This window comes from Streptomyces sp. NPDC055966, assembly GCF_042269865.1.
GTDB lineage: Bacteria > Actinomycetota > Actinomycetes > Streptomycetales > Streptomycetaceae > Streptomyces.
In genome coordinates, this window is the sequence record NZ_JBHJYK010000010.1 from 293520 (window position 1) to 350010 (window position 56491).

The following is a 56491-nucleotide window of genomic DNA, read 5'->3' on the forward strand; positions in this document are numbered from 1 at the left end:
GCACCGTTGCGGCCCCGCGCGGCCCGGGGGCGGATGGGGGGGGGGCCCGGCGGCGGGTTCCCCGGGCGGGGCGCCCCCCCCCCCGCCCGCCGCCCGGGGGGGCCCCCCCACCGCTGCGTCTCAGCTCAGGCCCGCGGCGCGCGCCCGTTCCACCGCCGGGCCGATCGCCTTGGCCACCGCCTTCACGTCCGCCTCGGTCGAGGTGTGCCCGAGGGAGAAGCGCAGGGTGCCGCGGGCCAGCTCCGGGTCCGTGCCGGTGGCCAGGAGCACATGGCTGGGCTGGGCGACGCCCGCGGTGCAGGCGGAGCCGGTGGAGCACTCGATGCCCTGGGCGTCCAGCAGGAGCAGCAGGGAGTCGCCCTCGCAGCCGGGGAACGTGAAGTGGGCGTTGGCCGGAAGTCGCCCCTCGGGGTCCGGGTCACCGCCGAGGATCGCGTCCGGCACGGCGTCGCGCACGGCCTCGATCAACCGGTCGCGCAGCGCGCCGACTTCGCGGGCGAAGCCCTCGCGCCGCTCGGCGGCGAGCCGGCCGGCGACGGCGAAGGAGGCGATGACGGGGACGTCGAGGGTGCCGGAGCGGACGTGCCGCTCCTGGCCGCCGCCGTGCAGCACGGGGACGGGGCTGTACTCACGGCCGAGCAGCAGCGCGCCGATGCCGTACGGGCCGCCGATCTTGTGGCCGGACACGGTCATCGCGGCGAGGCCGGAGGCGGCGAAGTCCAGCGGGACCTGACCGAAGGCCTGGACCGCGTCGGAGTGCAGCGGGATGCCGAACTCGGCGGTGACGTCGGCGAGTTCACGGATCGGCAGGAGCGTGCCGATCTCGTTGTTGGCCCACATCACCGTCACCAGGGCGACGTCGTCGGGGTTGCGGGCGATGGCCTCGCGCAGCGCCTCGGGGTGGACGCGGCCGTAGGAGTCGACGGGAAGGTACTCGACCGTCGCCCCCTCGTGTTCGCCGAGCCAGTGCACGGCGTCGAGGACAGCGTGGTGCTCGACGGGGCTGGACAGCACCCGGGTGCGGGCCGGGTCGGCGGCGCGGCGGGACCAGTACAGGCCCTTGACGGCGAGGTTGTCCGCCTCGGTGCCGCCCGAGGTGAAGACGACCTCACTGGGGCGGGCGCCCAGTGCTTCCGCGAGGGTTTCGCGGGACTCCTCGACGGTACGGCGGGCCCGGCGGCCGGCCGCATGCAGGGAGGAGGCGTTGCCCGTGATGCTCAGCTGGGCGGTGAGTGCCTCTGCCGCCTCCGGGAGCATGGGGGTTGTCGCGGCGTGGTCGAGGTAAGCCATGGTGCCCTGATTCTACGGGGCCTCCTCGGTCCGTCTCGGCCGCGGATGCGCCAAGCTGCGCGCTCACCCCGACTCGGCGGTGAGGCGCCCGGCACGGCCGGGCCGTACCCCCTGCGCACTCCGGGCCCTACAGGCTCCAGGACACCGTGTGGCTCAGCTGCATCGACAGGACCAGGACCGCCAGGTCCGCGGCGCCCAGGGCGAGGCCCAGCCAGGCGCGGCCGCGGCGGACGGCGCCCCGCCACAGGGAGACCACGGCCAGGGCGATGGCGATCGGGCCGAGGAAGATGTTGAGGACGAGCAGGCCGAGCAGGCCGAGGATGAAGGACGCCACGGCCATGCCGTCGGCGTCGCGCGGTCCCCGCCGGGTGTCGGTGCCGCTCGTGACCGGTGCGGTGAGTTGCATGATGCTCAAGCTCCAGGAAGTCGTGGCGGACGGTCAGTTGGCCTGCGTGCCGCGTCGGCGGCCGATGCGCTCGCGGATCGCGAAGGCGCCGAGCCAGACGGCGATGACGGCGGCGATGAGGGCGGTGACGGTCAGCGGTGCGTGGGCGACGGTGCCCAGCACGACGCCGAAGAGCATGAGTGCGGCGACGAGGAACAACATGGGATCAGATCCCCCCTCCGAGAGGCCTCGCACCGGCCCGGTCCGGGCCGGCGTCGGGGCCGGTGTGAAGTTTGGGTGAACAGTTGTAGTAACAGTTGTTCACTGACTTAGAGTCTAGCGCCTTCCGCGGCTTTCCAATTCCAGAGAACAGTTGTTAACTGGATGACATGAGTCACACCTTCGGCATCCGGCAGGCGCAGAAACAGAAGACCCGGCAGGCGTTCCTCGACGCCGCGCTCGCGCTGCTGGAGGAGCAGAGCCTGAGCAGCCTGGGTCTGCGCGAGGTCACCCGTGCCGTCGGTGTCGCCCCGACCGCCTTCTACCGGCACTTCCGCTCGACCGCCGACCTCGGGGTGGCGCTGGTCGACGAGGCGCTGGGCAGCCTGCACCCGATGGTGCGGACGACGGTGTCGACGGCGGGCGGCAGCGAGGAGCGCATCACCCGCGCCATCAAGCTGATCTCACACCACGTGGACACCCACCCCGCGCACGTCCGCTTCATCGCGCGAGAGCGGCACGGCGGGGTCCAGCCGGTGCGGGAGGCGATCCGGGCCCAGCTGGAGAGGTTCGCCGAGGAGGTCAAGGCCGAGCTGGCCAAGGACCCGGAGGCCGCGGGCTGGAACGACGACGACCTGCTGATGCTCGCGCACCTCTACGTCGACCAGATGCTCATCACCGCCTCCCTGTTCCTGGAGGCGCAGGAGGCCCCGGCGGAGGAGCGGGAGCGGGTCACGCAGCGCGCCCTGCGACAGATGCGGCTCATCACCGTCGGCCGCAGCCACTGGCTCGACTGAGCGGACGCGCACGAACGGCGGGAGCGGCATGCTCGACGCGTACCGCCCCCGCCGTCGTACGGCCGTCAGCCCTGCCGGGCCCGGCCCCCGCTCCGTCCGCCGCCCGGGCCACCGCCGCAGCCGCCCTGCCCGCCGGGTCCGCCGCTCGGCCCGCCCGAGGCGGCACCCGTCGGCTTTCCGGCCGGCTTCCCGGTCGGCACTGCGGACGGCACTGCGGACGGCGTGCCGGTCGGCTTCGCCGTGGACGCCCCCGAGGGCAGGCCGGACGGAGCCCCGCTCGGCCGGCGGGAGCCGCCGGCGCCGGGCATACCGGACGGCGCCGTACAGGCCTGCTGCCCGCCGGAGTTGCCACCGCCGGAGGACGGCGAGGAGGACGCGGACGGCGACGAGTCGCCCGAGCCGCACGCGGCCAGCAGCAGCGGGGAGAGCGCCAGCAGGGCGACGGCGGGGGCGAGACGGGCACGCTTCATGAGGACCAGCTCCGGTGCGGATGAGGATTTCCTGAGAGCCGCACTCAACCAACGCTGTCTTGGCGGCACTTGGGCCCCTCCTGTCCGCCGGCTGTCGATCCCGGGTCAGGGGCCCGGCTGGTACAGGGCCGTGACACGACGGGCACCGGCCAGCAGCTCCGCGCGCGCCTCGGGCGGGTCGAGGACCTCCACCTGATCGGAGAAGGCGAGGAGTTGGCGCACCGCGCGGAGCACCGGGTACCTGAGCCGGACGGTGACCCACTCCCCCGTGCCGTCGTCGTCGGGCACGGCGGTCAGCTCGGCGGCCGCCATCCGACGGAACAGATCCAGCCGGGCCCGCCGGACCCGTGCGGTGACCTCGATCCCGCCGTCCCGCTCCTCCACCTGGCGGCGCACCACCTCCCAGACGTCGGCGAGTTCGACCCCGGCGCGGCGCCGCACGGGGTCGTCGAGGAGCCGGGCCGAGCGCACCCGGTCGGCCCGGAACAGCTGCGGGCGGCCGCGCCGGTCGGCGATCAGGTACCAGACCCCGGCCTTGGCGACCAGTCCGTACGGGTCCACGGTGTACGTCCGCGGTTCCCGTTCCCCGCTGTGCCGGTAGCGCAGGCGCAGGCGCCGGTCGGAGAAGACCGCGTCCTGGAGGGCCGCGAGGTCCGCCGCCTGCCGGGGTCCGCCGCGCCAGCGGGTGGCGTCGACCAGGATGCGCCGGCTGGTCACCTCGGCGGCGGGCCGGTGCGGCGCCGGGAGCGCGGCCATCACCTTGCGCAGGGCCGAGCCGAGGGCCGCGTCGAGGCCGAGCGCGGCGTGGGTGCCCTGGGCGGCGAGGACGAACAGGGCGCGGGACTCGTCGGCGGTCAGTCCAGTGACGTCGGTGCGGAATCCGGCGAGGAGTTCGATGCCGCCGTGCCGGCCGCGCTCGGCGTACACCGGGACGCCGGAGGCGGACAGCGCCTCGATGTCGCGGTAGACGGTGCGGACCGACACCTCCAGCCGGCCGGCGAGTTCGCGCGCGGGGACCCGGCCCCGGGTCTGGAGGAGCAGCAGGATCGACAGCAGCCGGTCGGACTTCACGCGCTCAGCGTGCAGCGCGACCAGGCCGCGCGCAAATGTTGACGGCTTCTGTCAGGTTATCGAGGGAGGCTCGGTTCACCGAACGGCACGCAGCCGCACCGACCGCGGCACCCCGAGGAAGAGGAACGCCCCATGGCCAGCACCGGCTTCACCGACCCCCGCCCCGTCCACGTCCGCGCCACCGAACAGGCGGCCGCTCTGATCGGGTCCGTACGGCCCGCCGACCTGGCCCGCCCGACGCCGTGCAGCGCGTACGACGTACGCGCCCTGCTCGGCCACGTCGTCGGCGGCACCCTGCGCCTCGCGGTGGTCGGCGAGGGCGGCGACGGGCTCGCCGTCGTCCCGGCCGTGGAGGGCGTCGAGGACGACGGCTGGGCGGCGGCCTACGACGAGGTCAGGACCCGCGCGCTCAAGGCCTGGGAGAGCGACGAGCGGATGACGACGCCCGCGCGCGTGCCCTGGGGCGAGGTCCCGGGTCACGCGGCGCTCTCGGGCTACGTGATGGAGATCGTCACCCACACCTGGGACCTGGCCGAGGGCCTCGGCCGACCCTGTGAACTCGACCCGGACCTGGCCGGGTTCGCGCTCGCCATCGCCCGCGCGGTGCTGCCCGACTCCCGCCCCCGCGACGTCACGTCCCCCGACGCCGCCGACCACAAGCCCCCCTTCCACCCCCGCCGCCCGGCCCCCGGCAACGCCGGCCCGTACGAAGAGCTTGCAGCCTGGCTCGGCCGCGAGCCCCTCGTCCGCCCCTGACGCACCGCGGACCGCGCTTCACCGCGCACCGGGAGCGCCACCGGGCGGACGGAGCACCGCCGCGCGGCCGGGAGTCCGACTGGTGGGCGGGGGGCCGCAGATGCCGCGTGCGCCGACCGGAGGCGGCAGGCCGGGGGCGGCACCGCGAGCCGCAACCAGCCTGACCGGCAGGCCACGCGGGCGGGCCTGGCACACCGCGCGCCCGGAGCGCCGCCGGCCGTTGGCAGGTCCGTCGGGCGGGCCCGGTGGGGTGGGTGTGGGGCTCAGGGCAGGCGGACGCGGGCGAGTTGGCGGGACTGGGCGACCAGGCGGTCGTCGGTGTCCCAGACCTCGGCGTCCTCCTCCAGGAAGCCGCCGGCCAGGTTGCGCGTGGTGATGGAGATCCGCAGCGGGCCGGGGGCCGGGCGGTGGCGCACGTGGACCGTGAGTTCCACCGTGGGGACCCAGCCCTTCAGGCCGATCTCGAAGGCGGTGGGCGGCAGCGCGTCCACCGCGAGCAGCAGCGAGAGGGGGTCCGCGTCGCGGCCGTCGGCCAGGCCGAACCAGGCGCGCATCTCCCCCTTGCCGGAGGGTGCGCCCAGGGCCCAGCCGAGGGTCGACGGGTCCAGCTTGAGCATCAGGCGGTCGGCGATCGCCGAGCTGCCCTCGACGGGGGCAGGTCCGTCCTCGGCGCCGAAGCACTGCTCCAGCGGCGGGATGGCGGGCGGCGTCGCCGTCGTACGGACGTCGTCGGGGAGGTCGGCGAGGTCGCCGTAGGAGGCGAGGACGCGGATGCGTTCGACCTCGTCGCCGTTGTCGTCGTACTGGTAGAGGGAGGCCTGGCCGGTGGAGAGCGTGCGGCCGGTGCGGACCGTCTCGGTGCGGACGACCGCCGGGCCGGGGCGCGAGGCGGTCAGGTAGTGCGCGGTGACGGTGAAGGGGTCCGGGTGCGGCAGGGTGTCGGCGAGGGCCCGGCCGAGCACGGCCAGCAGGTAGCCGCCGTTGACGGCGCTGATGATGGTCCAGCCGGCCGAGAGGTCGATGTCGTAGACCCCGGACGCGCGCCGGGTGACGGCGGTGTCGCGGTCGAACTCGCTGGCGCCGATCACGGCCGGTGCCGGTGCGGCGGGTGCGGAGGCTCCTTCTGGCATGGGTGAACGGTACAACAGAAAATTACTAAGCGGTAGCTTTTTCGGAGGGGCGAGACCCTGCCGTTTCCCTGTCGGCCATCCGGGTGAGCTTCCGGCAATTTCTCGGTAAGCGCCCGGAGACGTCCAGAACCCCAGGCCCCTGATTCCCCTCTATGGGGACATGAGCCTCACCGGGACTCCGTTCCTCTACACGACCATCGTGCTGGCCGTGGTTGCACTGATACTGCCGCTCGCCTTCTGGTCGCGAGTGCGCGGGCCCAAGGCCCTGCGCGCCGCCGCCCGCGTACTGATGCTGCTCTTCGCCCAGGGCACCGCCATCACCCTCGTCTTCGTGTTGGTCAACAACTCGAACAACCTCTACGACAACTGGGCCGACCTGCTCGGCACGGGCAACCACGTACAGCAGGCCGCGAACCTCGGCGCCGACGGCACCGGCGGCATCGCGTACAAGAAGCTGCCCAAGGTGGAGCAGAAGTTCACCCAGGCCGACGGTCCCGGCATGCACGCGGCCGGCGGGGTCAAGGTCACCCAGCTCAAGGGCCAGGTGTCGGGGGTGAGCGCCGAGGTCTACGTCTGGCTGCCGCCGCAGTACGACGATCCGGCCTACAAGGACAAGAAGTTCCCGGTCGTCGAGCTGCTGTCGGGCTACCCGGGCTCGGCGAAGGCCTGGTTCGGGTCCATGAAGGCGCACGAGCAGCTGGAACCGCTCATGAAGAGCGGCCAGGTCGCCCCGTTCATCCTGGTGGCCCCGCGCACGAACCTGATCGCCAAGATCGACACCGGCTGCGCCAACATCCCCGGCACGGTGAACGCGGACACCTGGCTGAGCATCGACGTACCGAAGATGATCACGGACAACTTCCGCGCCCAGTCCGCGCCGGACGGCTGGGCCGCGGCCGGCTACTCGGCCGGCGCCCACTGCGCGGCCAAGCTGGCCGTCGCCCACCCCGACCGCTACCGGGCCGCCGTCAGCCTCTCCGGCTACAACGACCCGATCGGCGAGCGCAACTCGCTGGCCGCGGGGAGCGAGGAGCTGCGGCGGGCCAACAACCCCTACTACATCCTGAAGAACTACCGCACCCCGCCGAAGATCGCCCTCTACATCTCCGGCGAGAACGGCGACGGCTACCAGGCCGGTGTGGCACTGGAACAGATCGCGAAGCCGCCGACGTACGTGAAGGTGGTGTTCCTGCCGCGCAGCATGGGCGGACACTCGATGGCGCTGTGGCGGCCGCAGGTGCCGACGGTCTTCGAGTGGCTGACCACGGAGCTGACGGGGCAGAGCAGCACCCCCCGGCACACCCGCACGCCGAGCCCGCTCAGTCCTCTGACACCGTCGAGCGGCGGTTCCAGGCGCGCGGAGCTCGCCAGTGGTAGCGCATCGCGAGCAGGCGGAGCACGAAAGCCGTGACGACCGCGAGCCCGCTGGTGTACGGGTTCAGCACGCCGTAACGGATGCACAGCACCACCATCGTGGCGCCGACGATCGCTGGGACCGCGTAGAGGTCGCGGTCCCAGCGCAGCAGCGACGGCACCTCGTTGGCCAGCACGTCCCGCAGGACGCCGCCGCCGACGGCGGTCGCGAGGCCCAGCGTCGCCGACGCGGTCAGGCCGAGGCCGTAGCTGTACGCCTTCGTCGTACCGCTGACACAGAACAGGCCGAGGCCGGCCGCGTCGAAGACGAGCACCGCCCGCTGGATCCGCTCCACGTGCGGATGCAGGAAGAAGACGACGAGCGCGGCGAGCAGCGGGGTGACGAAGTACCCGAGGTCGGTGAAGGCCGCCGGTGGTACGGCCCCGATGATCAGGTCGCGGAACAGTCCCCCGCCCAGCGCGGTGACCTCGGCGAGGACGCCGATGCCGAACACGTCGAAGTTCTTCCGGACGGCCAGCAGCGCGCCGGAGATCGCGAACACGAAGATGCCGATGACGTCCAGCGAGTGCTGGACGGAGGGACTGAAGAGAGGCTGGAGCTGCACCCCGACATTCTCGCCTGCCGGGGCGCGTGAACCTTACAAAGAAAGGCTCACAGGGTGACATCCCTGTGAGCCTTTCTTACTGAGGTGTCCTTACTTGTCGGTCGAGCCGCCCTCGGTGGTCTCCTCGGTCGTCTCCTCGGCCGACGTCTCGCTCGGCTCCTCCGCCTGCTCCTCGCTCGGCTCCCGCGACTCGGTGGTCCCGGTCTCCTCGGAGCCCACCTCACCCTCGGCGACCGCCGTGGCCAGCGCCTCCGAGGTCTGGGCCGACTCGGCCAGCACCTCGTCGGAGACCAGCTCGGCGGCCTCCTTCGCGGCCGTCAGCAGGACGGTGTCCTGCGGTGCCTGGTCCTCGAAGTTCTCGGGGTGGTGGCAGGCGACGCGCTGTCCCGGACGCAGCTCCACGAGCTGGGGCTCGGTCGTCCTGCAGATCTCCGTGGCCTTCCAGCACCGGGTGTGGAACCGGCAGCCGCTCGGCGGGGAGATCGGCGAGGGGACGTCGCCCTTGAGCAGGATGCGCTCGCTCTTGGCGTTCTTCCGCTTCGGGTCCGGGATCGGCACCGCGGACATGAGCGCCTTGGTGTACGGGTGCATCGGCGTCTTGTACAGCAGGTCCCGGTCGGCGAGTTCGACGATCTTGCCGAGGTACATCACCGCGATCCGGTCCGAGACGTGCCGGACGACCGAGAGGTCGTGCGCGATGATCACGTACGTCAGGCCCAGTTCCTCCTGGAGGTCGTCCATGAGGTTCACGACCTGGGCCTGGATCGACACGTCCAGCGCGGAGACCGGCTCGTCGGCGACGACCAGCTTCGGCTTCAGGGCGAGCGCGCGGGCGATGCCGATGCGCTGACGCTGACCGCCGGAGAACTCGTGCGGGTAGCGGTTGTAGTGCTCGGGGTTGAGGCCGACCACCGACAGCAGCCGCTGCACCTCCTTCTTGATCCCGCCCTCCGGCTCGACACCCTGGAGCCGGAACGGGGCTCCGACGATGGTGCCGATGGTGTGGCGCGGGTTCAGCGAGGAGTACGGGTCCTGGAAGATCATCTGCACGTCACGGCGCATCGGGCGCATGCCCGCGACACCGAGGTGCGTGATGTCCTTGCCCTCGAACTCCACCTTTCCGGCGGTCGGTTCGAGCAGCCGGGTGATCAGGCGGCCCATGGTGGACTTGCCGCAGCCCGACTCGCCCACCACGCCGAGGGTCTCCCCGGCGCGGACCTCGAAGTCGATGCCGTCGACGGCGCGCACGGCACCGACCTGCCGCTGGAGCAGCCCCTGCTTGATGGGGAAGTGCTTCTGCAGCCCGGTCACCTTCAGCAGGGTCTCGCCGGGTGCGACGTCCTTGCCGAGGGTGGCCGCACCGGCAGCCTTCACCTCTTTGTCCTCTGCGTTCTCACTCACAGCTTCGGCGCAATCTCTTCGGTCCAGATCCGTTCCCGCTGCTCCTGCGACATGTGGCAGGCGGCCCAGTGCTTGCTCCCGACCTCGGTCAGCTCGGGGCGGACCGTGCGGGTCACGTTGTCCTTCGGGACGTCGGCGTACGGGCAGCGCGGGTTGAAGGCGCAGCCGGACGGGATGTTGATCAGCGAGGGCGGGGAGCCCTTGACCGGGATGAGACGCTCCTGCTGGTCGCGGTCCAGACGCGGCATCGAACCGAGCAGACCCCAGGTGTAGGGGTGGCGGGGCTCGTAGAACACCTTCTCGGCCGGACCGCGCTCCACGCAGCGGCCGCCGTACATCACCAGGATGTCGTCGGCCAGTTCGGCGACGACGCCCAGGTCGTGGGTGATGATGATGACCGCGGAGCCGAACTCCTTCTGCAGATCGCGGATCAGGTCCAGGATCTGCGCCTGGACCGTCACGTCGAGCGCGGTGGTCGGCTCGTCCGCGATGAGCAGCTCGGGGTTGTTCACCAGCGACATGGCGATCATGGCGCGCTGGCGCATACCGCCGGAGAACTCGTGCGGGTAGCTGTTCACCCGCTTGTCCGGCTGCGGGATGCCCACCCGGTCGAGCATCTCGACCGCGCGCTTCTTCGCGGTCTTCTTGTCGACGTCGTGGTGGATCCGGTACGCCTCCACGATCTGCGCGCCGATCGTGTAGTACGGGTGCAGCGCCGACAGCGGATCCTGGAAGATCATCGCCATGTCGCGGCCGCGCAGCTTGCGCACGTGGTCGGGGTCGGCGGACAGCAGCTCGGTGCCGTTCAGCCAGATCTCGCCGGAGATCTGCGCCTTGCGCTTGCCGTACTGGCCGGCGGTGTGCAGGCCCATGATGCCGAGCGAGGTCACGGACTTGCCGGAGCCCGACTCGCCCACGATGCCGAGGGTCTTGCCCTTCTCCAGCTGGAAGCTGAGGCCGTCGACGGACTTCACCAGACCGTCGTCGGTCGGGAAGTGCACCTTCAGGTCGCGCACTTCGAGGAAGGAGGTCGGCGCGGGCGAGGCCTCCGTGGGCTCGCCCACGGCTGCTCCGGTCTTGCTGAGTTCGGTCATGCGAGCCTCACTCGGGGGTCGATCACGGCGTACAGCACATCGACCGCGAGGTTGGCGATGAGCACCGCGAGGGAGGTGATCAGGGTGACGCCCAGGATGATCGGCAGATCCTGGTTCTTGATGGCGGTCAGCACGGCCTGGCCGAGGCCGGGGATGCTGAACGTGGTCTCGGTGAGGATCGCGCCGCCGATCAGGGCGCCGAGGTCCATGCCGAGCATGGTCAGGATCGGGGTCATCGTCGAGCGCATGGCGTGCTTGCCGATGACGACCTGCTCCTTGAGGCCCTTGGCGCGGGCGGTGCGGATGTAGTCCTCACCGAGGATCTCCAGCATGGTGGCCCTGGTGATACGGGCGTACATCGCCGCGTACAGGAAGGCGAGGGTGATCCAGGGCAGGATCATGCCGCCCAGCCAGCCGGAGAAGCTGTCGCTGATCGAGACGTACTGGCCGTTGATCCAGTTCAGTCCGTAGCTGAAGATCGCCAGCGAGAGCAGACCCGTGAAGTAGATCGGCAGCGAGACACCGCTGAGGGCGACGACCATCGCGCCGCGGTCCCACAGGCTGCCCCGCTTGAGGGCGGAGAGCACACCCGCGGCGACACCGAAGACCAGCCACAGCACGGCGGCACCGAGCGCGAGACCCAGGGTCACCGGGAAGCGGTCGGTCAGCACCGGCCAGACGGCCTGCTCACTGCGGAAGGAGTAGCCGAAGCACGGCGCGGCACAGTGGGTGACATCGCCGCCGGCCGCGTAGGTGCGGCCCACGAATATGCCCTTGAAGAAGTGCCAGACCTGCGAGTAGATCGGATCGCTCAGACCCAGCTTCTCGCGCACCGCCTCGACGGCGTGCGGGTCCGCCTGCTTGCCCACGAAGCTCGTGGCGATGTCCACGCCCGCCCACTTGGGGACGAGGAAGAAGATGCTGAAGACCACCAGGATGATGACCACCAGCATCACTACGGCGGCGAACAGCCGCCTGATGAGGTAAGCGAGCACAGCTAACGGCCCGCCGCGGACCGCGGGCCCCCGGAGATCTTCCGGAGGGCCCGCGGCTCGCCGCGCCGGCCTTCACCTGCCTTTCGTGCCGTTCGGCGGGTGTGCCGGGACTACTTCGTGGACTTCAGGCCGAGGTTGACGAAGTCGTAGTAACCGCTGTACGCGTTCGTCGTGTACACGTTGCCCAGACGCGAGGAGCGGATGTTGAGCAGCCGCTCGAAGGTGAAGGGCAGGTAGTACGCGCCCTCCATCACCTTGTGGTTGATCTCCGTGGAGATCTGCGTCTTCTTCGCCTCGTCCAGCGTGGTGGTGTACTGGTCGAAGAGCCCGTCGATCGTCTTGTCCTTGATCAGGGCGTAGTTGTTGTTACCGCTCTGCAGGATGTACTTGCTGTCCCACAGCGGGATGCCGTAGCCCTGGACGGTCGGGAAGTCCGGACCCCAGCCCATGATGATGATGCCGAGCTTCTTCTTCTCGACGTTCGACGGGGAGCCGATGATGCCCGGGCTCTGCGAGCCGTCGTACTGGTAGATGTCGGCGTTGATGCCGACCTTCTTCAGCGCGGCCTGCAGGGACTCGGCGGTGGCGACTTCCTGCGCCTTGTTGTTGCGGACGGCGATGGTGGTCGAGAAGCCGTTCGGCTGACCGCAGGCCTTGAGCTCCTGCTTGGCCAGGTTGACGTTGCCGTTCTTGTTGGCACCGGAGATCTGGTACGGGTCGTACTTCTGGCCCTCGCCACCGGCGACCGACGGCGGGAGCATGTTGGTGCCGATGTCACCACCGGCGATCGGGCCACCGCGGGCGGTCTGCAGCGACACGTGGTCGGCGGCGTAGATCACGGCCTTGCGGCAGTGGAGGTTGTCGAACGGCTTGACGCTCTGCGGGAAGACCGCGTAGCGGATGAAGCCGGAGACCGGGTTGTCCAGGTTGTCCTTGTGCTGCTTCAGGGCGATCTGGCGGCCCTGCGGGCCAAGGCCGGTCTGCGAGGCGTCGATGTCGTAGTCGCCGTCGATCAGGCGCTGGTCCGAGTCGGCCTGGTTGGTGGAGATGTCCAGGGTGATCTTGTCCGGGTACGCCTTGCGGACCGGGTCCGAGGACGCCTTCCAGTTGGTGTTGCGGACCAGGACCAGGTTCTTGCCCGGGCTGTACGACTGGAACTTGTACGGGCCGGAGGAGAACGGGTGCAGGCCGTACTTGGACTTGGTGTCCATGTCCTGGCGGACCGGCGAGGCCGTGGTCATCGCCAGCACCTGGAGGAAGTCCGAGTTGGCCGTCGGCAGGTGGAAGACGATCGTCTTCGCGTCCGGCGTGTCGATCGCCTTCAGGCCCAGGTGGTCCTTCGAGGTGTCCTTGTACGGACCCTTGTAGGTGTTGTTCGGGTCCAGCATCTGCTGGAGGTAGACCGGACCGCCGGACAGCACGTCCTGCGCCCAGGAGCGCTCGATGCCGTACTTGATGTCCTGGGAGGTGATGGCCTTGCCGTCCTCCCAGGTGATCCCGTCACGCAGCGTGAAGGTGTAGGTCTTGCCGTCGGCCGAGACCTTGCCCGCGTCGGTGGCGAGGTCCGGGGTGAGCTTCGCGCCCTCGGCACCCGGCTCCGTCTTGTAGGTGAGCAGCTGACGGCTGTAGTAGCGGGAGAAGTCCCACATGAAGCCGTAGTAGCCGCGCGTGGTGTCCCACGAGTCGGCGTCCTGCGTGCTCACGAACTTCAGGGTGCCGCCCTTCTTGACCTGGTCGGCCTGGGCAACCTTGTTGTTCGCCGCGTCGAAGCCGGCCGCGCCGTTCTTCGAGCTGCCGTTGCCTCCGCCACACGCCGCCGTGGTCAGCAGCCCGGCGACCACTGCGGCAGCGGCAAGGGCCTGCTTGCGCCGCCCTGAGGTGCGTTGGGTAGTCACGATCTCGGATCCTCCGGAATTGATGAGAGACCCCGTGGCTGAGCTCACGGGACGCTTGGGGTACGGCACTTCAGCGGGAGCCCTTCGGGTCGAGCGCGTCCCGCACGCCGTCGCCGAAGAGGTTGAAGGCAAGAACCGTGATGAAGATCGCCACGCCCGGGATCACCATGTACATGGGGTCCGAGTCGTAGTAGTCGATCGCACTCGACAGCATCTGCCCCCAGGAGGACGTGGGCGGCTTGACGCCCACGCCCAGGAAGCTGAGCGCCGCCTCGGTGAGGATGTTCGTGGGGATCATCATCGTCGTGTACACGATGATGGGCGCGACGAGGTTGGGCAGCAGCTCCTTGAAGAGGATGTAGAACTGCCCGGCGCCGAGCGAGCGGGCCGCCTCGACGTACTCGCGCTCACGCAGCGAGAGTGTCTGGCCGCGGACCACCCGGCCGATGTACGGCCAGCCGAAGAAACCGATGACCAGGATCATCACGAACACCCGCACGCCCGTGCCGGTGAGTCCCAGCATCTGGTTGGGCATGACGGAGACCAGCGCGATGATGAACAGCAGCTGCGGGAAGGCGAGCAGGCCGTCCATGACCCGGCTGATCAGGGAGTCCACCCAGCCGCCGAAGAAGCCCGCCAGGACGCCGAGGACCGTGCCCAGGATGACGGCGACCACGGCGGACAGGAAGCCGACGAGAAGCGAGATCTGCGCGCCGTAGAGGATGCGGGCGAAGATGTCGCGGCCGTTGACCGGCTCCACGCCGAGCAGGTGGTCACCGCCGATGCCGCCCAGTGAGCCCTTGGGGGTGCTGAACAGCGGGTCGATCAGGTCCTGGTGGTAGACGTCCGGGTCCTGGCCGACCAGGCTCGTGATGACGGGCGCGAGCAGCGCGATCACGATGAGGAGCAGCACCACGACGCCGCCCGCCAGGGCGAGTTTGTCCCGCTTCAGGCGCTCCCAGGCGATCCGTCCCAGGGAGCGGCCCTGAACGGCCTTCGCGTCCGCGGCGGCGACCGCCGCTTCCTCGGCCGCACCGGGCGCCGCTTCCGCGGCCGGCTCGTGCAATGGTGCCGTCATTAGGCTGGGACCCCTCTCAACCGGTGGTAACCGGCCCGCACTTGCCGCTGGTAGCGGCATCATTCAGTCCGTCGTACACACAGGGGCGAGCCCCTTGAAGGGGGAGTCTTCAATGCCCGCGCGACAAGCCGCCAGCCTTGGCAGCGAATGGATGCGTAACCGTGATGCAAGCAGGCGTTTCCTGTTATGCGGACAGTTAATCGCAGCAAGCGGACGGTGAGCGGAGGTCGCCCGGGGCGGGTTGGCGGCCGTACGGCGAGGTCGGCGGCGGGGTCAGTAGCCGCCGGGCACCGGCGGATAGCCGTAGCCGGGAGCAGGGGCCTGCGGCTGGGGCGGTGACTGGAGCTGCGGCTGGGGCTGGGGGTGCGCCGGGGGTACGGCGGCGTGGGCGTCGCGGTCGTAGAACGGGCGGGCGTTGGCCCGCATCCACATCACGACCGGGTCGTAGTCGTCGGTCATCGCGACCGTCGACACCGGCAGGCCCTCGGGGACCGCGCCGACGGACTGCTGCATCATCGCGCGCACCGAGTCGACCGCGGCCGGGGAGGTGTCGTACACGTCCAGGCCGATCACGAGGTACGGCGCCCCGAGCGCGGGCTGCACCCAGGCGCGGCGCAGGGAGCGCAGGGCCGGGGTGCGGTGGGCGTTCTGCGCGAGCAGGGCGTAGAACTGCGGGACCTCGATGCCGGGTTCGTCGACCCGGAGCGGGCCGGCGGGCTGGCGGTCCAGGCCCGTGGCGATGCGGCGCAGGTCCAGCCAGGGGATGCCGACGCCGCCGCCCGGGGCGTGCGGGTTGACCCACAGGCCGTAGTGGTCCGGGTAGAGGGTGCGGGCCACGTCGAGCCCGTCCACGACCTCGTAGGAGCGGTTCCAGCCGCTGGCCGACAGTTCCTGGGCGGAGGTGACGCAGGGGGCGTAGGGGAGGCCGTCGACCTCCATCGTCCCGTACTGGGCGTCCGGGGAGCCGGCCTGGCCGTGCCACAGCAGCATCCAGATCTGGCCGGAGGAAGGGGTGGCGAGGGCACGCAGCAGGGCCTCGTAGGCGTCGTAGCGTCCGGGCGTGACCTGGCGCAGCGTGTGTTCGACGCTACCGAGGCCGCCGCTGTGGCTCGCGCTCACCTTGTCGTGCCCTTCTGTTTTCCGTGCCCCGTGTGTGGAGACAGCTTAAGCGCCTGCCGGGGTGCCGCTTCGGGTTCGTTCGCGGGTGCGGGTGCGTTGCGGTTTCTCGCGCCCGCGCGGCGGAGCCGCATATCGGACACAGCCCCGCGCCCCCTTGGGGCGCTTTCAGTGGCCGTACTGATAGAAGGGCCTGACATTCCCCCGCAGCCATTCCGCCACCGGGTCGTCCGTGACGTCCAGGAGGACCAGGCTGACCGGCCAGGCGACCGGGATCCTGCCCAGGGCGCGGCCCAGGGCCTCCATCGGGAGGGTGCGCAGGTCGCCCTCCCACCGGGAGAGCTCCACGCCCACGAACATCACCGGGTCGTCCGTCTCGACGGCGGCCAGGCAGCGGCGGGCGGTGCGGACCACGCCGGTCTCGGCGAACTCGGCGGACGCGGCGGCGAGGAAGTCGACCGGGTCGTCCTGCCAGTCGGGCTCGAAGAGGCGGACCCGGCCGCCGGTGTCCGGGCCGTCGAGGGGGGTACGGCCGGCGCGGCACAGCTCGGCCACGGCGGCCGGCGGGAGCGGGATGCCGACCAGCGCGTCCGGGTTCACCGCGATGCCGACCTGCGCGGGCAGGCCCCGGGCGAACTCGACGGCCGGGGCGATGGTGTACCCCATGTGGGAGCCGGCCGCCTGGCGCAGCTGCTCCTCCGAGCTGAAGACGGGCACGTAGGCCTGGCCGTCGATCTCCAGCGTGGGCAGGTCCAGCGGGCCGCTGCCCGGGCCGCCGCCGTTGGGCAGCGGGATCCACAGGAAGCTGCGGCCGAGGACCTCGATGATCCGGCCGGCCGCGGTGGGCACGCCGAGGGAGGCCGCGAGCACCTCCTCCAACTCGTTGCCGGGCCAACCGCCGTGCGGGTGGAGGTGCGCCTGTGCCGGGAAGTCCGCGGGAATGTCCGCCGGGAAGTCCATCTGCCTACCGCCTGCTGGGAACCACTGCTGTGACCATGAAGGCTAGCGGGTTGCTGTGACCGTCCCCTCACCGTGGGAACGCGATCCGGCGCAGGGCGTCCGCCGCGGGGCGGTCCAGCAGGGTCGCCGAGCCGACGCCCGCCGGCAGCGCGCCCCGCTCGACGGCGGCGAGCAGCCGGGCCGTCGTACGGCGGTGGCGGGTGAAGGCGTAGCGGGAGACGCCCCGGCCGCGCTCGCGCTGGCCCTCGCGGGCCGTGCCGGGGGTGACGTCCAGCAGGAGCAGGTGCAGGGTGCCGCCGCGGCGGCGGGCCTCGCGGGCGAGCCAGCCGCGCACCCAGCTCTGGGTCCCGCAGTCGTGCACGACGACGCCCTCGCCGGTGCGCAGGGCGCGGCGCAGGCGCGCGTAGTGGGCGAGGCGGACCAGGGGGCGGTAGAGCGCGTAGGGGAGGAAGCCGGGCAGGCGGGCGGCCCAGCGGTCGCGGGTGTCCTGGGAGTCGATCCGGCGGCCGGGGACCGCGCGGCGCATCAGCGTGGACTTGCCGCTGCCGGGCAGTCCCGTGATCACCACCAGGTCCTCGGCGCGGAAGAGCAGGGCGTGCGGGCCGCGGCCGGCCCGGTCGCGCAGGTCCCGGACGACCGGGGCCGGGGCGCGGCGCTGCTTCGGCACCGCGACGCCGCTGGTGACGGTGGCGTACACCGGGGTCCTGTTCACCGTGTCGGTCCTCCCCTGTCGGTTCAGTAACAGCCCTGCCCATGAAACGTAAAGAGAAGGTAATGGACCGAGGTCGGCAGTACGGTCCGCGTGCTGCCACAGGCCGGTTACAAAAGCCCGCTCGGCGTGCAATGATGTGGCCGCCAACTGCATACCGGCCGCTTGAATCCGCGCGGGAGAGTCCCCAGCCGCTGCGCTGGGGCGCCGAAGGAGCAAGTCCCTCCCTTGAATCTCTCAGGCCCCGTTACCGCGCGGGCGAGGCACATCTGAAAAGCGGGCCGCTGCCGGCAGTGGCTCCACCCACGGTGCAAGCCGTGATCGTCCCCGTGGCGGTCGTGGCGAACCTCTCAGGTTCCGATGACAGATGGGGAGGAACGTTCCTCGCCCGTTCCGCTGTCCTGGGAGACGACCGACCGATGAGCAGTACCGAACCCACTGAGCTGCGCCATACCGCGCTGGACGAGCTCCATCGCTCGCTCGGTGCGACGATGACCGACTTCGCCGGCTGGGACATGCCCCTGCGCTACGGCTCCGAGCGCGACGAGCACGTCGCGGTGCGGACCCGGGCCGGCCTGTTCGACCTCTCCCACATGGGCGAGATCACGGTGACCGGCGCCGAGGCCGCCGCCCTGCTGAACTTCGCCCTGGTCGGCAACATCGCCTCCGTCGGTGTCGGCCGCGCCCGCTACACCATGATCTGCCGGGCCGACGGCGGCATCCTGGACGACCTGATCGTCTACCGGCTCGCCGAGACCGAGTACCTGGTCGTGGCCAACGCCTCCAACGCCCAGGTGGTGCTGGACGCCCTCACCGAGCGCGCCGCGGGCTTCGACGCCGAGGTCCGCGACGACCGGGACGCCTACGCGCTGATCGCCGTCCAGGGCCCGGAGTCCCCCGGCATCCTGAAGTCGCTCACCGACGCCGACCTGGACGGCCTGAAGTACTACGCCGGCCTGCCCGGCACGGTCGCCGGCGTCCCCGCCCTGATCGCCCGCACCGGCTACACCGGCGAGGACGGCTTCGAGCTGTTCGTGAAGCCCGAGCACGCGGTCGAGCTGTGGCAGGCGCTGACCGAGGCGGGCGAGGGTGTCGGCCTGGTGCCGTGCGGCCTGTCCTGCCGCGACACCCTGCGCCTGGAGGCGGGCATGCCGCTGTACGGGCACGAGCTGAGCACCTCGCTCACCCCCTTCGACGCCGGTCTCGGCCGTGTGGTCAAGTTCGAGAAGGACGGCGACTTCGTCGGGCGCGAGGCGCTCACGCGGGCCGCCGAGCGCGCCGCGTCCGAGCCTCCGCGGGTGCTCGTCGGGCTGATCGCCGAGGGCCGCCGCGTCCCGCGCGCCGGGTACGCCGTCGTCGCCGGCGGCCGGGTGATCGGCGAGGTCACCTCCGGCGCCCCCTCCCCCACCCTGGGCAAGCCGATCGCCATGGCCTACGTCGACGCGGCCCACGCGGCGCCCGGCGCCGAGGGCGTCGGCGTGGACATCCGCGGCAGCCACGAGCCGTACGAGGTCGTGGCACTGCCCTTCTACAAGCGCCAGAAGTAGAGACTGGGCGCGGTCGCGTCCCCCGCGGGCCCGATTCCGTGGCGGGTACGTGACCCTGCGCACAGTTGCCCGCTCACCAGCGGTTTCCGCAGTCCCCCCTTCATCAGCACTCCCGCGCGTACAGGAGAATTCAGGCCATGAAGAACCCCCAGCAGCTGCGCTACAGCAAGGAGCACGAGTGGCTGTCGCCCGCCGAGGACGGCGTCGCGACGGTCGGCATCACCGAGTTCGCGGCCAACGCGCTCGGCGATGTGGTCTACGCCCAGCTCCCCGAGGTCGGCGCCACCGTGACCGCGGGTGACTCCTGCGGCGAACTGGAGTCGACCAAGTCGGTCTCCGACCTGTACTCCCCGGTCACCGGTGAGGTCGTCGAGGCCAACCAGGACGTCGTCGACGACCCGGCGCTGGTGAACTCGGCCCCCTTCGAGGGCGGCTGGCTCTTCAAGGTCCGCGTCTCGGCCGAGCCGGCGGACCTGATGAGCGCCGACGAGTACACGGCCTTCAGCGCCGGCGAGGAGTCCTGACCGTATGACTGTCCTGAACACTCCCCTGCACGAGCTGGACCCGGAGATCGCGGCCGCGGTCGACGCGGAACTCGGCCGCCAGCAGTCCACGCTGGAGATGATCGCCTCCGAGAACTTCGCGCCGCTCGCGGTGATGGAGGCACAGGGCTCGGTCCTCACCAACAAGTACGCCGAGGGCTACCCCGGCCGCCGCTACTACGGCGGCTGCGAGCACGTCGACGTCGCCGAGCAGATCGCCATCGACCGGGTCAAGGAGCTGTTCGGCGCCGAGTACGCCAACGTCCAGCCCCACTCCGGCGCCTCCGCCAACCAGGCGGCCCTGTTCGCCCTCGCCCAGCCCGGGGACACCATCCTCGGCCTGGACCTGGCGCACGGCGGCCACCTGACCCACGGCATGCGCCTGAACTTCTCCGGCAAGCAGTTCAACGTGGTCGCCTACCACGTGGACCCGCAGACCGGTCTGGTCGACATGGCCGAGCTGGAGAAGCTCGCCAAGGAGCACCGCCCGAAGGTGATCATCGCCGGCTGGTCGGCGTACCCGCGTCAGCTGGACTTCGCCGAGTTCCGCCGGATCGCCGACGAGGTCGAGGCGTACCTGTGGGTCGACATGGCGCACTTCGCCGGTCTGGTCGCGGCCGGGCTGCACCCGAACCCGGTCGAGCACGCGGACGTGGTCACCTCGACCACCCACAAGACGCTCGGCGGCCCGCGCGGCGGCATCATCCTCGCCAAGAAGGACTTCGCGAAGAAGCTGAACTCCTCGGTCTTCCCGGGCTTCCAGGGCGGCCCCCTGGAGCACGTGATCGCGGCCAAGGCGGTGTCCTTCAAGGTCGCCGCCTCGGAGGACTTCAAGGAGCGCCAGCGCCGTACGGTGGAGGGTGCCCGCATCCTCGCCGAGCGCCTGACCGCGGCGGACGCCCGCGAGGCCGGGGTGAACGTGCTCTCCGGCGGTACGGACGTGCACCTGATCCTCGTCGACCTGCGCGCGTCCGAGCTGGACGGCCAGCAGGCCGAGGACCGGCTCCACGAGGTCGGCATCACGGTCAACCGCAACGCGGTCCCGAACGACCCGCGCCCCCCGATGGTCACCTCGGGCCTGCGGATCGGCACGCCCGCCCTCGCGACCCGCGGCTTCACGGCCGAGGACTTCGCCGAGGTCGCCGACGTGATCGCGGAGGCGCTCAAGCCGTCCTACGACGCTCAGGCCCTGAAGGCGCGCGTGCAGGCGCTCGCCGACAAGCACCCGCTGTACCCGGGTCTGAACAAGTAAGACACCTTTTGCAGGGTACCGCGCACACTGGAGTACGTACCCGCGTACCGGCGTGTGCGGTGCCCGCCATCCTGTACCACCGTTTTCGCTCCACCCCGTCTTGAGGAGTCGTCCGTGGCCATCTCGGTCTTCGACCTGTTCTCGATCGGCATCGGCCCGTCCAGCTCCCACACGGTCGGCCCGATGCGCGCGGCGCGCATGTTCGCCCGCCGGCTGCGCAACGAGGACGTGCTGTCCTCGGTCGCCTCGCTGCGCTGCGAGCTGTACGGCTCGCTCGGCGCGACCGGCCACGGCCACGGCACGCCGAAGGCGGTGCTGCTCGGCCTGGAGGGCGCCTCGCCGCGCACGGTGGACGTGGAGTCGGCCGACGACCGGGTGACGGCGATCAAGGCGGCGGGCCGGCTGAGCCTGCTCGGCGAGCACGAGATCCCGTTCTCCTTCGACGACGACCTGGTGCTGCACCGCCGCAAGGCCCTGCCGTACCACGCCAACGGCATGACGATGTGGGCCTACGACGCCGAGGGCGCGGAGCTCCTGTCGAAGACGTACTACTCGGTCGGCGGCGGCTTCGTCGTGGACGAGGACGCGGTCGGCGCGGACCGGATCGTGCTGGACGACACGGTCCTGAAGTACCCCTTCCGCACCGGCGACGAGCTCCTCCGCCTCACGAAGGAGACCGGCCTGTCGATCTCCTCCCTGATGCTGGAGAACGAGCGGGCCTGGCGGACCGAGGACGAGATCCGCGCGGGTCTGCTGGAGATATGGCGGGTGATGCGCGAGTGCGTCGGGCGCGGCATGTCCCGTGAGGGCATCCTGCCCGGCGGCCTCAAGGTCCGCCGCCGCGCGGCCGTCTCCGCCCGCCAACTGCGCGCCGAGGGCGACCCGTTGGCGCACGCGATGGAGTGGATCACGCTCTACGCGATGGCCGTGAACGAGGAGAACGCGGCCGGCGGCCGGGTCGTGACCGCCCCGACCAACGGCGCGGCGGGCATCATCCCGGCGGTGCTGCACTACTACATCAACTTCGGGTCGGGTGCTGCCTCCGAAGGAGAGAAGGAGGACGGCGTGGTCCGCTTCCTCCTCGCCGCCGGTGCGATCGGCATGCTCTTCAAGGAGAACGCCTCCATCTCCGGCGCCGAGGTCGGCTGCCAGGGCGAGGTCGGCTCCGCCTGCTCCATGGCCGCGGGCGCGCTGGCGGAGGTGCTCGGCGGCAGCCCGGAGCAGGTCGAGAACGCGGCCGAGATCGGCATGGAGCACAACCTCGGCCTGACCTGCGACCCGGTCGGCGGCCTGGTCCAGATCCCGTGCATCGAGCGCAACGGCATGGCCGCGGTGAAGGCGGTCACGGCGGCGAAGATGGCGATGCGCGGCGACGGCTCCCACAAGGTGTCCCTGGACAAGGTCATCAAGACCATGAAGGACACCGGCGCGGACATGTCCGTGAAGTACAAGGAGACGGCGCGGGGCGGACTTGCGGTGAACATCATCGAGTGCTGAGGTAAACCGCGTGACGGGTGGGGCGGCAGCGGGTGGAGTGACGGACGGGGCGGCGCGGATACGGGTGCGGGTGCCGGTGGGGGCGGACGCGGAGCGCTGGGTCACCCGGGTCGGCTGCCGCCGGGTCCTGTTCGTCGTGCACAACGTGACGTCGGCGACGCGTCTGCTGGACGTCCTCCCGCTGTTCTCCGGCGACCTGCGCGTGCAGATGTTCGCCACGTGCACGGGCTCGTCCCCGTTCCTGGCCGGGGTGCCCGAGCTGCTGGCGCGGGCGGGGCTGCCGGTCCTGCCGTGGGAGCAGGCCAAGGAGACCCCGTTCGACCTGGCCGTGTCCGCCAGCTACGGCGGTGAACTGGCCGCTGTGCAGGCCAAGTTGGCCGTGCTGTCGCACGGGGTGGGGTACAATAAGAGGCTCGCAACACCGGACAACACCGGACAACACCGGACAACACCGGTCTTCGGGCTGTCGCCCGACTGGCTCCTCGCCGACGGGAGTCCCCTCGCCGACGCCACCGTCCTCTCCCACCCGGAACAGCTGGACCGGCTGCGCTCGGCCTGTCCCGAGGCGGCGCCCACGGCGGTCCTCGCCGGTGACCCCTGCTACGACCGCATCCTCGCCGCACTCCCCCAACGCGCCCTCTACCGCCGGGCGTTGGGCGTCGGCCCCGGTCAGCGGCTGATCGTCGTCAGCTCCACCTGGGCGGCCCGCTCCCTCTTCGGCGGAGCCGCCGAGCCGGCGGCGGACGACCTGCTGCCCTGGCTGCTGTCCCGCCTCGCGGCGGAACTGCCCGCCGACGAGTACCGGACCGTCGCGGTCCTGCATCCGAACATCTGGTACGGCCACGGGCCCGGCCAGGTCCGCGCCTGGCTGGACAACGCCCGGCGGGCCGGCCTCGACGCGATCGACCCCCTCGACGGCTGGCGCCAGGCCCTGATCGCCGCCGACTGCGTCCTCGGCGACCACTCCAGCGTCACCTACTACGCCGCCTCCCTCGGCATCCCCGTCCTCCTCGGCGCGTTCCCCCAGCAGGACCTCGACCCGCTCTCCCCGGTCGCCGCCCTCGGCCGTAAGGCTGCGCGCCTCGTGCGCCGGGGCAGCCTGCGCGCCCAGATCGAGGACACCGTCGCCGCGCACGATCCCGCCCGGTACAAGGAGCTCGCGGAGCAGACCAGTTCGGCACCGGGAGAGTCGGCCGCCCTGCTGCGGCGCCTGTTCTACGGCCTCATGGAGCTGGCCGAGCCCGAGGGGCACCCGGCGCTGCTCGACCCGCTGCCGCTGCCGCCGTACCTGCCCGCCCGTCGTACCGCCCCGGTCCGCGTGCTCTCGGGCGGCCTCGGCACGGATCCGCCGCAGGTCCGCGTCGCCCGGTACGCCGTCGCCGGTGCCGGGCCCGACCCGTCGGACGCCCCGGACATGCGCTGGGACTGCGCGCACACGGTGGTCGACGAGGAGACCCGGGAGGCCGGCCGGCTGCGCGTCGCCGACGTCGTCGTACGGTACGCGGCAGGGGACGACCCGCGGCTCGGGCCGCCGGCCGCCTGGACGGCGGAGGCGCTCGACCGCTACCCGTACTGCGGACTGGCCGCCTACGTCGACGGGCCGGACCGCTGCGTCGTCCGCACCCGCGCGGGCGACCTCGTGCGGCTGGCCGCCACCGCGGGCCCCGACGGACGGGCCGACCTGTGCGATCCCGCCGCCTACGCCTCCGCGCTCCACGCCTGGCTCACCGACGGCCGGACCCTGGCCGACGCCCTGCCCGCGATCACCGTCCGCACGGGCGGGGCGGCACACCGCGTCACCGTGGCGCCCCTCGGCCGGGGAGCACCGTGAGCCGGATCCGGGATCCGGGCCTCCGCGTCGCCGGGCCGCGCGGCTCGGGGCTCAGGCCGTCAGTTCCGTCAGGCGGGCCCGGACACGGGTCAGGCCGAGCTGGTCCTCGTTGGCCTCGTAGCGTGCGGCGGCGGTGCGCAGGTCCTCCGCCTCCTGCTCCGGGCGTCCCGCCAGGCGGTGGCAGCGGGCGCGTGCCTCCAGGGCGTCGGCCAGCTGGAGCCAGGCGCCCGCCTCGGTCATCGCCGTGACGGCCGCGTCCAGGCAGACACGCGCCTGCTCCGCGTCGCCGGCGTCGAGGTGCGCGTCACCCAGACTCATGTAGACGCGGCCCGCGTTGTAGGTGTCGCCGCCGCCCGGCAGTCGGCGGAACCGGGCGAGGGCGTCGTTCAACCGGGCGACGGCGGCCGGGAATTGACGCTGCCTGGTCTGGGCGCGGCCGATGTGGTGGGCCAGCAGGGCCGTGGCGCGCGGCACGTCCGCCCATCCGTCCTGCCCCGGGCCGATCCGGCGCAGGACCTCCTGCGCCTCCTCGAAACACGCCTGCGCCGCCGCGAACTCCCACTGCTTGAGCCGGAGCAGTCCCAGCGACTCGACGGCGGTCGCCTCGCCCCGGTGGTGGCCACAGGCCCGGTCGGCGTCCCTGGCCCGCGTGAGGGCGTGCTCCGCGTCCGCCGGCCGGCCCGACCCCATGTAGCCGAAGGCGAGTTGGGCCCACATACGGCCGACGGACCGCGGATCGCCGAACTCCTGCGCCACGTGGCGTCCGGCGGCCTCGACCCCGAGGAGGTGCGTGTCGATCCACTGCGCGTGGTAGCCGAGCAGCAGGTGCAGGCCCCACAGGGCCTCGCACAGCTGCCAGACCAGGTCGTCGAAGCCGTGGTGGGCCGCGGCCCGGACGACGGCCGCGAGGTTCTCCCGCTCGGCGCGCAGCTCGGCCAGCGCGCGCTTGCCGTCGGCGCGGTCGCGGTGTTCCGGCAGGACGAGCCCCCGGTACGCGGGGCCGAGCCGCCAGCGCAGCGGCATGACCCGGAAGTCCGCGCCCGCCGCGAAGCGCAGGTGCGCGACCGCGACCCGGCGGACGGCGGCCGCCATCCGCGCGGGTCCGTCCTCGGCCTCCGCCAGCGCGTGGGCGTGCGCCCGGGTCAGGTCGTGGAACCGGTAGCGCTCCTCCCCGACCTCTTCCAGCAGATGCACCCGGGCCAGCTCCTCCAGCAGCCCGCGCGCCTCGTCCTCGTGGACGGCGGCGGCGTGCGCGGCGGTGCGGACGGTCACGGTCGGCCACGGCCACACCGCGAGCGCGCGGTAGAACGCGGCGCAGCCGGGGGTGAGTTCGGCGTAGGCGGCGTCCTGGACGAGCCGGACGGGATCGGCCGTTGCCGCCCGGTCCTCTTCACGCACGGCGGTGCCCTCCCGGTCGTTCCCCTGGTCCGCCTGGCCGCGGCCGGACAGCTGCTGGGCGACCCGCTCCCAGGTCAGCTGGTGCCGGACGGCGAGGCCGGCGCCCGTGGTGCACAGCGCGAGGGGGATCCCGCCCGTGCCGTCGGCCACGGCCCGCACCACGGCGTCGGGCGCGGCGGGCCGGTCACGGCCGGCGACCCGCCGGACCAGCGTCATCGCGTCCTCGGCCGACAGCGGCCCCAGCGGATACGGCCGGGCGCCGTACTCGGCCACGAGCCGCCCGGGGCGGTACCGGCTCGTCACCAGGACGAGGCACTGCGGCGAGGCCGGGAGCAGCGGGATGACCTGGGCGTCGTCGTGGGCGTTGTCCAGGACGACGACCAGGCGGCGGTCGGCGGTGCAGTCGCGGTAGAGATCGCGCTGGCGCGCCTCGTCGCCCGGCACCAGGGCGCGCGGCACCCCGAGCCGCTCCAGGAACCACGCGAGCACGTCGGACGGCTGGAGCGCCGTTCCGGCCGAGGCGCCTTTCAGGTCCGCGAACAGCACCCCGCCGGGAAACCGCTCGCGCAGCTCCGTCGCGCAGTGCACGGCGGCGGCGGTCTTGCCGATGCCGCCCGGCCCGGTGAGCACGGCGACGGCGGGCGCGCCGGGCGTCCGCTCCTCGTCGTCGAGCAGGGCCGTCAGCCAGGCGAGCACCTCCGTGCGGTCGGTGAACACCGCCGTCGTCGGCGGCAGCATCTGCGGGCGCGAGGCACCGTGCGCCACGGCGGGTACGGTGCGCGGCGAGAGCCACGCGGCCTCGCGGACCCAGTCCGTGACCTCGCGGGCGAACTCCGGTGATCTGCGGGCGAGTTCGAGCAGCTGCCGCGCCGCCGCCGTCTGCTCGGACTCGGTGCCGGGGAAGGTGGGCGGGGTGGGGAGCCGCGAACCAGCCGCCGCAGACCCCGAGTTGTCACCGGAGCGGCCCCGGCTCAGCAGGTCGCAGAGCCGCTCGGAGAGCCGTCTGCCCGCTTCACCACTGGCTCCGGAGACGGCACCCGAAGCGACCGTGCCGACCGCCGAGAGTGCCATGCTCATCAACGCTTCCACTCCGGAACTCCCCCCAACTCGCCGTTGCCGTCATCGTATCGACGCGCGGGCGCGGCGGACGGGGGCGACAGGCGGGGACGGCGGGCGGTGGGTGCACGTGGTGGCCACCAGCAGGTCCTCCCCCGTCGACAGGCGCAGGCCGTCCGGGCGGCCGGTGAAGTACCGTTCGGCGAGGGAGGCGCCCGAGACGTGCCGGGCCTCCTTGAACCCGGCCTCGCGGGCCAGGCTCAGCATCTCCTCGGGGGTGTAGAAGCTGCGGAACGGCGTGCCCGCACTCCGCGCGCCCCCGCCCGTCTGGCGCTGTTGGCCGGGGACCACGCGAGCATCATCACCTCGGACTGGCCGGCGAAGCCGGCGTCGGTCCTCAGTTCGGTCGTCGCCCGGAGCCGACTTCCGCCTCGTGGAGCGGATCGAGCGTGCCATCGTGGGGCATCACTCAACCAGCACCTCCAACTCCTTACCCCCATCGGCACTTCGAGGAGTCCCCCACATGCTCCACGGCATCGATGTCAGCGCGTTCCAGTCGTCCTCGTACGACACGAGCGGCCTCTCCTTCGCCTTCATCAAGGCGACGGAGGGCCGCACGTACACCAACCCCCACACCGCCGCCCAGACGAAGACCGCCCGGGACGCCGGACTGGTCGTGGGCTTCTACCACTTCCTGTGGCCGGGCAACCTCGCCGCCCAGGCCGAACACTTCGTGACCGCCGCTCCCTCCAGGGCGGGCGACATCCTCGCCGTCGACTGGGAGACCACGGGCGACGGCACCCACGCGAGCAGCGCGGAGAAGGACACCTTCCTCAAGAAGGTGAAGTCCCTGCGCCCGAACCACCGGGTGATCCTCTACTGCAACCGCGATTTCTGGCTGAACATCGACGACACGTCCTACGCGGCTGACGGGCTGTGGATCGCCGACTACGTCACCGCCGGCCACCCTCGCGTCCAGGCCCACTGGCGCTTCCACCAGTACACCAGTGACCCGCACGACAAGGACGTGGCCGACTTCTCGTCGAAGGCCGCGCTGAAGAGCTGGGCGGAGGCCTGAGCGGCGGTCAGCCGCGGAAGCCCGCCGGGCGTTCCGGGGAGGCCTCGGCGAGGGCCTTGGTGACGGCTTCGGTGCCGGCCTGGAGGCCGTAGACCGGGGTGTCCGGCTGCTGGCGCCAGGAGTCGTCGATGCCGCCCGCGTCCACCGTGTCGAAGCCGAGCTCGTCGATCAGGGCGCGGACCCTGGCCTTGGCGGCCGCGTCGTCGCCCGCGACCGGGAGCGCCATGCGGTCGGGGGCACCGGCCGGGCGGGGGCGGTCCAGGATGTCCTGGGCGTAGGTGCCGTTGAAGGCCTTGATCACCGGGTGGCCGAGGTGCTGTTCGGTCCAGCGGCTCTCGGTCAGGCCGTCGTCCTCGATCGCCGCGATGCGGCCGTCGCGCTGCTGCGGGTAGTAGTTGCCGGTGTCGATCACCGCCACGTCCTTCGCCGCGCCGTCCAGCACGCCCGAGGGGAGGTTCGGGATCGCCTTCAGCGGGATCGTGACGACCACCACCTCGGCGTCCCGGGCCGCCTCCTCGACCCGGACCGCGCTCGCGCCCGTCTCCTCGGTCAGTTCCTTCAGGGTCTCGGGGCCGCGGGAGTTGGCCACGGAGACGTCGTGGCCGAGGGCGGTGAGCCTGCGGGTGAGGTTGCCGCCGATGTTTCCCGCGCCGATGATGCCGATCTTCATGTCAGGCCCTCCGGGGTCGTCTCGTTTCATGCATGTGCATGCTTCGGGTACCCCCGACAACCTCTTCGGTCCCGGCGCTATTCCGCGACTCCGGCATTCGTGTGAACCGCCTCAGACGCGTACGACGATCTTGCCCGTGTGGCGGTTCGACTCCATCAGGCGGTGTGCGTCCCCGATGCGGTACAGGCCGTCGTACACCTCGGCGATCACCGGCCGGAGGGTGCCGTCGGTGAGGCCCGAGCCGACGTAGTGGGCGGCACGGCGGCGAACTCGCTGACTACAGTGGGGCCATGGACGTGCTCAGCGACGTCGTCGCCGCGATGCGCACCGGGCAGCCGCACTCCTCGCGCCGGTACAAGTACGCGCTGGGTCCCGGCGATGTCGTCTTCCTGGCGCACGGGCAGGCGCACAGCCTGTCCGGCGCGCTCGACGTCCCGCTGCGGGAGATACGGATGCAGCCCGACGGCACCTGGGGCGGCTGGCCGCAGGAGACGCGGGAGGGACACCCGGACGCGGTCACGCTGTGCGGGTTCTACCGGCTGGACCGCGAGCGCTCCCACCGGCTGCTGGCCGAGCTGCCGCAGATCGTGCATCTGCCCGCCACGGCCGGCGGGCACCGCGCGCTGCGGGCGGCGGTGGAGCTGCTCGGGACGGAGCTGGAGGAGCAGCGGCCGGGCACCGACGCGATCGTGACCTCGCTGCTGGACACCCTGCTGCTGTTCATCCTGCGGGCCTGGTGGGAGAGCGAGCGTGCGGCGGGGCTGGGCCGGGGCGCTGGCCGATCCGGCGGTCGCGGCGGCGCTGCGCGCGATCCGCGGCGATCCGGCGCACCCCTGGACGGTGGCGGAGCTGGGCACCGCCGGCGGGCTGTCCCGGGCGGCCTTCGCGCGCCGGTTCACGGCGCTGGTGGGCGAGCCGCCGCTGACGTACCTGACCTGGTGGCGGATGACCACAGCGGGCCGGCTGCTGTGCCACGACGACCTGTCCCTGCGCCAGATCGCCGAACGCACCGGCTACACCTCGGAGTTCGCCTTCGCCAAGGCCCTCAAGCAGGAGTACGGCACCGCAGCGGGCCACTACCGCAGGACCGCCCCCTGACCCCGTTCCCGCCCCTTCCTGCGGCACCCGCCGGGACGGACACCAGGGCGCGGGCGGCCGGGTCGGGCTCGGCTCCTGGTCCGCGCACCGGGAGGAGCCCGGGGCGCACCGGTTCACGGGTACCCTGACCGCCGGTGGCGGCTGCGCGGGCACCGGGGACACGCCCCTCGCGGCCGTCACGGACGCGCTCGCGGGCGCCGGACACTCGGTGGAGGTGCTGGACGTGGTGGAGCAACCGGACCTGGACGGCGAGGCGGTCGCCCGCGCCGAGTGCCGGGGCGGCGACCGGATCCGGCGGGGCGCGGGCCGGGACGCCTGCGGTCTCGCGGCCTCGGCACGGGCCGTGCCGTGCGCGGTGGACCGGGCGGTGGTCCGGTGAGCGAGGTGCTGCGCGCGGAGGGCGTCGATCTCGTCCGGGACGGGCGGCCGATCCTCCGGGAAGTCTCGCTGACGGTCCGGTCCGGGGAGCACTGGGCGCTGCTCGGGGCCAACGGCGCGGGAAAGTCGACCCTGTTGGGGCTGCTCGGGGCGGTGACGCATCCGAGCCGGGGCACGGTGGAGGTGCTCGGGAGCCGGCTGGGCCGGGTCGATCTGCGGGAGCTGCGGGCGCAGGTGGGGCACGTCAATCCACGCCATCCGCTGTCCTCGCCGCTGACGGTACGGGACGTGGTGCTGACCGGGGTGACGAACTCGATCGAGCTGCTCCCGCGCTGGCGGCCGAGCCCGGAGCAGGAGGAGCGGGCCGAGGCGCTGACGGCCACGCTGGGGCTCGCGGCGCTGCGGGACGCCCGCTGGCCCACGCTCTCGCAGGGCCAGCGCGGGCGGACGCTGATCGCGCGGGCGCTGATGCCCGAGCCCCGGCTGCTGCTCCTGGACGAGCCGGCGACCGGTCTGGATCTGCCGGGCCGGGAGCAGCTGATCGAGGCGCTGGAGGAGCTGCGGTCGGCCCGGCCGCGGCTGGCGACCGTCCTCGTCACACATCACCTGGAGGAGCTGCCGTCGGGCACCACGCACGCGGTGCTGCTGCGCGACGGGCGGGTGCTGGCCTCGGGGCCGGTCGACGAGGTCCTCACCGGCGACCAGATCGGCAAGTGCTTCGACCTTCCGCTCACGCTGCAGCGTCACGACGGCCGCTGGAGCGTGCGGATCCGGCGCACCGCATGACGAAGGGGGTACCCCGGCCGGTACGGCCGTGGCACCCCCCCCGGGCGGGTCACTTGTCCAGGTAGGCCCAGAACTCGTCGAACGACAGGACCTTGTCGCCGTTGAGGTCGCGCTGCTTGATGATGGACTCCGCCACCGACTCGGTGACGTTCCAGTCGCCGGCCTCGGCCAGCGCGTGCTTGAACTCGGCAGCGGTGATGAATCCGTCTCCGTTCGCGTCGATCCGCTCGAACTGCTTGCGTGCTTCCTCGATGTCCGCCACCGATCCGCCCCTTTTGCTCGTGTTTCTGTTGCCGTGCTGGCGTACTGACGCTGGTCAGATTAACGGGCCGCGCGAGCACGCAGCGCGGTGACCACCCAGGCGAAGTCCTCGGCGTGCGGCGGGGCGGGCTGCCGGTTCACGATGGAGAGGAGTTCGCGGTACCGGGCGACGCGGTCGTTGAACCCCACGGCCATGCGTTCCAGTACGGCTTCCCGGTCGGCGTCCCCGAACAGCTCCGTCAGGACCTCGTCGGCCTCGGGCGCGGTGGGCTCGACGCCCCGATCGCGCGCCGGGGCCACCAGGTCCACCAGCCGCTTGGCGAACCACAGGGACCGTCCGCGCGGCTGCCGGTCCGCGGCGTTGAACTCCATCGCGCGCCGCATCTGCGCCCGGAACTCCGGGTCCTGGAGCATCTCGGCCAGTTCCACCCAGGCGTCGACCTCCTCCGGTGTGGGGTCCTCCGCGAGGTGGACGGCCGTCTGCCGGATCCGCTCCTGCACGTCCGGGTCCACCGCGTCGAGCCCGTGGAGCGTCTCGTCCACGAACTCCTGCATGATCCGTTGTCGCTGCGCCGCCGACAGTCGCGCCAGCTTGTTCATCAGGGTCATCTCCTTGGCCGTCGAGCCTCGTCGGGCGACCGTCGACAGCACGGCCCGGGTCACCTTCAGCGCCCTGATCTGCGCGTCCAGCGCCGCCACATGGGCGGCCGCGACCTCCGCCACCGTGCGCTCCCCGGCCAGCACCCTGCGTACGTCCGCCAGGCCCAGCCCCAGCTCGCGCAGGGTCCGGATGAGCTCCAGGCGGGCGACGCCCTCGCTGTCGTACAGCCGGTAGCCGCCCGGGGAGCGGGTCACCGGGGTGAGCACGCCCTCGTCGGACCAGTAACGGATGGTGCGCACGGTCAGCCCGGTGGCCCGGGCCAGCTCGCCGATGGTGAGGAGTCCGGTGCCGTCGTCGGTCATGTCCGGGAGTCTGGGCCTTCCAGCGGGTGGAGACTCAAGGGGCGCGGCGCGGTCTGTGCGGCGGAGCGTTCGGTGCTCAGCGGAAGACGCCCGTGTGGCCGAGGGAGTAGCGGCCGGGCTGGGGGTAGACCGCGAGGCCGTGCGGGCCGCTGCCGACCTTGATGCGGGCCAGCTGCTCACCGGTCCGCGTGTCGATGGCGTACACCTCGGAGTTGTAGCGGCCGGACAGCCACAGCACCTTGCCGTCGGCCGAGACACCGCCCATGTCGGGGCTGCCGCCCTGAGGCAGCCGCCACTTCTTGGTGAGCTTGTCCTGGGCGAAGTCGAAGACGGAGATCGTGCCCTCGCCCCGGTTGGAGATGTACATCTCGCGGGAGTCGCGGCTGACGTAGAGGCCGTGGCAGCCCTTGCCGGTGTAGAGGAAGCGGGGCTCGTCGAAGGTGTCGCCGTCCAGGATCCACAGTCCGTTCGCGACCATGTCGGCGATGTAGAACAGCTTGCCGTCCGGGGAGATCTTGACGTCCTGCGGCATCGAGCCGCGCTGCGGCAGCCTCCGCTGGTCGACGACCTCCATCCGCGCGGTGTCGACCTTCAGGATCTCTCCGCTGAACTCGCAGGAGACGATGAAGTAGCGGCCGTCCGGGGAGAAGTCGGCGTGGTTGACGCCGTAGCACTTGACCGGCAGCGTCTTGACGACCTTCATGGTGTGCGCGTCGCGGAAGACCAGCGCGCGGTCCATGGAGGCCATGACGACGGCGTACTTGCCGTCGGGCGTGAAGTACAGGTTGTACGGGTCGTGCACCGCGAGCGACTTGCCCGCCTTGCCGGTCTTCGGGTCGATCGGGGTGAGGCTGTTGCCGAGGTCGTTGTTGACCCAGAGGGTCTTCAGGTCCCAGGACGGCACGACGTGCTGGGGCTGGCGGCCGACCGGGATCGTGTCGATGACCTTGTAGGTCGCGGGGTCGATGACGGTGACGGTGTTGGAGTTGGTGTTGGGGACGTACACCCGGGACGGGAAGTCCTTGACGACCGGGGAGAGCTGGTTCGGGCGGTCGGCGGCGTAGAGGTCGTCCGGGTTGTCGACCGCGGGCATCCCGGGGAGCACGTCCACCCGCTTCTGGTCCACCTGTGGCCGGGCGGGCGCCTTGCTGCCGAGAGCCTGGTCGCCCCCCTTCGAGGAGCCGGAGCTGCACGCGGACAGCAGGGACAGGGCGGTCAGGGCGGCACCGGCGGCCAGCAGCCGGGCGGCTTTCGTGATGCGCATCAGCTCAGCAGCTCCGTGGTGGTGACCGCGCGCAGTCCGCGGCGGTCGAGTTCGTGGAGGACGTCGGGCAGGGCGGTGACGGTGTCCGGGTACCCGAAGTGCATGCTCACCACCGACCCCTTCTTCACGTCGGCGAGAACCTTGCGGGTGACGGCGGCGGCGCCGGGGCGGGTGTAGTCGAGCGAGTCGACGTCGTACGACAGCACGTGCGGGTACCCGGCCTCGCGGGCGAGCCGGACGACCAGCGCCGACGCGGTGGGCGAGCGGGAGGGGCGGAACCAGGTGCCGATGGATCCGGTGAGCCGCTTCAGCCGGTCCGCGCAGTCGGTGATCTCCTTGCGGGCGTCCGCCTCGGCCATCTCGTTGACGGAGATGTGCCGTTGGGTGTGGTTGCCGAGGTCGTGGCCGCCGTCGAGGATCCGGCGGGCGATGTCGGGGTGTTCGTCCAGCCAGGTGCCGACGGCGAGCACGGTGAGGCGGGCGCCGTGCTGCTCCGCCGTGTCCAGCAGGGAGTGGGCGATGCCCGGATCCCCCTGGCCGTGGAAGGTGAGGGCGACCTGGGGACGGGTGCGCGGGCCGTGGGCGATCTGGGCGGGCAGGCCGGGATAGGCGCGGGGAGCGGGGGCGGCCCGGGCGCCGGCCGAGGGACGGCTCGTGGCGTGGGCGCCGGAGGGGGAGGCGGTGGGGGACCCGGGGTCCGGGGTGGCGGCCGGGGCGGTCTTACCGGCACCGCAACCGGCGGCGAGCGCACCGCCGGTGACGAGTCCGGCGCCCGCACGCAGCACCCCGCGTCGGTTGGTCGTGGTCACCCGCACCATTTAAGGGCGGGGAGGTAAGAAAAGCACCGATTAGCCCGATTGAGGGATGATTTCGGGTCGCGGTCGCCTCGGCGCAAGACGCCGGTTACCGGTCGGACACCCGCATCTCGAACCAGGTGGTCTTGCCGCGCGGGAGCAGGTCCACGCCCCACCGGTCGGAGAGCTTGTCCACCAGGAAGAGGCCGCGGCCGCTGACGTCCAGGTCCTGAACCGGCATCAGACAGGGCAGCCCGCGCGAGGGATCGCGGACCTCGACCCGGATCCAGCCGGGGCGGCGGCGCATCCGCAGGCCGAAGACCCGGGCGCCGGTGTGCCGTACGGCGTTGCCGACGAGTTCGGACACGAGTAAGACGGCGTCCTCGGTGATCTTGGGGGTCAGCCGCCAGGTCCGCAGGACGACGACCTGGGTGAGCCGGCGGGCGGTGGCCGCGGATTCCGGGCGGGACGGCAGCGGGACCTCCGCCTCCGTCGGGTTCCCGAACAGTTCGAGCGCCTTGAGCGCCTGTTCGTCCTCGACCCCGGGCGACCAGCGTGCCGCGGCAGCACGACCGTGTCCCCGCGGCTGTTCGATGCCCTCCAGCCCCGCCATGCCCCCATGATGGCCGTCCGGAGGCGTCTTGGGGGCCGTTCCGGCGGAATACGCCCCCTGCACGCCCCCACTCCCGCCTCTGCGCTTGGCATATGCCGACGACACGTCGACGTCCGGTGCGACTCGGTTGACCTGCGCGGACGGCTCACTTCCGGGCAATCGACAGGCTCCCTCGACGGCACAGGCTTAAGGTCGCCTTAAGGCTCCCATAAACCGCCCCATCGAGGGACCCGGATGAGACGACGCGTCAATTGCAAGGGGCACAGCGGGAGTTGCGACCGAAGTTACCGGGAAGTTCACACGCTGACGCTCAGCGGAACTTGGCCTTGCCCGGGCCCTCCTCCACGAAGCTGCGCATGCCGGTCTCGCGGTCCTCGGTGGCGAACAGGCCCGCGAACCAGTTCCGTTCGACGGCGAGCCCGGTGTCGATGCCGGTCTCCAGGCCGGTGTCCACGGACTCCTTCGCCGCGCGCAGCGCGATCGCCGGCCCCTGGGCGAGCCTCGCGGCCCAGGCGTGCGCCTGCTCGTACACCTCGGCGGCCGGCACGACCCGGTCCACCAGGCCGATCGCGAGGGCCTCGTCGGCCCTGACCTGACGGCCCGTGAAGATGAGGTCCTTGGCCTTGGAGGGGCCGACCAGCCGGGGCAGGCGCTGGGTGCCGCCGGCGCCCGGGATCAGACCCAGCAGGATCTCGGGCTGGCCGAGCTTGGCGTTGTCGGCGGCGATGCGGAAGTCCGCGCACAGGGCCAGTTCGCAGCCGCCGCCGAGGGCGTAGCCGGTGACGGCCGCGACGACGGGCTTGGGGATGCGGGCGACGGCCGTGAAGGCGTCCTGGAGGCCACGGGAGCGCTGGACCATCGCGGCGTGATCCATGTTCTGCATCTCCTTGATGTCCGCGCCCGCCGCGAACACCCGCTCGCCGCCGTAGATCACCACGGCGCGCACGTCGTCGCGGCGCGTGACCTCCTCGGCGAGTTCCTTCAGCCGGTCCTGGGTGGCGACGTCCAGCGCGTTCATCGGCGGACGGTCGAGGCGCAGCGTGCCGACGCCTTCGGCGACTTCGAGATTCACGGTCATGCAGGCAGGTTAACGGGGACTAACGGCGGCGGGCCCGGTGCCGTAGGTCACAGCACCGGGCCCGTCCGTCAAAGCGGGCTCACTTCGTCCAGTCCGCCCACGACATGTTCCAGCCGTTGAAGCCGTTGGCCGGGTCCACCGTGCGTTCGTTCGCGTGCTGGACGACCACCACGTCGCCGATGAGCGAGTGGTTGAAGAACCAGGCCGCAGGGGTGGAGCTGTCGTAGCCGCCCTGCACGTCACGCAGGCCGATGCAGCCGTGGCTGGCGTTGTAGTTGCCGAAGGCGTCGCCGCCCCAGTAGTTGCCGTGCGCGAAGGTGCCGGAGCCGGTCAGGCGCATGGCGTGCGGGACGTCCTTGATGTCGTACTGCTTGCCGTAGCCCACCGTCTCGCTGTCCATGCGGGTCTCGGTGAGCTTCTCGCTGATGACCATCTGGCCGTTCCAGGTGTCGTAGCCGGGCTTGCCGGTGGTGACCGGGAGGGTCCTGACGACCTTTCCGTCCTGGGTGATCTTCATCGTGTGCTTCTCGGCGTCCACGACGGAGACCTGGTTGCGGCCGATCGTGAACGTCACGGTCTTGTGCTGCTTGCCGTAGACGCCGGAGCGGCCCTCGACACCGTCGAGGTTCAGGTCGACGGTGACCTTCGTGCCTTCCTTCCAGTACTTCTCGGGGCGGAAGTCGAGGCGGTCGTTGCCGAACCAGTGGCCCTCGACGTCGACCGCGGGCTGCGTCGTGATCTTGATGGACTTCTCGACGGCCTGCGGGTCGGTGATGCCCCGGGTGAAGTTGACGGAGAACGGCATGCCCACGCCGACGGTGGAGCCGTCCTCGGGGGTGAAGGTGCCGAGGAAGGTGTTCTTCGGGGTGAGGGTGGTGAAGGTGGAGTCCTCGGCGCTCTCGCGGCCCTCGGAGTCCTTCGCGACCGCGTGCACCGTGTACGTGGTGGCCGCGGCCAGGTGGGTCGACGGCGTCCAGGACGCGCCCCCGCCGCCGATGCTGCCGTCGACCTTCGCGCCCTTGGCGTCCTTGACGGTCACCTCGGTCAGCTTGCCCTTGGCGACGTCGACCTTCAGCGCGCCGCTGGTGTCGACGCCGGTGGCGCCCGACTTGGGCGATATCGTGACGGCCGCCGCCGACTGCTGCTTGCCCTGCTGGGTGCTGGAGCCCTTGCCGTCGGCCCCCGCCCCCTTGCCACCGCCCCCGCCGCACGCGGCGAGCGACAGCACCAGGGCGCCGGATATCAGCGCCCATCCTGTGTTCCTACGGCCTCGCCGTCCCGCCGTCGACGCCCCCGATATGGGCCGCACGTTCAAGTCGTCTCCCCTCGCCGGACCTGGTCAGGCCCGCTCCCCACCACACTGGTGCGCGCATATTAACCGCCTGGTTTTGAGCTCGGTGTCAGGCGAATGTCACCGTTCCGTCGCAACTTCCGCCCGCACCCCCGCCCGTACCGAAAACCCCTCCCCCGGTTACTTCACCGCGCTGCCCGCATTCCACTCCTGCCAGGTCATGTTCCAGCCGCCGAGGCCGTTGTCCGCGGCCACCGTCCTGTCCCGGCTGCCCACGACCTCCACGACGTCACCGATGAGGCTGCGGTCGAAGAACCAGCCCGCGGGCGTGGCCGAACTGCCGCCCTTGACGTCCCTGAGCCCCACGCACCCGTGGCTGACGTTGACGTGCCCGGGGGCGTCCGGCGACCAGTAGTTGCCGTGCAGATAGGTGCCGGAGGCGGTGAGCTTCATGGCGTGCGGGACGTCGGGGATGTCGTACTCGCCGCCGAAGCCGACCGTGCGGCTGTTCATGCGGGTGACGTCCTGCATGTCCATCACCACCATCTTGCCGTTGTACGTCGGGTTGCGCGGGCCGCCCGCCGTGATCGGCACGGTGGCGAGGAGCTGGCCGTCGCGCCGTACCTCCATGGTGTGCCTCGCCGCGTCCACCAGGGAGACCTGGCTGCGGCCGACGGTGAAGGCGAAGGTCTTGTGCTGCAGCCCGTAGACGCCGGGCGCCCCCTGGACGTCGCGCAGGTCCAGCCCGACGGTGACCTGGGTGCCGGGCTTCCAGTAGCGCTCCGGACGGAAGTCCAGGCGGCTGCCCCCGAACCAGTGCGGGCGGATCTCGACGGGCGGCCGCGCGCTGACCCGGACGGCGCGTTCGACGGCGGCCCGGTCGGCGATCTCCCGGCTGAAGGCGAGCGAGACGATCATGCCGGTGCCGACGACGGCCCGGTTCTCGGGGGTGACGTAGGCGATGAACCGCTCGGCGGGGACGAGGGTGGTGAAGGTGGTGTGCCGGGCCGAGCGGCGGTCGTCCGCGTCCCGCGCCACCACGTCGACCGTGTACCGGGCGGCGAGCGCGAGCCGGTCGTCGTCGGGCCGCCAGGTCCGTCCGTCGGCGCTGACGCGCCCGGGGACCGGGAAGTCCTGCGCGTCCTGCTCCCTGACGACGGTCACCTTCTCCAGCCGCCCGTCCGGCACCCGGATCCGCAGCCGCTCGCCGGGGCGGACGCCCGTGACGGCGTCGTCGGGGCTGACGCGGATGACGTCCTGCGGTGCCCGGGGCTTGTCGTACGCCCCGAGCGGTCCGGAGCCCCCGGAGCAGCCCGCCAGCAGTGCCGCCCATGTCAGTACCGCGGCCAGCGCGGCTCCCGCGCGCCGTGCGCGTCCTTGTACGTGCCTCACGCGGGACTCAACGACCGGGCCCGCTCGGGGGAAACGTGAGTGCGACGCACGCACTGGGCAGAAGAGAGGGAAGGACGACACGTTGGGGAGCCTCCCCGGAGGGGGACCCCAGCCCGGACATGAGCCGCACGGGGGCGCAGCCGTGCCGGAGGGCCGAGCGGGATGCTCTTCGGCCGGTGGACCGCGCGCCGTCCCCCGGGCTGAAAGAGGGGGCCGACAGGTGACGAGCGCAGCGGAGCGGCGGGCACCGGCCGGGCAGCCGGCCGTCGGGACGGGGCAGCAGCCGTCCGTGCTGAACGGCGTCCGGCACGCCGCGGCGCCGACCCCGGTGGTCTGGCCGGGCGCGCCGACCCCGCTGGGGGCCCGGTTCCGGACCGGCCCGGACGGGGTCGCGGGCACCAACTTCGCGCTGTGGGCGGGCGGGGCGGAGGCGGTCCGGGTGTGCCTGTTCGACGAGGGCGGCCGCGAGACCCAGGTCCGGCTGACCGAGCTGACGCACGAGATATGGCACGGCTTCGTGCCGGGCGTGATGCCGGGCCAGCGCTACGGCTACCGGGTGGACGGCCGCTGGGACCCGTGGACCGGCGCCCGCTGGAACCCGGCCAAGCTGCTGCTGGACCCGTACGCGCGGGCGGTGGACGGCGAGTTCGGGCTACCGCCCGAGGTGTACGGGCACGTCCGGGACTGGCCCGAGCAGTACGTCGCCGACACCGTGCGCGACGAGCGGGACTCGGCGCCGTACGTGCCGAAGGGCGTCGTCGTCGACGATGACGACGACTGGGAGGACGACCGGCGGCCGAAGACCCCGTGGGCCGACTCCGTCCTCTACGAGCTGCACGTGCGGGGCTTCACCAAGCTGCACCCGGGGATCCCCGAGGAACTGCGCGGCACCTACGCCGGGTTGGCGCACCCCGCCGCGATCGAGCACCTGACCAGGCTGGGCGTGACGGCCGTGGAGCTGCTCCCCGTCCACCAGTTCGCGCACGAGGACCACCTGCTGCGCCGGGGCCTCGTCAACTACTGGGGCTACAACTCCATCGGCTACTTCGCCCCGCACGCCGGCTACGCGGCCACCGGGACGACGGGCCAGCAGGTCGGCGAGTTCAAGCGGATGGTGCGCGCGCTGCACGCGGCCGGCATCGAGGTGATCCTCGACGTGGTCTACAACCACACCGCCGAGGCGGGTGAGTTGGGGCCGACGCTCTCCCTGAAGGGCATCGACAACCGCGGCTACTACCGGCTCCAGGGCGACGCCCGCCGCTACGCCGACTACACCGGCTGCGGCAACACGCTGCACGTCGTCCAGCCCCAGGTGCTGCGGCTGATCACCGACTCGCTGCGCTACTGGGTGACCGAGATGGGCGTCGACGGCTTCCGCTTCGACCTCGCGGCGGCGCTGGCCCGCTCGATGCACGACGTCGACATGCTCTCCCCGTTCCTGGCGGTCATCGCCCAGGACCCGGTGCTGCACCGGGTGAAGCTGATCGCCGAGCCGTGGGACATCGGCTCGGGCGGCTACCAGGTCGGCGCCTTCCCGCCCCTGTGGACGGAGTGGAACGACCGCTACCGCGACGCGGTCCGGGACTTCTGGCGCCAGGCCCTGCCGGACGTACGGGAGATGGGCTACCGCCTGTCCGGCTCCAGCGACCTGTACGCCTGGGGCGGCCGCCGCCCGTACGCCTCGGTCAACTTCGTCACCGCGCACGACGGGTTCACGCTGCGCGACCTGGTGTCGTACGAGCGCAAGCACAACGAGGCCAACGGCGAGGACAACCGCGACGGCACCGACGACAACCGCTCCTGGAACTGCGGCGTGGAGGGCGAGACGCAGGACGAGCGGGTACGGTCGCTGCGCCGCCGCCAGCTCCGCAACCTCCTGACGACCCTGCTCCTGTCCACCGGTGTGCCGATGCTGGTCGCCGGCGACGAACTCGGCCGCACCCAGGGCGGCAACAACAACGCCTACTGCCAGGACAACGAGATCGGCTGGCTGGACTGGTCGCTGACGGCCGAACCGGGCTGGCGGGCGCTGACCGACCTGACCGCCCGCCTGATCGCCCTGCGCCACCGGCACCCGGTGCTGCACCGCCGCGCCTTCTTCTCCGGCCGCGCGCACTCGGCGGACGGGCTGCGCGACCTCGCCTGGTTCACCCCGCGGGGCACGGAGATGACCGAGGCCGACTGGTACGCCCCCGCGGCCACGCTCGGCATGTACCTCTCCGGCCGGGACATCCCGGGCCGCGACGAGCGGGGGGCGCCGGTCGTGGACGACAGCTTCCTCGCGGTGCTGCACGCGGGCGAGGACCCGACCGCCTTCGTGCTGCCGGGCCCGCCGTGGGCGCGGCGGTACGAGGTGCTCGTGGACACCGACCGCGAGGACCAGGCGGAGCCGCCGGGCACGGTGCATCCGGCGGGGGCGCGGATCACGGTGCCGGGGCGGTCCGTGCTGCTGCTGAGGGTGGTCTGAGGGGCCCGGGCCCGTGTGCGGGCGGGCCGGCTCAGCCCAGGATTCCCCGGTCGTACCCCGTCGCCACCGCCGCCGCGCGGTCGTTGACGCCCAGCTTGGCGTACAGGTGGGTGAGGTGGGTCTTCACCGTGGCCTCGCTGATGAAGAGTTCGCGGGCGATCTCACGGTTCGACGTGCCCTTGGCGACCAGGGCCAGGACCTCGCGTTCACGGGCCGACAGCGGCTCGCCGGACGGGGCGCGGGGGGTGCGCACCGCGTGGACCAGACGGGAGGCGACCGCCGGGGAGAGGACCGTACGGCCCTCGGCGGCGGCCCGCACGCCGGTGAACAGCTCGTCGCGCGGGGCGTCCTTCAGCAGGTAGCCGGTCGCGCCCGCCTCGATCGCGGGGAGGGTGTCGGAGTCGGTGTCGTAGGTGGTGAGGACCAGCACCTTGGCTCGGGCGCCCAGGCGGGTCAGCTCGCGGATCGCGTCCACGCCCGAGCCGCCCGGCATCCGCAGGTCCATCAGGATCACGTCCGGGTCCAGGGCGGCGGCCCGCGCCACCGCCTCGACGCCGTTCGCGGCCTCCCCGAGCACGCGGAAGCCCGGCGCCGACTCGAACATGCCGCGCAGGCCGTCGCGGACGACCGGGTGGTCGTCCACGATGAGCAGGGAAATCACGGTCTCAGCGGTCATCGCCGACCAACGGTACGCGAGCCGACACCGCCGTGCCGTGCCCGGGCTCGGACTCCACCGTCAGGGCGCCCGCGATGCGCTCGGCGCGGGCCCGCATGCCGTCCAGACCGAAGCCGCCGGCGCGGGAGCGGGCCGGTACGGCGGCCGGGTCGAAGCCCGTGCCGTCGTCGCGGATGTCGAGGGTGACCTCGTCGCCCATGAAGGAGAGGGTGACCCCGACCCGGGTCGCGCCGGCGTGCCGGGCCGCGTTGGACAGCGCCTCCTGGGCGATGCGCAGCAGCGTCGCCGAGACCTCGTCGTGCAGCTGCTCGGTGGTGCCGGTGACCGTGAACTCGGCCCGCGCGCCGGTGCGTTCGCCCCACTCCGCGACCGTCTTCTTCAGCGCCTCGGGCAGTCCACCGTCCGTGAGCTCCACCGGCGCCAGGTTGTGCACCGACCGGCGGGCCTCGCCGAGGCTGTGCCGGGCCAGTGTGGCGGCGCGCTCCAGATGGGTGCGGGCGGTGGTCAGGTCGGGGGCGTTCGCGACGACCTGGAGCTGCGCGATGATCCCGGTCAGGCCCTGGGCGATGGTGTCGTGGATCTCGGCGGCGAGCCGGCGCCGCTCGTCGGCCACGCCCGCCTCCCGCGCCTGGACGAGGAGTTGGGCGTGCAGGGCGGCGTTCTCGTCGAGGGCCTGCTGCAGCGCCGTGTTGGTGCGCTCCAGCTCGGCGATGGTGTCGGCCTGGACACTGAGCCGGGCCTGCTCCTGCTCGGCGAACCGGGTGAACACGCTGACCATCCCCATGTTGACGCCCAGCACGAGGAAGAAGCCGAGCCACATGACCAGCCCGTGCGGCGGCCAGCCGCCCACCTCGCTGCCGGCCATGGTGACGGCGGTCAGGAAGAGACCCGGCAGCACCAGCCGGCGCGGCAGCTCCCGGCCGGCGGTGTAGTAGCCGCTCACGGCGTAGAAGGCGAAGAACGGGTTGGCCCAGGTCAGCACGAAGGCGATGGCCCAGCGCAGGAGGTAGAGGGACACACCCGTCCGGCTCGGGCCCGGCCGCGTCCGCTTCACCCTGCCCCAGTACAACTGCAGCACGACGGCCACGGGCACGAGTGCGGTGCAGACGATCATTCCGGTCCGGTCCATGCCGACCGGGTGGGCGGAGATCGCCGCCGCGACGACACCGGCGGCCAGCAGTGCCCAGGGCCCCCAGGTGTCGAACGACGCCCGGGGCGGCTGCTGCACGGTGCTCGTCATAGCCCCAGTGTCCGGCACGGCCCGGCTCCTTCCTTCACGTCCACCGCGGTGGAACGCCCGCTCACTCCCAGCGGAACCAGCGCGCGGCGGCGCCGGTCAGCAGCAGCGTCCACGCCGCGAGCACCCCGAGGTGCCCCCAGGCCGGCCAGCCCCCGGAGGCGGCCTGGTCCAGGGCGCGGGCCGCCGCGCCGAACGGGGTCAGCTCGACCACCCGGGCCAGCGCGTGCGGCATGGACCGCACCGGGATCCACACGCCCGCGCAGAACATCATTGGGAACAGCACCATCGACCCGATCGCACCGGCGATCCTCGTCGTCCGGGAGAGCGCCGAGACCACGCTGCCGAGCGCGAGGGCGGCCGCCGCCGCGAGCAGCAGGGCCAGCAGATAGCCGGCCGGCTGCCGGGGCAGCGTCACGCCGAAGGCCACCCGGCCGACCGCGAGGGCGAGCACCGCCGAGGCCAGCGCGGCCACGCCCTGCACGGCCATCTGTGCCGCCAGCAGGGCCGCGGGGCGGACCGGCGTGACGGACATGCGGCGCAGGATGCCGCGCTCCCGGTAGCCGGTGAGGACCTGCGGCAGCCCCTGCGCCCCGGACATGATCAGGGCGATCAGTACGGCGATGGGCACGTAGACGTCGACCGGCCGCAGCCCGCCCATCGACGCGTCGGCCCGACGGAACGAGGGGATGGAGCCGAGGATCGCCAGCAGCAGCGAGGGGAACAGGAAGATCCAGAAGAGGGCGGCCGGTTCCCGGCGGAACAACCGGAACTCGGTACGCAGCACGGCGGTGTTCACGCGGCTTCCTCCTCGGCGGGGCCCGCGGTCAGGTCCAGGAATGCGTCGTCCAACGTGGCGTCGACGACCCGTAGTTGGCGGGCGGTGATGTGATGGCGGGCGAGCAGGGTGATGACGGCGTTCACGGTCTCGTCGGTGCCGGACAGGGTGATCCGCTCGCCCTTGCGCTCGACCGAGGCGAGCGCGGGCAGCGCGGCGAGCTCACGCTCGTCCAGCGGCGCGGACGGGCTGAAGCTGATGACTGTGGCGCCCGCCGAGCGGCGGATGAGCCCGGCAGGGGTGTCCAGCGCGGCGATCCGTCCCCGGTCGATGACGGCGATCCGGTCGCACAGCCGCTGCGCCTCCTCCATGAAGTGGGTGACCAGCAGCACGGTGACCCCGCTCGCGCGGACTTCCTCGATCAGTTGCCAGGTGTCGCGCCGGGCGCGCGGGTCCAGACCGGTGGTCAGCTCGTCCAGCACCACGACCCGGGGCCCGCCGACGAGCGCCAGCGCGATGAACAGCCGCTGCTGCTGACCGCCGGACAGCTTGCCGAACCGGGTGCCCAACTTCTCGGTCAGACCGAGGCGTTCGGCGAGGGGGCGCCAGTCGGCGGGGTGCGGGTAGAAGGCGGCGTAGAGCTCCAGCGCCTCGCGCACGGTGAGCTTGGCCTGGAGTTCGCTCTGCTGGAGCTGGGCGCCGAGCACCCGCGCGACCTCCGCGTGGTCGGCGACGGGATCGTGGCCGAGGACCCGGATCCGGCCGCCGTCCGGGACCCGCAGGCCCTCGACGCACTCCACGGTGGTGGTCTTGCCGGCGCCGTTGGGGCCGAGGATCCCGAAGATCTCGCCCTCCTCGACGGTGAAGGAGACACCGTCGACCACGGCGCGGCCGCCGTACGACTTGCGCAGATCGGTGACTTCGATGACGGATGGCATGCTCCGAGGATTCCGGCCGGGCCCCCGGTGGCACATCGGCCGGCCCGCTCGAAGCCGCATCCGCCGATCGGTTGATGCCGCCCTACGACTCCTCGCCCGCGCCGGTCGTAGGACCAGCGACGGAGCCGGGTCCGGCCGAAACTCGGTGGGCGATGTCGGTGCCGGTCCGTACGCTCGCGGTGATGTCCACGACACGTGCAACCACCGAGGACCGATCGGCCGTCCGCACGCTGCTGCGGCTGTGGCCGTACGTACGCCCCGTGCGCGCACGGCTGTTCACGGCCGCGTTGGTCGCCGTCGTGGCCTCCTGTACGGGACTGGTGATCCCGTTCGTCCTGAAGTGGATGGTCGACGGGCCGGTCGCCGACCGCGACCCGGGCGGGGTCTGGCTGGGTGCCCTGTACCTGTTCCTGCTGGGCGTCGCGGAGGCGCTGCTGTTCGGTCTGCGCCGGTGGCTGGTGGCCCGTCCGCTGTCGCGTGTGGAGGCGCGGATGCGGGCGGGGCTGTACGGGCGGCTGCAACGGCTGCCGGTGGCCTTCCACGACCGCTGGGCCTCGGGCCAGCTGCTGTCCCGGGGCACCACGGATCTGATGCTGCTGCGCCAGTTCCTCGCCTTCCCGCTGACGTTCCTTCTGGTCAATGGCGTGACCATCCTGGTCGGCGTGGTGATCATGCTGGCGCAGGACTGGGTGCTGGGCCTCGTCATCCTCGGCCCCACGATCCCGGTGATGTGGACCTGCGCGGTCTTCGAGCGGCGGTACGCCACGGTGGCCCGGGCGGCGCAGGACCAGGTCGGCGATCTGACGACGGTGGTCGAGGAGAGCGTGCTCGGCATCCGCGTCGTCAAGGGCTTCGGCCGCCACCGCAGCCAGGCGCACGCCTTCCGCGAACTGGCGCTCACGCTGCGCGGCACCGAGCTGCGCAAGGCCCGGCTGCTGGCCGTCATCTGGGGTGTCATCGTGACCCTGCCCGAGCTGGCGATCGGGGCGGCGCTGGTGCTGGGAGTGGTACGGGTGTCCGACGGGGACCTGTCGGCGGGCACCCTGGTCGCCTTCCTGAGCACGGCACTCGCCCTGCGCTGGCCGGTGGACTCCATCGGCTTCCTGCTGGCCATGAGCCAGGAGGCGGCAACGGCGACGGAACGCTATTTCGAGGCGATGGACGAGCCCCCGGAGGAGGACCTGCCAACGGGGCGCGGACAGCGCCCGGCAGCGGGTCGCGCAGAGCGCTCGACCAGCGGGCGCGGGGAAGGCTCGGTATCGGGGCGCTGGGAAGGCTCGGCGCCGGGGCACGGAGAGAGCCCGGGCCCCGGACACGGGGACAAGTCGACCACCGGACACGGGAAGAGCCCGGACCCCGGAGCCGACGACAGCTCAACCGCCCCTCGCGAAGGGGACTCGGCAGCCGCACTCGGGGACGACCTGGCCGCCCGACGCAAGGAGGACCCGGCAACCCGGCACGGGAAGAGCTCAGCAGCCAGACACGGCGAGACCTCGGCAACCGGACTCCCGAACGCCCTGACCGCCCCACCCGCAGAGGACTCGGCAACCGGACTCCCGAACGCCCTGACCGCCCCACCCGCAGAGGACTCGGCAACCGGACTTCCGGACGACCTGACCGCCCGACGCAAGGAGAACCCGGCCCCCGGACACGGGAACAACTCGACCGCCGGACGCGGGAAGAGCCCGGACCCCGGAGCCGAGGACAGCTCAACCGCCCCACCCGCAGAGGACTCGACCACCGGACTCCCGGACAACCTGGCCGACCGGCGCGAGGAGAGCCCGGCCCCCGCACGCCAGGATGCCCGACCGGGACCGCACCGCGGTGGTGCCGGGCTGCGGTTCGAGAACGTCCGGTTCCGGTACCCCGACGCCGCCCCCGACTCGCCGCCCCTCCTCACCGGCGTCGACCTGCACATCCGCCCCGGCGAGTCCATGGCCCTGGTCGGCGCGACCGGGAGTGGGAAGACGACGCTCACCGCGCTCGTGCCGCGGCTGCACGAGGTCACCTCGGGGCGGATCACCCTCGACGGCGTCGACATCACCGAGATGCCCCGCGAGGAGCTGCGCGCCAAGGTCGCCGTGGCCTTCGAGGAGCCCACGCTCTTCTCCACGAGCGTCGGCGAGAACGTCCTCATGGGTGCCCGGCCGGACGCGGGCGAGCCGGAGTTGGAGCGGGCGCTGGAGGTGGCGCAGGCCGCCGGTTTCGTGCACGCCCTCCCGCAGGGCACCGGCACCCGGGTCGGCGAGCAGGGCCTCAGCCTGTCCGGAGGCCAGCGCCAGCGCCTCGCGCTGGCCCGCGCGGTCGTCGGCCGACCGGACTTCCTGGTCCTGGACGACCCGCTGTCCGCCCTCGACGTGCACACGGAGGCGGCCGTCGAGGCCGCGCTGCGCCACGTCCTCGCCGACACCACCGCCCTGATCGTGGCCCACCGCCCCTCCACGGTGCTGCTCGCCGACCGGGTCGCCCTGCTCTCGGGCGGCCGGATCGCCGCCGTCGGCACGCACCACGAACTGCTGCGCACCAACGCCGAGTACGCGCATCTGATGTCCGGGACATCCGGGCACTTCAGGGATACGGAGGAATCCCGTTGACCACCACGACCGCCTCCACCCCCACCTCCGACGACGACGAACTCCCCGATCCCCGGCAACAGCCGGCCGGACAGGGCACCGGTCAGGGGGCCGACGGCGCGGACGACGCCTTCGACCGGGACGTCCTGCCCACCGCGCCCGGCGCCACCGCCGCCCTGCTGCGCTCACTGCTCGCGCCCCTGAAGGGCAGGGCGGTACTGACCACGGTCCTGCTGCTGCTCCAGCAGGCGGCCGTACAGGCGGGCCCGCTGATCGTGGCGTACGCCATCGACAGCGCCGTACCCGCGTTCCGTGCCCACCACCACGGCCCGCTGATCGCGGTGGCCGTCGGCTGTCTGCTGTGCGCGCTGCTCTCCGGCGCCCTCCAGGCCGCGTTCATCGAGACGTCCGCGCGGGTCAGCCAGGACGTGCTGCTGGACCTGCGCGGCCGGATCTTCCGGCACGCGCAGGCACTGAGCGTCGACTTCCACGAGCGCTACACCTCGGGCCGGCTGATCTCCCGCTCCACGACGGACGTCGAGTCGCTGCGCGAGCTGCTGAACGACGGACTCCAGGAGCTGGTGACCGTCGTGCTGTCCTTCGTCTACATCTCCGCGCTGCTGCTGTGGCTGGACCTCGGCCTGGGCGCGCTCGCGCTGGCCTCCCTCGCGCCGCTGTACCTGCTCGTGCGCGTGTACCAGCGGCGGGCGGGGCGGGTGTACCGGGCACGGTCCACGGCCATCGCGGCGGTGATCGTGAAGTTCGTGGAGACGATGAACGGCATCCGCCCGGTGCGCGCCTTCCGCCGGGAGGCCGTGAACGACGCCGAGTTCGCCGTGCTGAACCGGCGGCACGAGCGGACGAACGGCGACGCGCTGCTGGAGATGGCCCGCTATGTGGTCGGCTCCCGGCTGGTGGCCAACACGGCGGTGGCGGGGATCGTGCTGTGGGGCGCCTACCGGGTGGCGACGGGCTCGCTGGAGCTGGGCGTGCTGGCGGCGGCGGTCCTCTACCTCCGACGCCTCTACGACCCCATCGACCGGCTCGGCATGTTCCTCAACGCCTACCAGTCGGCCGCGGCCTCCCTGGAGAAGATCGCCGGCCTGCTGGCCCAGACCCCGTCGGTGCCCGAGCCGGCGGCGCCCCGTGAACTCCAGCCGCCGAAGGGCGACTTGCCGGGGCGCGAGGTCGTCTTCGAAGCGGTCAGCTTCGGCTACCGCACCGGCGGCGAGGTGCTGCCCCGTTTCGATCTGACCCTCCCGGCCGGACAGACGGTCGCCGTGGTCGGTTCCACGGGCGCGGGCAAGTCCACCCTCGCCAAGCTCCTGGCCCGCTTCTACGACCCCTCCGGCGGCCGTGTCCTGCTCGACGGCGTGGACCTGCGGGAACTGCCCATGCGCGAGCTGCGGCGCGGGGTGGTCATGGTGACCCAGGAGGCGTTCCTGTTCTCCGGGACGGTCGCGGAGAACATCGCCATCGGCCGGTCCGACGCCACCCGCGAGGAGATCGAGCGGGCCGCGAAGGCGATCGGCGCGCACGAGTTCATCAGCGCGCTGCCCGACGGCTACGACACCGACGTGCGTAAGCGCGGCGGCCGCATCTCGGCCGGTCAGCGCCAACTCGTCGGCTTCGCACGGGCGTTGCTCGCCGACCCGGCGGTGCTGATCCTGGACGAGGCGACCAGTTCCCTGGACATCCCGGGCGAGCGGGCGGTGCAGCGCGCGATGACGACGGTGCTGCGGGGCCGTACGGCGGTGGTGATCGCCCACCGCCTGTCGACGGTCGAGATCGCGGACCGGGTCCTGGTCATGGAGCACGGCCGCATCGTCGAGGACGGCACTCCGGCCGACCTCGTCGCGGGCACGGGCCGCTTCGCGGACCTGCACAGGACCTGGCGGGACAGCCTGGCCTAGGCCCAGGGCTACGCGAACGGGGGACGGATGATCGACGCGTACGAGGAACCGGGGGTGCCCGACACCCGCAGCGGCTGGCGGTATCTGTGCTGGCTGGTGTGGCGGCAGCGGGGGCGGTCGCTGGCCGGGGCCTCGCTGGCCAGCGTGTGGATGGTGCTGCTGGCCGCGCAGCCGTACATGATGGCGCGGGCCGTGGACGACGGGCTGGTGCCGGGGCGGCTGGGGGTGCTGGCCGCGTGGACGGGGGCGATGTTCGTGCTGGGCGCGGGCAACGCCTGGCTGAGCATCATGCGGCACCGCACCATGACCCGGGTGCGGATGGACGCCAACTTCCGCACGGTGAAGGTGGTCGTGGGGCATGTGGTGCGGCTCGGGGCCGCGCTGCCGCGCCGGGCGGGGGCCGGGGAGGTCGTGACCATCGGCGTCGGCGACGTACAGGTCATCGCGCAGTCGCTCACCGCCGTCGGGCCGGGCGTCGGCTCGGCCGTGGTGTACGTGGTGGTCGCCGGGCTGCTGTTCGCCGTCTCGGCGCCGCTCGCCGCCGTCGTCCTGCTCGGGCTGCCGGTGCTCGCGCTGGTCACCGGGCCGCTGACGCTGCGTCTGCAGCACGCGGAGAGCGAGTACCGGGAGCGGCAGGGCGTGCTGACCGCCCGCATCGGGGACCTCGCGGGCGGCCTGCGCGTCCTCAACGGGCTGGGCGGGAAGTCGCTGTTCGCCGACGGTTTCCGGACGGATTCGCAGGCGCTGCGCGCGCAGGGGTACCGGGTGGGCGCGGTGGCCAGCTGGGTGCAGGCGCTCGGCGTCGGGCTGCCCACCCTGTTCCTCGCCGTCGTCACCTGGCTCGGTGCCCGGCTGACGGCCCAGGGGCACATCAGCATCGGCCAGTTGGTGTCGGTGTACGGCTACGTCGCGGTGCTGATCGGGCCGGTGGCGTTCATGGTGCAGATGGTCTACGAGCTGAACCGTGGCGTGGTGGCCGCGCGCCGGGTCGTACGGCTGCTGCGCCTTGCGCCGGATCCGGACGAGGGCACGCGGCGCGCGCCCGCGGAACCGGCCGAGCTGCACGACCCGGTGTCCGGGGTGCGGATCGCGCCGGGCCGGCTGACCGCGCTGGCCGCCGCCCGGCCCGCCGAGGCCGCCGCCGTGGTCGACCGGCTCGGCCGGTTCGGCCCGACCGACGTCACCTGGGGCGGGGTGCGGCTGGACGCGATCCCGCTGGCCGACGTACGCGCGCGTGTGCTGGTCGCGGACAACGAGGCCGACCTGTTCGCGGGGCCGCTGCGGGAGGTCGTGGCCGCCGGGGGCGCTGCCGGGGAGGCGGCGCTGCGGCGGGCGCTGTACGCCGCCGCGGCCGAGGACGTCGTACGCGGGCTGCCGGAGGGGGCCGACTCGGCCGTCGCCGGGCAGGGCCGCAGTCTCTCCGGTGGCCAGCGTCAACGGGTGCGGCTGGTCAGGGCGTTGCTCGCCGACCCGGAGGTGCTGCTCGCCGTGGAGCCGACCTCGGCGCTGGACGCGCACACGGAGGCGACGGTGGCCGAGCGGCTGCGGGCGGCGCGCGAGGGGCGTACGACGGTGGTGACGTCGACCTCGCCGCTGCTGCTGGACCGCGCGGACACGGTGGTGTTCCTGGCCGACGGGAAGGTCGCGGCGCGCGGCCCGCACCGGCGGCTGCTGGCCGAGGAACCGGAGTACCGGGCCCTGGTCGCCCGGGACGTCGAGGCCGAGAACCCAGAGAACGCAGAGGACACAGAGGATGCCGGGAACGCGGCGGATGTCACCGACACGGAAGGGGTTGCGGGGTGACGGCGGGCGTGCCGGGTGAGGGGCTGCTGCCGGTCGCGGACCGCGGGCAGGTGCGGCGGGCCGCGGTGCGGCTGGTGCGGGCCGACGGGCGGGCGTTCGCCGCCGCGGTGCTGCTCAACGCGCTGGCGGCCGGGGCGGGACTGGTCGGGCCGTGGCTGGTCGGGCGCATCGTCGACGAGGTGCGCGCCGGGCACGGGGTCGGGGCGGTGGACCGGCTCGCGCTGTGGATCCTGCTGTGTTCGCTCGCGCAGCTGCTGCTGGCCCGCTGGGCGCGGTACGTGGGCTACCGGTTCGGGGAGCGGACGCTGGCCCGGGTGCGCGAGGAGTACGTCGAGCGGGTGCTGGCGCTGCCCGCGGCCGTGGTGGAGCGGGCCGGTACGGGTGACCTGACGGCGCGGGGCACGGCGGACGTGGCGACGGTCGGCAGCACGCTGCGGGACGTCGGTCCGGAACTGCTCGTCAACTCCGTGCAGGCGCTGTTCGTGCTGGGCGCGGTGTTCGCGCTGGACCCGCTGTTCGGGGCGTTCGGGGTGCTCGGTCTGACCCCGGTCTGGCTGGCGCTGCGCTGGTATCTGCGGCGGGCCCGGGACGGCTATCTCGCCGAGGGCGCGGCGACGTCCGAGGTGGCGGAGATCGTCGCCTCGACGGCGGCCGGGGCCCGCACCGTCGAGGCGTTCCGGCTGCGGCAGCGGCGGGTCACGGCCGGCCGGGACGCGCTGGAGACGTCCCGCCGGGCCCGCTTCCACACGCTGTTCCTGCGCACGGTGTTCTTCCCGGCGGTCGAGATCACGTACACCGTGCCCGTGGCGGGGATCCTGCTGCTGGGCGGCTGGCTGCACGAGCGGGGCTCGGTCGGGGTGGGCGCGGTGGTGGCGGCGGCGCTGTACCTGCGGCAGTTCACCGAGCCGCTGGACCAGATCCTGATGCGGGTGGAGCAACTGCAGAGCAGCGGTGCCTCGTTCGCGCGCGTGGAGGGGCTGGCGCGGGCGCCCCGCTCGGACGCCGGTGCGGGCTCGCCGGTGCCGGTGGACGACCGTATCGACCTGCGGGACGTGCGGTACGCCTACGAGCGCGGCGGCGAGGTGCTGCGCGGGGTGGACCTGACGGTGCGGCCCGGGGAGCGGCTCGCGGTGGTGGGGCCCTCCGGGGCCGGCAAGACGACGCTGAGCCGGCTGCTCGCGGGCATCGACCGGCCCGGGTCCGGGGCGGTGACGGTGGGCGGGGTGCCGGTCGCCGATCTGGAGCCGGAGCTGCTGCGCCGCCAGGTGGTGCTGGTGACGCAGGAGCACCATGTGTTCCTCGGCACGGTCCGGGACAACCTCCTGATCGCCGAACCGCAGGCCACGGACGGCGACCTGTGGGCGGCGCTGGCGGCGGTGGGCGCCGACGAGTGGGTGCGCGACCTGCCGGCCGGCCTCGACACCCGGCTGGGCACGGGCGGCACGGCCACCGACGGCTCGCAGGCGCAGCAACTCGCCCTGGCCCGTGTGGTGCTGGCCGACCCGCACACCCTGATCCTGGACGAGGCGACGGCCCTGCTGGACCCCACCACGGCCCGCCACACCGAGCGCGCCCTCGCCGCCGTCCTGGAGGGCCGCACGGTCATCGCCATCGCGCACCGCCTGCACACCGCCCACGACGCCGACCGCGTGGCGGTCATGGAGGACGGCCGCCTCACGGAACTGGGGACGCACGAGGAGCTGGTGGCGGCGGGCGGGGCGTACGCGGCGCTGTGGCGGACCTGGCACGGGGACGCCCGCTGAGGGACGCGTCCGGCCCAACGGTCCGCATACCGGACTTGAACAACCGGTCAACGGACCGTTTCCGGCCAAGTTTGTGACGCGGTCCTGACAGACGCACCGATCCCCTGCCACTCTTCCCTGGCCGACTCACAGCAACCCCACCACTGCACGCGCACGCTCGCGAGCCGGCCCGCACGACCCCGCACCTCGTTTCGCGCACGTCCTGTTCTGCCCGGACGCCCCGACCTCTCGTCCGGTCTCCCCTGGCCGCACGACCTGCGGCCACGCAGAAGGAGTCAGTGTTGAGACGCAATTCCTCTCGCGGACGCACCTCCCACACCCCGCAGTCCCGCACCGCGCACCGCCGCAGCGCCACCCTCGCCCTCGCCGGTGCCGCCGCGCTGATCGCCGCCGCCGTCCAGACGGGCGCGGCCAGTGCCGCTCCGGCGGCCGGCCCGCGGCCCGTCAAGGCGAACCCGTCGCACACGGCGCTCAGGCTCTCGCCCTCGCAGCGCGCCGAGCTGCTGCGCGACGCCGACGCCACCAAGGCCGCCACGGCGCGCTCGATCGGCCTCGGCAGCCAGGAGAAACTGGTCGTCAAGGACGTCGTGAAGGACGCCGACGGCACGCTGCACACCCGCTACGAGCGGACGTACGCCGGTCTGCCCGTCCTCGGCGGCGACCTGGTGGTGGACACGAACAAGTCCCGCAAGACCATGGACGTCATCCGTGCCACGCACGCCACGGTGAAGGTCTCCGGCCTCACCCCGAAGGTGTCCCGGGCCGCGGCCGAGAAGCAGGCCGTGCAGCGGGCGAAGGCGCGCGGCGGCACGAAGTCGGCCGCCTCCAGCGTCCGCACGGTGATCTGGGCCGCCACGGGCAGGCCCGTCCTCGCCTACGAGACGATCGTGGGCGGCCTCCAGGACGACGGCACCCCGAACCAGCTGCACGTCATCACCGACGCCACCACCGGCAAGAAGCTCTACGAGTACCAGGGCATCGAGACCGGCGTCGGCAACACCCGGTACAGCGGGCAGGTCACGCTGACCACGGCCCAGTCGGGCTCGACGTACACGCTGACCGACAACTCGCGCGGCGGCCACAAGACGTACAACCTGGGCGGCGGCAGCGACGGCACCGGCACGCTGTTCTCGCAGAACAACGACACCTGGGGCGACGGAACCACGTCGAACGCGGCCACCGCGGGCGCCGACGCGGCCTACGGCGCGCAGGAGACCTGGGACTTCTACAAGAACACCTTCGGCCGCAGCGGCATCAAGAACGACGGCGTCGGCGCCTACTCCCGCGTGCACTACGGCGATTCGTACGTGAACGCGTTCTGGGACGACAGCTGCTTCTGCATGACCTACGGCGACGGCCAGAACAACGCCGACCCGCTGACCTCGCTGGACGTGGCCGGCCACGAGATGAGCCACGGCGTCACCGCCAACACCGCGGGCCTGAACTACAGCGACGAGTCCGGCGGCCTGAACGAGGCGACCAGCGACATCATGGGCACCGGCGTGGAGTTCTACGCCAACAACGCCTCCGACCCCGGTGACTACCTCATCGGCGAGAAGATCAACATCAACGGCGACGGCACCCCGCTGCGCTACATGGACCAGCCCAGCAAGGACGGCAGCTCGGCGGACAGCTGGTCCTCCTCGGTCGGCGGCCTGGACGTCCACTACTCCTCCGGTGTCGCGAACCACTTCTTCTACCTCCTGTCGGAGGGCAGCGGCGCCAAGACGGTCAACGGCGTGAACTACAACTCGCCGACCTCGGACGGGCTTCCGGTGACCGGAATCGGCCGGGACAAGGCGCTCCAGATCTGGTATCGGGCGCTGACCACCAAGTTCACCTCCACCACCAACTACGCCGACGCCCGCACCGGCACCCTCGCGGCGGCCGGCGAGCTGTACGGCACCTCCGGCGCGGAGTACGCGGCGGTCGAGGACGCCTGGGCGGCCGTCAACGTCGGTTCGCGCTCCGGCGGCGGGGGCGGTGGCGGCACCGGCTCGACGTACGACAACCACACACAGATGGCGATCCCGGACAACGGTCCGGCCATCACCTCGGCCATCACCGTCTCCGACCGCAGCGGGAACGCGCCGGGCAACCTCCAGGTGAACGTCGACATCACGCACACGTGGCGCGGCGACCTGGTCATCGACCTCGTCGGCCCGTCGGGCAAGACGTACCGGCTGAAGAACTTCAGCTCCTCCGACTCGGCCCACGACGTCAAGGCGACGTACACGGTGAACGCGGCGGCCGAAACGGCCGACGGGACATGGAAATTGAAGGTGCAGGATCAGGCCAGTCAGGACACGGGCACGCTCAACGACTGGAAGCTGATCTTCCCGTAAGCCGCACGTCAGGACCCTTGCACCACGGGGCTGTTCGAGGGGTCGCCCCCCTCGAACAGCCCGGGTTCACACGCCTGAAATGTTTCCCGAGCGGTCATTTTCCAGCCAACATCACTTCAGGGTCCTGACATGTACGCATCCTTGATGTCACTCTCTCTCCACCCGCCGCAGCAGCACAGCAACTTCACAACCCCACACAGCCGGGCCAGTAACCCCACGCTGCCCGGACTCCCCACCTGAAGGAGCTTTGAGTGAGCCCCCTCTACGCGCGTCACAAGCGCACCACTCTGGCCATCGCCACCGCTGTCGCCGCCGGAGCCCTGCTCTCCACCGGGCTGACCACCACCGCCTCCGCCCAGCCCACCGCCCACCAGTCGGCCGCCGCCCCCGCCGCGCTGTCCGCCACGGCCCACGCCTCCCTGATGCAGAAGGCGCAGGACACCGCCGCCACGACCGCGCAGGCGATAGGCCTCGGCGCCAAGGAGAAGCTGGTCGTCAAGGACGTCGTCAAGGACGCCGACGGCACGGTCCACACCCGCTACGAGCGGACGTACGCCGGCCTCCCCGTCCTCGGCGGCGACCTGGTCGTCCACACCGCCAAGTCGGGCAGGACCGAGGGCGTCACCAAGGCGACCAGGGCGACCATCAAGGTGGCCTCGCTCACGCCGAAGATCACCCCCGCCAGGGCCGCGCAGCAGGCGGTGTCCGCCGCCAGGACGCTCGGCTCCGCCAAGTCCGCCGCGGACGGCGCGCGCAAGGTGATCTGGGCGGCGAACGGCACGCCCGTCCTCGCCTACGAGACGATCGTGGGCGGCCTCCAGGACGACGGCACCCCGAACCAGCTGCACGTCATCACCGACGCCACCACCGGCAAGAAACTCTTCGAGTACCAGGGCATCGAGAACGCGACCGGCACCGGCAAGACGCTGTACTCGGGCACCGTCAGCCTGACCACGACCCAGTCGGGCTCGTCGTACAACCTGACCGACGCCTCGCGCGGCGGCCACAAGACCTACAACCTGGCCCGCAAGACGTCCGGCACCGGCACCCTGGTCAGCAACTCGACCAACACCTTCGGCACCGGCACCGCCTCCACCTCCTCCTCCGACCAGACCGCGGCCGCCGACGCCGCCTACGGCGCGCAGGAGACCTGGGACTACTACAAGAACACCTTCGGCCGCAGCGGCATCAAGAACGACGGCAAGGCCGCCTACTCCCGCGTCCACTACGGCAGCTCGTACGTGAACGCCTTCTGGGACGACAGCTGCTTCTGCATGACCTACGGCGACGGTGAGGGCAACGCCGACCCGCTGACCTCGCTCGACGTGGCCGGTCACGAGATGACCCACGGCGTCACCGCCAACACCGCGGGCCTCGACTACAGCGGCGAGTCCGGCGGCCTGAACGAGGCGACCTCGGACATCCTCGGCGGCGTCGGCGTGGAGTTCTACGCCAACAACGCCAAGGACCCCGGTGACTACCTCATCGGCGAGAAGATCAACATCAACGGCGACGGCACCCCGCTGCGCTACATGGACCAGCCCAGCAAGGACGGCAGCTCGGCGGACTCCTGGTCCTCCTCGGTCGGCAACCTGGACGTCCACTACTCCTCCGGCGTCGCGAACCACTTCTTCTACCTCCTGTCGGAGGGCAGCGGCGCCAAGACGGTCAACGGGGTCTCGTACAATTCCCCGACCTCCAACGGCTCCAAGGTCACCGGCATCGGCCGGGACAAGGCGCTCCAGATCTGGTACAAGGCGCTGACCACGTACTTCACCTCGACCACGGACTACAAGGCGGCCCGCGCGGGCACCCTGAGCGCGGCCAAGGACCTGTACGGCTCCGGCAGCACCGAGTACAACAC

Annotated in this window: 47 protein-coding genes, 3 pseudogenes and 1 riboswitch (1 of these 51 running past the window's edge); of the genes and pseudogenes, 19 read left to right on the forward strand and 31 right to left on the reverse strand. The window is 72.1% G+C overall.

The features are described 5' to 3' along the window. Positions 1-120: 120 nt before the first annotated feature. From ACFC8N_RS23045 to ACFC8N_RS23055, 3 genes are all read right to left on the reverse strand, one after another. On the reverse strand, positions 121-1290 hold the full coding sequence (locus ACFC8N_RS23045; RefSeq protein WP_356034594.1) for a cysteine desulfurase family protein: 1170 nt from the start codon (positions 1288-1290) through the stop codon (positions 121-123). Between the two features lie 127 nt (positions 1291-1417). Continuing rightward, positions 1418-1696: a DUF4190 domain-containing protein gene (locus tag ACFC8N_RS23050; protein WP_376289367.1), complete on the reverse strand. Its 279-nt coding sequence runs from the start codon at positions 1694-1696 to the stop codon at positions 1418-1420. A gap of 33 nt (positions 1697-1729) precedes the next feature. Further along, the gene (locus tag ACFC8N_RS23055) at positions 1730-1897 is read right to left on the reverse strand and encodes a hypothetical protein (protein WP_356034589.1); all 168 of its coding nucleotides are present in this window, start codon (positions 1895-1897) and stop codon (positions 1730-1732) included. Between the two features lie 167 nt (positions 1898-2064). On the opposite strand from ACFC8N_RS23055, the gene ACFC8N_RS23060 reads away from it, so the two are divergent. Then, complete coding sequence (locus ACFC8N_RS23060) at positions 2065-2691, forward strand: TetR family transcriptional regulator (protein WP_356034586.1); 627 nt, start codon at positions 2065-2067, stop codon at positions 2689-2691. Between the two features lie 65 nt (positions 2692-2756). On the opposite strand, the gene ACFC8N_RS23065 is transcribed toward ACFC8N_RS23060, so the two are convergent. Continuing rightward, positions 2757-3161: a hypothetical protein gene (locus ACFC8N_RS23065; protein WP_376289369.1), complete on the reverse strand. Its 405-nt coding sequence runs from the start codon at positions 3159-3161 to the stop codon at positions 2757-2759. Positions 3162-3266: 105 nt separating this feature from the next. Next, on the reverse strand, positions 3267-4232 hold the full coding sequence (locus ACFC8N_RS23070) for a helix-turn-helix transcriptional regulator (protein ID WP_376289371.1): 966 nt from the start codon (positions 4230-4232) through the stop codon (positions 3267-3269). A gap of 132 nt (positions 4233-4364) precedes the next feature. On the opposite strand from ACFC8N_RS23070, the gene ACFC8N_RS23075 reads away from it, so the two are divergent. Then, on the forward strand, positions 4365-4988 hold the full coding sequence (locus ACFC8N_RS23075) for a TIGR03086 family metal-binding protein (protein ID WP_376289373.1): 624 nt from the start codon (positions 4365-4367) through the stop codon (positions 4986-4988). Positions 4989-5251: 263 nt separating this feature from the next. Here ACFC8N_RS23075 and ACFC8N_RS23080 read toward each other — a convergent pair whose 3' ends face one another. Next, a complete protein-coding gene (locus ACFC8N_RS23080; protein ID WP_356034576.1) occupies positions 5252-6118 on the reverse strand; it encodes a thioesterase family protein in 867 nt (288 codons plus the stop codon). A 160-nt stretch (positions 6119-6278) separates the two neighbouring features. Between ACFC8N_RS23080 and ACFC8N_RS23085 the strand changes: the two genes are divergently transcribed. Continuing rightward, the gene (locus ACFC8N_RS23085; RefSeq protein WP_376289376.1) at positions 6279-7529 is read left to right on the forward strand and encodes an alpha/beta hydrolase; all 1251 of its coding nucleotides are present in this window, start codon (positions 6279-6281) and stop codon (positions 7527-7529) included. Here the strand turns inward: ACFC8N_RS23085 and ACFC8N_RS23090 are convergent. The 9 genes from ACFC8N_RS23090 to ACFC8N_RS23130 form a co-directional block, all read right to left on the reverse strand. Continuing rightward, positions 7438-8097: a trimeric intracellular cation channel family protein gene (locus tag ACFC8N_RS23090; RefSeq protein WP_356034570.1), complete on the reverse strand. Its 660-nt coding sequence runs from the start codon at positions 8095-8097 to the stop codon at positions 7438-7440. The two genes, ACFC8N_RS23085 and ACFC8N_RS23090, sit on opposite strands and share 92 nt — an antisense overlap. Before the next feature lie 90 nt (positions 8098-8187). After that, positions 8188-9498: an ABC transporter ATP-binding protein gene (locus ACFC8N_RS23095; RefSeq protein ID WP_376289378.1), complete on the reverse strand. Its 1311-nt coding sequence runs from the start codon at positions 9496-9498 to the stop codon at positions 8188-8190. Continuing rightward, the gene (locus tag ACFC8N_RS23100; protein WP_356034565.1) at positions 9495-10592 is read right to left on the reverse strand and encodes an ABC transporter ATP-binding protein; all 1098 of its coding nucleotides are present in this window, start codon (positions 10590-10592) and stop codon (positions 9495-9497) included. The genes ACFC8N_RS23095 and ACFC8N_RS23100 overlap by 4 nt, the downstream gene beginning before the upstream one ends. Continuing rightward, entirely contained in the window at positions 10589-11587 is a 999-nt protein-coding gene (locus ACFC8N_RS23105; RefSeq protein ID WP_356034562.1) for an ABC transporter permease, read from the reverse strand. The genes ACFC8N_RS23100 and ACFC8N_RS23105 overlap by 4 nt, the downstream gene beginning before the upstream one ends. 110 nt (positions 11588-11697) lie before the next feature. Beyond that, the gene (locus ACFC8N_RS23110; protein WP_376289381.1) at positions 11698-13482 is read right to left on the reverse strand and encodes an ABC transporter substrate-binding protein; all 1785 of its coding nucleotides are present in this window, start codon (positions 13480-13482) and stop codon (positions 11698-11700) included. 70 nt (positions 13483-13552) lie between these two features. Continuing rightward, entirely contained in the window at positions 13553-14560 is a 1008-nt protein-coding gene (locus ACFC8N_RS23115) for an ABC transporter permease (protein WP_356034557.1), read from the reverse strand. A gap of 273 nt (positions 14561-14833) precedes the next feature. Next, positions 14834-15679, reverse strand: coding sequence for an enhanced serine sensitivity protein SseB C-terminal domain-containing protein (locus tag ACFC8N_RS23120; protein ID WP_356034554.1), 846 nt, complete (start codon positions 15677-15679; stop codon positions 14834-14836). Between the two features lie 165 nt (positions 15680-15844). Continuing rightward, complete coding sequence (locus ACFC8N_RS23125) at positions 15845-16636, reverse strand: enhanced serine sensitivity protein SseB (RefSeq protein ID WP_376289383.1); 792 nt, start codon at positions 16634-16636, stop codon at positions 15845-15847. Between the two features lie 67 nt (positions 16637-16703). Continuing rightward, entirely contained in the window at positions 16704-17348 is a 645-nt protein-coding gene (locus ACFC8N_RS23130; protein WP_376289385.1) for an AAA family ATPase, read from the reverse strand. A gap of 163 nt (positions 17349-17511) precedes the next feature. Next, positions 17512-17608, forward strand: a riboswitch (glycine riboswitch). 156 nt (positions 17609-17764) lie between these two features. On the opposite strand from ACFC8N_RS23130, the gene gcvT reads away from it, so the two are divergent. From gcvT to ACFC8N_RS23155, 5 genes are all read left to right on the forward strand, one after another. After that, positions 17765-18892: a glycine cleavage system aminomethyltransferase GcvT gene (gene gcvT / locus ACFC8N_RS23135; protein ID WP_356034546.1), complete on the forward strand. Its 1128-nt coding sequence runs from the start codon at positions 17765-17767 to the stop codon at positions 18890-18892. 137 nt (positions 18893-19029) lie between these two features. Beyond that, entirely contained in the window at positions 19030-19416 is a 387-nt protein-coding gene (gcvH, locus tag ACFC8N_RS23140; protein WP_356034543.1) for a glycine cleavage system protein GcvH, read from the forward strand. 4 nt (positions 19417-19420) lie between these two features. Next, a complete protein-coding gene (gene glyA / locus ACFC8N_RS23145) occupies positions 19421-20686 on the forward strand; it encodes a serine hydroxymethyltransferase (RefSeq protein WP_376289388.1) in 1266 nt (421 codons plus the stop codon). 114 nt (positions 20687-20800) lie between these two features. Continuing rightward, a complete protein-coding gene (locus ACFC8N_RS23150; protein ID WP_356034539.1) occupies positions 20801-22183 on the forward strand; it encodes an L-serine ammonia-lyase in 1383 nt (460 codons plus the stop codon). 10 nt (positions 22184-22193) lie between these two features. Continuing rightward, a complete protein-coding gene (locus ACFC8N_RS23155) occupies positions 22194-24014 on the forward strand; it encodes a hypothetical protein (RefSeq protein WP_376289390.1) in 1821 nt (606 codons plus the stop codon). A 51-nt stretch (positions 24015-24065) separates the two neighbouring features. Here ACFC8N_RS23155 and ACFC8N_RS23160 read toward each other — a convergent pair whose 3' ends face one another. Together ACFC8N_RS23160 and ACFC8N_RS23165 are read right to left on the reverse strand one after the other, a co-directional pair. Next, on the reverse strand, positions 24066-26489 hold the full coding sequence (locus tag ACFC8N_RS23160) for an NB-ARC domain-containing protein (RefSeq protein WP_376289392.1): 2424 nt from the start codon (positions 26487-26489) through the stop codon (positions 24066-24068). A gap of 108 nt (positions 26490-26597) precedes the next feature. Next, positions 26598-26786: pseudogene (locus tag ACFC8N_RS23165) on the reverse strand (SAM-dependent methyltransferase); the annotation flags it as partial. A 205-nt stretch (positions 26787-26991) separates the two neighbouring features. On the opposite strand from ACFC8N_RS23165, the gene ACFC8N_RS23170 reads away from it, so the two are divergent. Further along, positions 26992-27546 (forward strand): glycoside hydrolase family 25 protein, encoded by a 555-nt coding sequence (locus tag ACFC8N_RS23170; RefSeq protein WP_376289394.1) that lies wholly within the window; start codon positions 26992-26994, stop codon positions 27544-27546. Between the two features lie 7 nt (positions 27547-27553). Here the strand turns inward: ACFC8N_RS23170 and ACFC8N_RS23175 are convergent, their stop codons facing one another. Both ACFC8N_RS23175 and ACFC8N_RS23180 read right to left on the reverse strand, forming a co-directional pair. Next, positions 27554-28216, reverse strand: a complete 663-nt coding sequence (locus ACFC8N_RS23175; RefSeq protein ID WP_376289396.1) for an NADPH-dependent F420 reductase — start codon at positions 28214-28216, stop codon at positions 27554-27556. A 111-nt stretch (positions 28217-28327) separates the two neighbouring features. Further along, a pseudogene (locus ACFC8N_RS23180) lies at positions 28328-28450 on the reverse strand (zinc-binding dehydrogenase); the annotation flags it as partial. A 56-nt stretch (positions 28451-28506) separates the two neighbouring features. On the opposite strand from ACFC8N_RS23180, the pseudogene ACFC8N_RS23185 reads away from it, so the two are divergent. From ACFC8N_RS23185 to ACFC8N_RS23195, 3 genes and pseudogenes are all read left to right on the forward strand, one after another. Continuing rightward, positions 28507-29314 (forward strand): annotated as a pseudogene (locus ACFC8N_RS23185) (AraC family transcriptional regulator). A 223-nt stretch (positions 29315-29537) separates the two neighbouring features. Further along, complete coding sequence (locus ACFC8N_RS23190) at positions 29538-29693, forward strand: hypothetical protein (RefSeq protein ID WP_356034523.1); 156 nt, start codon at positions 29538-29540, stop codon at positions 29691-29693. Next, positions 29690-30478, forward strand: a complete 789-nt coding sequence (locus ACFC8N_RS23195; RefSeq protein ID WP_376289398.1) for an ABC transporter ATP-binding protein — start codon at positions 29690-29692, stop codon at positions 30476-30478. The genes ACFC8N_RS23190 and ACFC8N_RS23195 overlap by 4 nt, the downstream gene beginning before the upstream one ends. Before the next feature lie 49 nt (positions 30479-30527). Here the strand turns inward: ACFC8N_RS23195 and ACFC8N_RS23200 are convergent, their stop codons facing one another. From ACFC8N_RS23200 to ACFC8N_RS23235, 8 genes are all read right to left on the reverse strand, one after another. After that, positions 30528-30740, reverse strand: coding sequence for an EF-hand domain-containing protein (locus tag ACFC8N_RS23200; RefSeq protein ID WP_356034518.1), 213 nt, complete (start codon positions 30738-30740; stop codon positions 30528-30530). 59 nt (positions 30741-30799) lie between these two features. Continuing rightward, positions 30800-31702: a MerR family transcriptional regulator gene (locus ACFC8N_RS23205; protein WP_376289400.1), complete on the reverse strand. Its 903-nt coding sequence runs from the start codon at positions 31700-31702 to the stop codon at positions 30800-30802. 76 nt (positions 31703-31778) lie between these two features. Then, the gene (locus ACFC8N_RS23210) at positions 31779-32966 is read right to left on the reverse strand and encodes a YncE family protein (protein ID WP_356034512.1); all 1188 of its coding nucleotides are present in this window, start codon (positions 32964-32966) and stop codon (positions 31779-31781) included. Then, a complete protein-coding gene (locus tag ACFC8N_RS23215; protein WP_362822417.1) occupies positions 32966-33784 on the reverse strand; it encodes a polysaccharide deacetylase family protein in 819 nt (272 codons plus the stop codon). The genes ACFC8N_RS23210 and ACFC8N_RS23215 overlap by 1 nt, the downstream gene beginning before the upstream one ends. 85 nt (positions 33785-33869) lie before the next feature. Further along, positions 33870-34373, reverse strand: a complete 504-nt coding sequence (locus tag ACFC8N_RS23220; protein ID WP_071379738.1) for an ATP-binding protein — start codon at positions 34371-34373, stop codon at positions 33870-33872. Between the two features lie 310 nt (positions 34374-34683). Then, positions 34684-35451, reverse strand: a complete 768-nt coding sequence (locus ACFC8N_RS23225; protein WP_376289403.1) for an enoyl-CoA hydratase/isomerase family protein — start codon at positions 35449-35451, stop codon at positions 34684-34686. A gap of 79 nt (positions 35452-35530) precedes the next feature. Then, positions 35531-36766, reverse strand: coding sequence for an Ig-like domain-containing protein (locus ACFC8N_RS23230; protein WP_356034504.1), 1236 nt, complete (start codon positions 36764-36766; stop codon positions 35531-35533). A gap of 156 nt (positions 36767-36922) precedes the next feature. Continuing rightward, positions 36923-38134 (reverse strand): Ig-like domain-containing protein, encoded by a 1212-nt coding sequence (locus ACFC8N_RS23235; RefSeq protein ID WP_356034501.1) that lies wholly within the window; start codon positions 38132-38134, stop codon positions 36923-36925. Between the two features lie 220 nt (positions 38135-38354). Here ACFC8N_RS23235 and glgX point away from each other — a divergent pair, with 220 nt between their 5' ends. Further along, the gene (glgX, locus tag ACFC8N_RS23240) at positions 38355-40601 is read left to right on the forward strand and encodes a glycogen debranching protein GlgX (RefSeq protein ID WP_376289405.1); all 2247 of its coding nucleotides are present in this window, start codon (positions 38355-38357) and stop codon (positions 40599-40601) included. A 31-nt stretch (positions 40602-40632) separates the two neighbouring features. Here the strand turns inward: glgX and ACFC8N_RS23245 are convergent, their stop codons facing one another. From ACFC8N_RS23245 to ACFC8N_RS23260, 4 genes are all read right to left on the reverse strand, one after another. Next, positions 40633-41277, reverse strand: a complete 645-nt coding sequence (locus ACFC8N_RS23245) for a response regulator (RefSeq protein ID WP_376289407.1) — start codon at positions 41275-41277, stop codon at positions 40633-40635. After that, the gene (locus ACFC8N_RS23250; protein WP_356034495.1) at positions 41267-42517 is read right to left on the reverse strand and encodes a sensor histidine kinase; all 1251 of its coding nucleotides are present in this window, start codon (positions 42515-42517) and stop codon (positions 41267-41269) included. Before ACFC8N_RS23250 ends, ACFC8N_RS23245 begins: the two co-directional genes overlap by 11 nt. Positions 42518-42578: 61 nt before the next feature. Next, on the reverse strand, positions 42579-43313 hold the full coding sequence (locus ACFC8N_RS23255; protein WP_356034492.1) for an ABC transporter permease: 735 nt from the start codon (positions 43311-43313) through the stop codon (positions 42579-42581). Beyond that, positions 43310-44230 carry an ABC transporter ATP-binding protein gene (locus tag ACFC8N_RS23260; RefSeq protein ID WP_356034489.1) on the reverse strand — a complete coding sequence of 307 codons (921 nt, stop codon included), beginning with the start codon at positions 44228-44230 and terminating at the stop codon, positions 43310-43312. Before ACFC8N_RS23260 ends, ACFC8N_RS23255 begins: the two co-directional genes overlap by 4 nt. 182 nt (positions 44231-44412) lie before the next feature. Between ACFC8N_RS23260 and ACFC8N_RS23265 the strand changes: the two genes are divergently transcribed. From ACFC8N_RS23265 to ACFC8N_RS23290, 6 genes are all read left to right on the forward strand, one after another. After that, positions 44413-46824, forward strand: coding sequence for an ABC transporter transmembrane domain-containing protein (locus tag ACFC8N_RS23265; RefSeq protein WP_376289410.1), 2412 nt, complete (start codon positions 44413-44415; stop codon positions 46822-46824). Continuing rightward, entirely contained in the window at positions 46821-48716 is a 1896-nt protein-coding gene (locus ACFC8N_RS23270) for an ABC transporter ATP-binding protein (RefSeq protein WP_376289411.1), read from the forward strand. The genes ACFC8N_RS23265 and ACFC8N_RS23270 overlap by 4 nt, the downstream gene beginning before the upstream one ends. 27 nt (positions 48717-48743) lie before the next feature. Then, positions 48744-50519 (forward strand): ABC transporter ATP-binding protein, encoded by a 1776-nt coding sequence (locus ACFC8N_RS23275; RefSeq protein ID WP_356034482.1) that lies wholly within the window; start codon positions 48744-48746, stop codon positions 50517-50519. Next, entirely contained in the window at positions 50516-52282 is a 1767-nt protein-coding gene (locus ACFC8N_RS23280; protein WP_376289413.1) for an ABC transporter ATP-binding protein, read from the forward strand. Before ACFC8N_RS23275 ends, ACFC8N_RS23280 begins: the two co-directional genes overlap by 4 nt. A 281-nt stretch (positions 52283-52563) precedes the next feature. Next, complete coding sequence (locus ACFC8N_RS23285; RefSeq protein ID WP_376289415.1) at positions 52564-54627, forward strand: M4 family metallopeptidase; 2064 nt, start codon at positions 52564-52566, stop codon at positions 54625-54627. A gap of 251 nt (positions 54628-54878) precedes the next feature. Beyond that, positions 54879-56491, forward strand: the 5' portion of a protein-coding gene (locus tag ACFC8N_RS23290; protein ID WP_362822424.1) for a M4 family metallopeptidase. The gene runs 37 nt beyond the window's last position; 1613 of the gene's 1650 nt are visible here — the first part of the coding sequence; it begins with the start codon at positions 54879-54881; its stop codon lies beyond the right edge, outside the window.

Excerpts from the sequence above, each read along its gene's own strand:
- ACFC8N_RS23215 (WP_362822417.1), bottom strand. The coding sequence starts at position 33,784 with ATGGTGCGGGTGACCACGACCAACCGACGCGGGGTGCTGCGTGCGGGC.
- ACFC8N_RS23115 (WP_356034557.1), bottom strand. The coding sequence starts at position 14,560 with ATGACGGCACCATTGCACGAGCCGGCCGCGGAAGCGGCGCCCGGTGCG.
- gcvT (WP_356034546.1), top strand. The coding sequence starts at position 17,765 with ATGAGCAGTACCGAACCCACTGAGCTGCGCCATACCGCGCTGGACGAG.
- ACFC8N_RS23175 (WP_376289396.1), bottom strand. The coding sequence starts at position 28,216 with ATGAAGATCGGCATCATCGGCGCGGGAAACATCGGCGGCAACCTCACC.
- ACFC8N_RS23245 (WP_376289407.1), bottom strand. The coding sequence starts at position 41,277 with ATGACCGCTGAGACCGTGATTTCCCTGCTCATCGTGGACGACCACCCG.
- ACFC8N_RS23275 (WP_356034482.1), top strand. The coding sequence starts at position 48,744 with ATGATCGACGCGTACGAGGAACCGGGGGTGCCCGACACCCGCAGCGGC.
- ACFC8N_RS23260 (WP_356034489.1), bottom strand. The coding sequence starts at position 44,230 with ATGCCATCCGTCATCGAAGTCACCGATCTGCGCAAGTCGTACGGCGGC.
- ACFC8N_RS23065 (WP_376289369.1), bottom strand. The coding sequence starts at position 3,161 with ATGAAGCGTGCCCGTCTCGCCCCCGCCGTCGCCCTGCTGGCGCTCTCC.
- glyA (WP_376289388.1), top strand. The coding sequence starts at position 19,421 with ATGACTGTCCTGAACACTCCCCTGCACGAGCTGGACCCGGAGATCGCG.
- ACFC8N_RS23225 (WP_376289403.1), bottom strand. The coding sequence starts at position 35,451 with ATGACCGTGAATCTCGAAGTCGCCGAAGGCGTCGGCACGCTGCGCCTC.
- ACFC8N_RS23080 (WP_356034576.1), bottom strand. The coding sequence starts at position 6,118 with ATGCCAGAAGGAGCCTCCGCACCCGCCGCACCGGCACCGGCCGTGATC.
- ACFC8N_RS23125 (WP_376289383.1), bottom strand. The coding sequence starts at position 16,636 with ATGGACTTCCCGGCGGACATTCCCGCGGACTTCCCGGCACAGGCGCAC.
- ACFC8N_RS23265 (WP_376289410.1), top strand. The coding sequence starts at position 44,413 with ATGTCCACGACACGTGCAACCACCGAGGACCGATCGGCCGTCCGCACG.
- ACFC8N_RS23250 (WP_356034495.1), bottom strand. The coding sequence starts at position 42,517 with ATGACGAGCACCGTGCAGCAGCCGCCCCGGGCGTCGTTCGACACCTGG.
- ACFC8N_RS23045 (WP_356034594.1), bottom strand. The coding sequence starts at position 1,290 with ATGGCTTACCTCGACCACGCCGCGACAACCCCCATGCTCCCGGAGGCG.
- ACFC8N_RS23100 (WP_356034565.1), bottom strand. The coding sequence starts at position 10,592 with ATGACCGAACTCAGCAAGACCGGAGCAGCCGTGGGCGAGCCCACGGAG.
- ACFC8N_RS23220 (WP_071379738.1), bottom strand. The coding sequence starts at position 34,373 with ATGGCGGGGCTGGAGGGCATCGAACAGCCGCGGGGACACGGTCGTGCT.
- ACFC8N_RS23055 (WP_356034589.1), bottom strand. The coding sequence starts at position 1,897 with ATGTTGTTCCTCGTCGCCGCACTCATGCTCTTCGGCGTCGTGCTGGGC.
- ACFC8N_RS23170 (WP_376289394.1), top strand. The coding sequence starts at position 26,992 with ATGCTCCACGGCATCGATGTCAGCGCGTTCCAGTCGTCCTCGTACGAC.
- ACFC8N_RS23160 (WP_376289392.1), bottom strand. The coding sequence starts at position 26,489 with ATGAGCATGGCACTCTCGGCGGTCGGCACGGTCGCTTCGGGTGCCGTC.
- ACFC8N_RS23060 (WP_356034586.1), top strand. The coding sequence starts at position 2,065 with ATGAGTCACACCTTCGGCATCCGGCAGGCGCAGAAACAGAAGACCCGG.
- ACFC8N_RS23075 (WP_376289373.1), top strand. The coding sequence starts at position 4,365 with ATGGCCAGCACCGGCTTCACCGACCCCCGCCCCGTCCACGTCCGCGCC.
- gcvH (WP_356034543.1), top strand. The coding sequence starts at position 19,030 with ATGAAGAACCCCCAGCAGCTGCGCTACAGCAAGGAGCACGAGTGGCTG.
- ACFC8N_RS23050 (WP_376289367.1), bottom strand. The coding sequence starts at position 1,696 with ATGCAACTCACCGCACCGGTCACGAGCGGCACCGACACCCGGCGGGGA.
- ACFC8N_RS23210 (WP_356034512.1), bottom strand. The coding sequence starts at position 32,966 with ATGCGCATCACGAAAGCCGCCCGGCTGCTGGCCGCCGGTGCCGCCCTG.
- ACFC8N_RS23205 (WP_376289400.1), bottom strand. The coding sequence starts at position 31,702 with ATGACCGACGACGGCACCGGACTCCTCACCATCGGCGAGCTGGCCCGG.
- ACFC8N_RS23085 (WP_376289376.1), top strand. The coding sequence starts at position 6,279 with ATGAGCCTCACCGGGACTCCGTTCCTCTACACGACCATCGTGCTGGCC.